We start from the raw sequence: 56,617 nt of genomic DNA, 5'->3' as shown, positions 1-56,617 counted from the left end.
TGCAACTACCTGCTCGCCGTGGACGTCGACATGAACACCGTCGACGGGTACGCGATGTCGAGCTGGGAACGCGGCTACGGCGACTTCGCGATGGTGCCGGACTTCGCCACGATGCGCCGGATGCCCTGGCAGCCCGGCTCCGCGCTGCTGTTGGCCGACCTGACCTGGCTCGACGGGTCGGGCGACGTGGTCGCCTCGCCCCGGCAGATCCTGCGTCGGCAGTTGGACCGGCTGGCCGAGCATGGGCTGAGCGCGTACGCCGGCACCGAGTTGGAGTTCGTGCTGTTCCGCGACTCGTACGAGGACGCCTGGCAGCGCGGCTACCGCGACCTCACCCCGGCCAACCAGTACAACGTCGACTACTCGTTGCTCGGGACCGCCCGGGTGGAGCCGCTGCTGCGCCGGATCCGCACCGAGATGGCCGGCGCGGGCCTCACCCCGGAGAGCGCCAAGGGCGAGTGCAACCTCGGGCAACACGAGATCGCCTTCCGGTACGACGAGGCGGTGGCCTGCGCGGATCATCACGTCATCTACAAGAACGGCGCCAAGGAGATCGCCGCCCAGGAGGGGATGGCGATCACGTTCATGGCCAAGCCGAACGAGCGTGAGGGCAACTCCTGCCACATCCACTTCTCGCTGCGCGACTCCTCCGGTTCGTCGGCGATGCTCGGCGACGGGCCGGCGCACCTGTCGCAGACCGGGCAGCGGGTGCTCGCCGGGCTGCTGGCCACCATGCGGGAGTTCAGCCTGCTCTTCGCCCCGAACATCAACTCCTACAAGCGCTACCAGCCGGGATCGTTCGCCCCGACGGCGCTGCGCTGGGGCGTCGACAACCGCACCTGCGCGCTGCGGGTGGTCGGGCACGGGCAGGGCATGCGGGTGGAGAACCGGGTGCCCGGCGCAGACGTCAACCCGTACCTGGCGATCGCCGGGCTGGTCGCCGGTGCGCTGCACGGCATCGACGGTGAGTTGGAGTTGGGTGAGGAGTGCACCGGCAACGCGTACGACGACCCGGAGGCCGAGCGTGTTCCCGGCACCCTGCGCGACGCCCTGGCCCTCTGGGAGGAGTCCACGGTGGCCCGGGACGCGTTCGGCCCCGAGGTGGTGGCCCACTACGCCAACCAGGCAAGGGTGGAGCTGGCCGCCTTCGACGCCGCAGTAACGGACTGGGAGCTAACCCGTGGCTTCGAACGTCTCTAAGACCCCTGTCGGCGTCGATCATGGAGTTGTGGTGGGCGGTATGAGGTGGATCGTGGCTTTCGTGGGGCACCACAACTCCATGATCGACGAGGCGGGGGCGGGGTGGGGCTGGTGACGCTCGTGGTTGACCCCTCTAGCGGGGTGGGGTTTCGGGAGGTTTCTGGGGCCTCCCTGGACGAGGTTGACGCGGCCATCGAACGGGCGGCTCGGGCATTCGAGCGGTGGCGTCGGGTGGGGGCGGGGGATCGGGGGCGGTTGTTGCGGCGGTTCGCTTCCGTCGTCGACGCGCATCTGGACGAGTTGGCCACGCTGGAGGTGCGCAACTCCGGGCACACCATCGGCAACGCCCGGTGGGAGGCCGGAAACGTCCGCGACGTCCTGGACTACTACGCCGGCGCCCCCGAGCGGCTGACCGGGCGGCAGATCCCGGTGCCCGGCGGGTTGGACGTCACCTTCCACGAGCCGCTCGGCGTGGTCGGCGTGATCGTGCCCTGGAATTTCCCGATGCCGATCGCCGCCTGGGGGTTCGTCCCCGCGCTCGCCGCTGGCAACACCGTGGTGCTCAAACCCGCAGAGTTGACCCCGCTCACCGCGCTGCGCCTCGCTGAGCTGGCCCGCGAGGCGGGCCTGCCCGACGACGTCTTCACCGTGATCCCGGGTGCGGGCGACGTGGTGGGGGAGCGGTTCGTCAGCCACCCGGCGGTCCGCAAGATCTGCTTCACCGGCTCCACCGAGGTCGGCACCCGGATCATGGCCGGCTGCGCCGCCCAGGTGAAGCGGCTCACCCTGGAGCTGGGCGGCAAGAGCGCGAACATCGTGTTCGCCGACGCCGACCTGGAGCGCGCCGCCGCGACCGCGCCGGGCGCTGTCTTCGACAACGCCGGCCAGGACTGCTGCGCACGGTCGCGGATCCTCGTCCAGCGTCCGGTGTACGACCGGTTCCTGGAACTGCTCGAACCGGCGGTACGCGCGGTACGGGTCGAGGACCCGTCCCGAGACACCGCCGAGATGGGTCCGCTGATCTCCGCATCCCAACGGGACCGGGTCGCCGGCTACGTCACCGGGGCCAAGGTCGCCTTCACCGGCTCCTGCCCCGACGGCCCCGGGTTCTGGCACGCGCCCACCGTGCTGCTGGCCGACTCGCCAGCCGACCGGCACTGGCGAGAGGAGATCTTCGGCCCGGTCGTCTCGGTGCTTCCGTTCGACGACGAGGCGGACGCGGTCCGGCTCGCCAACGACACCGAGTACGGCCTCTCCGGCTCGATCTGGACCCGGGACGTGGGTCGTGCCCTCCGTCTGGTCCGCGCTGTCGACTCGGGCAACCTCAGCGTCAACTCGCACTCCTCGGTGCGCTACTGGACCCCGTTCGGCGGGATGAAGCGCTCCGGGCTCGGCCGTGAGCTGGGCCCGGACGCGCTGCACTCCTTCACCGACGTCAAGAACGTGTTCATCTCGACAGAGGAGTGACGCCAGTGCAGGGTCGGTTGCAGGACCGGGTGGCCGTGGTCACCGGAGCGGGCAGCGGTATCGGGTTGGCCACGGTACGGCGCTTCGCCGCCGAGGGGGCCCGGGTGGTCTGCGTGGACATCGACGCGGCGGCTGGCACGAAGGCCGCCGAGGAGTGCGGTGGCGAGTTCGTGGCCACCGACGTGGCCGACGAGTCGGCGGTGCGGGACCTGTTCGACGGGGTGGCCGACCGGCACGGCCGGGTGGACATCGCGTTCAACAACGCCGGCATCTCACCACCCGACGACGACTCGATCCTGGACACCGGGCTGGACGCGTGGGAGCGGGTGTTGCGGGTCAACACCACGAGCGTCTACCTGTGCTGCAAGTACGCCATTCCGCACATGCGCCGGCAGGGCAAGGGCTCGATCATCAACACCGCGTCGTTCGTGGCGCTGATGGGTGCGGCGACGTCGCAGATCGCGTACACCGCGAGCAAGGGCGGGGTGCTCGCGATGACCCGGGAGTTGGGCGTGCAGTTCGCCCGCGAGGGCATCCGGGTCAACGCGTTGTGCCCCGGCCCGGTGGCCACCCCGTTGCTGCTGGAGCTGTTCGCCGCCGACCCGGAGCGGGCCGCCCGTCGGCTGGTGCACGTGCCGATGGGCCGCTTCGGGCAACCGGAGGAGATCGCCGCCGCCGTTGCGTTCCTGGCCAGCGATGACGCCTCGTTCATGACCGCCGCGCAGTTCGTGGTCGACGGCGGCATCACGGGCGCCTACGTCACTCCCCTATGAGGAGGCCGCTGATCGGGGTCAGCGCGTACGTCGAGCCGGCCGCCTGGGCCGCCTGGCGGGGTGTGCGGGCAGTGCTGGTGCCGGAGGCGTACACGAGGGCGGTGACCGCCGCGGGTGGCCGGGCGGTGGTCCTGCCACCGGACGACGTGGACGCCGACGTGGTGGCCGTCCTCGACGGGCTGCTGTTGGCCGGTGGCGCGGACGTCGGCCCAGGGCGGTACGGCCAGCCGCCCGACCCGCGTACCGAGGATCGGCCGGATCGGGACGCTGGCGAGCTGACCCTGTTGACGGCGGCGCTCGCCGCCGCGCTGCCGGTGCTCGGTGTCTGCCGGGGGATGCAGCTGCTCGCCGTGGCGTACGGCGGCACCCTGCACCAGCACCTGCCCGACGTGGTGGGACACGAGGCGCACCGCCCGGCGCCCGGCGTCTACGGGGCCCACCCGGTGCGGTTCGCGCCGGGCAGTCTGGCCGCGTCGGTCTTGGCGGGGGTCGACCAGGTCAACTCTTACCACCACCAGGCGATCGCCGATCCGGGCCGGCTCACCGTGACCGGTTGGGCGGGGGACGGCGTGGTCGAGGCGGTGGAAGACCCGGCCCTGCCGTTCGTGCTCGGGGTGCAGTGGCATCCGGAGAACGAGCCGGACCCGCGCCCGATCACCGCGTTGGTCGAGGCGGCCGGTCGACGCCCGCCGGTCGTCGCGACCGCGGCGCGGCACCAACCGGTGTGACGTACGTCGCCCCCGCCCGTCGGCGCGGCCGGTGGGAGGATCGGCGCATGGGCAAGGTATATCCGGAGATCGATGGTCGACTGCGTGACTTCATCGTCGCCCAGCCGCTCTTCTTCGTGGCGACCGCGCCGTCCGGCGTCGAGGGTCACGTCAACGTGTCGCCGAAGGGCATGCGGGGCACGTTCGTGATCCTCGGCCCGCACCGGGTGGCCTACCTCGACTATCACGGCAGTGGGGCGGAGACCATCGCCCACCTGCGGGACAACGGCCGGATCACGCTGATGTTCTGTGCCTTCGACGGGCCGCCGAAGATCGTCCGGCTGCACGGGCGGGGCACCAGCGTGGCGGTGACCGAGGATGCCTTCGCCGATCGGCTCGCCGAGTTTCCCGCACCACCGGACGTGCACGCCGTCCGCGCGGTGATCACGGTCGAGGTGGAGCGGGTCAGCGACTCCTGCGGTTACGCGGTGCCACTCATGGACTTCCGCGCCGAACGCGACCTGTTACTCACCTCACACTCCCGCCGCAGCGCCGACGACCTGGTGGAATACCGGGCCACGAAGAACGCGGCGAGCATCGATGGGCTGCCGGTCTTCTGACTCGTCGGGGCGCTCCGGCCGACGCTGTCGTACGCCGTCGCCCACCTGCACTGTCCGATGCGCGACGGCGCAGACGTACATAACCAGCGTCCACGCGCCGTGATGCGTTACGTTGCTGGTCCCCTGGGGTACAAGTCGGAGCACGGCGGGGGAGATCAACGGTCGCGGGGTACGGCCGGAGCGGAGGCTGCATGAGCTCGGCCCAGGGGGGCGCGGACATCGGGCATCCTGCCGTGTCCGGTCGCGGGACGCCCCCGATGCTGGCAGCCGCGTTCGCGGCCGGCGGTGAGATGGGCGAGCGGCTGGCCCGCTTCGACTGGTCCTCCGGCCCACTGGGCGAGCCGGAGCAGTGGCCCTCGGCGCTCTGCAACGCGGTCGGCATGATGCTCGCCTCCAGCGCGCCGATCGTCATGTTCTACGGCGACGAGCAGTTCGCCTTCTACAACGACGCCTACCGGCCGACCATCGGCAGCAAGCACCCGGACGTGCTCGGCCAACCGGCCCGCGCGCACTGGGCGGAGACCTGGTCGGTGCTCGGCCCGCTGCTCGACGGCGTCCGGCGCACCGGCCGCTCCTACCGTGGCGAGGACCACCCCTTCCTGCTGGACCGGCACGGCTTCGTCGAGCAGACCTACTTCAACGTCTCGTACGACCCGATCCGGGGCGAGGACGGCTCGGTCAGTGGCGTCTACTGCATCGTCAACGAGACCACCGGTCGGGTGCTCGGTGAGCGCCGGCTGCGGGCGCTTGCCGAGCTGGGTGCCGAGCTGAACGACATCGGCAGCGCCGACGAGCTGGGCCGGACCGCCGCCGAGGTGCTCGGCCGGCACCGGGCGGACGTGCCGTTCGCCCTGATCTACCTGGCCGACGAGAGCGGCCAACTCACTTTGGTCGGGTCCACCGGCACCACCGGGCCCGTCGCCGGCGTCACGTTGCAGTTGCTGGCCCGGGTGACCGTCGACGGCACGCCGGCCACGGTCGAGGTGGCCAATCTGCTCGACCCGCCGACGCCGGCCGACGCCGCCGACCAGGCCCTCGTGCTGCCGCTCACGGCGACCAATCAGACGGTCGGCGCGCTGGTCGTCGGCGTGGCCCGCCAACTGCCGCTCGGCGACGACTACCGCAACTTCCTCGACCTGGTCGCCGCCCAGATCTCCCGGGCGGTCGCCACGCAGCGGGCGTACGAGCAGGAACGGGCCCGCGCTGTCGAGTTGGCCGCGCTGGACCGGGCGAAGACCAATTTCTTCGCCAACGTCAGCCACGAGTTCCGCACCCCGCTGACCCTGGTGCTCGGCCCGCTGGAGGACATGCTGGCCGACCCGGAGCTGCCCGCCGCCGAGACCGACCGGCTGACCATGATGCACCGCAACGCGCTGCGGCTGCTCAAGCTGGTCAACACCGTGCTGGACTTCTCCCGGCTGGAGTCCGGTCGGCTCGACGCTCGCTTCCAGCCCACCGACCTCGCCGGCTACACGGCCCGACTAGCCAGCACCTTCCGCTCGGCCACCGACCGGGCCGGGTTGCGCTTGGTGGTGGACTGCCCACCGCTGCCCGCGCCGGTCCTCGTCGACCGGGACATGTGGGAGAAGATCGTCCTCAACCTGGTGTCGAACGCGGTCAAGTTCACCTTCGACGGCGAGATCCGGGTGCGGGTCCGGGCCGTGGACGGCGCGGCCCGGTTGGAGGTCACGGACACCGGCATCGGCATCGTGCCGGACGAGCTGCCGCACGTCTTCGAACGGTTCCACCGGGTGACCGGGGTGCGTGCCCGCACCCACGAGGGCACCGGGATCGGCCTGGCGCTGGTCCGGGAGCTGGTCGAGATGCACGGCGGCGAGGTCGGGCTGACCAGCCAGGTCGACGAGGGCAGCACCTTCACGGTGACCGTTCCGTTCGGGTCGGCACACCTGCCCGCGGACCGGGTGGCGGCGTTCGGGCCGTTGCCCGCCGGCGAGCCCGAGCAGGCCCGGCTCTACGTGGCGGAGACCGCGCTGTGGACCGGTGTCGCGCCGGCGTCGGCGTTCGACAGTCGACCGACGGAAGGGAACCCGGCCGGTCGGATCCTGGTCGTCGACGACAACGTGGACCTGCGTGAGCACGTCACCCGGCTGCTCGCCCCCACCTGGGAGGTGGTCACCGCCGGCGATGGGCTGGCTGCCCTGCCGCTGGCCCGCGAGGGCGGCTTCGACCTGGTGCTCGCCGACGTGATGATGCCCCGACTGGACGGGTTCGGGCTGGTGAGCGCATTGCGCGCGGACCCGCGTACCCGGCATGTGCCGATCGTGTTGCTCTCCGCCCGGGCCGGCTCGGCGGAGGCCGTCGCCGGTCTCTCCGTCGGTGCCGACGACTACCTCACGAAGCCGTTCACCGGCCAGGAGTTGATCGCCCGGGTTCGGGCCAACGTCGAGCTGGGCCAGCTCCGGGGGCAGATCATCCGCCGGCTCCGGGCGCTGGCCGACGCGGCGGTGGCCGTGAACACCGCCCGGTCCACCGGCGACGTGCTCCAGGTCGCCGCCCAGCACGCGCTCAGCCTCGCCGAGGCGGCCCGGGTGGTGGTCACCGCGACCGCGATCCGCTCCGAGGCGGATACCGGCGGCGCCACCGCCGCCGAGCCGTCCTTCGTGGTCGAGCTGACCGGCACCACCGGCGAGCCGCTCGGCGAGCTGCGGGTCTGGCGGCCGGCCGGCGACGACGCGCAGGCCGACGAGGCCGCGTTGACCCAACTGGCCCGGCTGGTCGGGGTACGCCTGGAGAACGCCCAGCTCTACGAAACCGAACACCGCATCGCCACCACGTTGCAGCACAGCCTGCTGCCCCGGTCGCTGCCCCAGCTGCCCGGAGCGGTGGTGGCCAGTCGATACCTGCCCGGTAGCGCGGACGTCGAGGTCGGCGGTGACTGGTACGACGCGATCGCCCTGGAGGACGGTGACCTGGTGCTGGTCATCGGCGACGTGGTCGGCAAGGGTGTCCAGGCCGCCGCGGCGATGGGGCAACTGCGCAACGCTCTGCGGGCCTACCTGCTGGAGGGGTACGACCCGGGCGAGTCACTGACCCGGCTCAACCGGTTGGTCGGCTTCACCGAGCGGCGCTCCTTCGCGACGGTGGTCTGTCTGCTGTTCAATCCGCGCACCGGCCGTCTGCGGTACGCGAGCGCCGGCCACCCGTCCCCGCTGCTGATCACCGGAGTCGAGGTGGCGTTCCTGCACGACCGGGCACTCGGCCCACCGGTCGGCGCCATCCCGGATGCGACGTACGAGGCGATCGAGGGTGAGTTGGCCCCCGGGGGTCGACTGCTGCTCTACACCGATGGGCTGATCGAGGACCGTCAGCTTGGCATCGATGCCGCGCTGGCCCAGCTGCGCGCCGACGCGGCGGCCCCCAGCGAGCACGTGGCCGACCTGATCGACGCGGTGGTCGAGCGGGTCGGCGGTCGGCCGCGCCGCGACGACGTGGCGGTCCTCGCCCTGGAGGCGGTGGAGCTGAACCGTTTCACGCTACGGCTACCGGCGGACCCGACCCGGCTCAGCGTGCTGCGTAAGCGCTTGGAGGACTTCCTGGTCGCGCACGAGGTCGGCGAGACGGACGTCTTCGACCTGACCGTCGCGATCTCCGAGGCCGCCGCGAACGCCATCGAGCATCCGGTGAACCCCGCCGAGGCCGTGATCAGCGTGGAGGTGACCATCGACGACCGGACGGTGACGGCCACGGTGCGCGACAGCGGGCAGTGGCGTGAGTCGACCGGCTCCGGATTCCGGGGCCGGGGCCTGGCCCTGATCAAGGCGCTGGGCGAGCTGTCGGTTCGGCGTACCGATGAGGGCACCGAGGTGACGCTGCGCCGGCAGCTACAGGGCTGACCGTGCGCCCGGCGGCCTCAGGCTGGGTCGAGCCAGCTCTGCTCGCCGAGGCCGGAGATCTCCAGCACACGGCGGACCTGCCGGGACGGACGAACGGTGAGGGTGCCCGGAAACTGCTGGGCAAGCCGGACCAGGGCGTGGATGGCGGCCGAGTCGAAGAAGGTGACCGCGCTCAGGTCGAGGGTGATCTGCCCGGCGGGCTCGCGTAGCGCCGTCTGGAGCATGGTGTCCGCGGTCGCCATGTCGACCTCACCGGCCACCACCACGTGGAGGTGGTCACCGTTGATCTCCGCGCTGGCGGAGAAGACGGGCGGTGCTCCCCCTTGATCCACGCAGACACCATGGCACAGCCGCCCTGGCAGGGCAACAACCTCCTCCGGGCGGCCGTGGCGCGGGTCACCAGCGGCCCCGGCGATAGGCTTGTGGCATGACCGTCCGCCCGCCGCTGACACCAGGCACGCTCTCCCCGATGCGACCGGTGCCATCCCAGATCGCCCGCCCGGAGTACGTCGGCAAGACGCGCCCAACGGAGTGGCGCGGCTCGCACGTGCAGACGCCGGAGACCATCGAGAAGATGCGGATCGCCAGCCGGCTCGCCGCCCAGGCGACCCAGTTGGCCGGCGAGCACTGCAAGCCCGGCGTGACCACCGACGAGATCGACAAGGTGGTGCACGAGTTCCTCTGCGACCACGGCGCGTACCCGTCGACGTTGGGCTACAAGGGCTACCCGAAGTCCTGCTGCACCAGCCTCAACGAGGTCATCTGCCACGGCATCCCGGATTCCACGGTCCTGACCGACGGCGACATCATCAACGTCGACGTCACCGCGTACATCGGTGGGGTGCACGGTGACACCGATGCCACCTTCTGCGTCGGCGAGGTCAGCGAAGAGGCCCGGCTGCTTGTCGAGCGGACCCACGAGGCGATGATGCGCGGCATCCGCGCGGTCAAACCGGGCCGCCAGATCAACGTGGTGGGCCGGGTCATCGAGTCGTACGCCAAGCGGTTCGGCTACGGCGTGGTCCGCGACTTCACCGGCCACGGCATCGGCGAGTCCTTCCACAGCGGCCTCTACGTGCCGCACTACGACAGCCCGCGCCCCACGGACATCATGGAGCCGGGAATGACGTTCACCATCGAGCCGATGATCACGCTCGGCACCTACCAGTACGACATGTGGGACGACGGGTGGACCGTGGTCACCAAAGACCGGAAGTGGACGGCGCAGTTCGAGCACACCATCGTGGTGACCGACGACGGCCACGAGATCCTGACCCTTCCGTGAGCGCGAGGAACGCAGCGAAGCGGAGTCCCGCAGTCGCGAACGAAGGACAGACGCCGTGAGCGCGAGGAACGCAGCGAAGCGGAGTCCCGCAGTCGCGAACGAAGGGCAGGCGCCGTGACCGACACCCCAGCGGCACTGCGTGAGGCGCACCACGCGGACGTCTCCGGTGGCTGGCTGCGCCCCGCCGTCTTCGGCGCGATGGACGGCCTGGTCACCAACATCGCCCTGATCGCCGGTGTCGGCGGCGGCGGGGTGTCGCCCCGCAGCATCGTGCTCACCGGCACCGCCGGCCTCGTGGCCGGCGCGATCTCGATGGGGCTCGGCGAGTACACGAGCGTGCGCTCCGCCAACGAGCAGGTCGCCGCCGAGGTGGCCAAGGAGCGCCGGGAGCTGGAACGGCACCCCGAGGCGGAGGCCCGCGAGCTGGCCGACGCGTGGGTGGCCCGGGGCCTGCCCCGGGATCTCGCCACCCAGGTCGCCGAGGCGGTGCGGCGCGACCCGGAGGAGGCGCTGCGGGTGCACGTCCGCGAGGAGCTGGGCGTCGACCCCGACGACCAGCCCAGCCCGTGGGCCGCCGCGATCTCGTCGTTCCTGTTCTTCTCGATCGGCGCGTTGGTCCCGCTGCTGCCCTACCTGCTCGGTGCCACCGACCTGTGGCTGGCGCTCGCCGTCGGTGGGCTCGGGCTGTTCGCCGCCGGCGCCGTGGTGGCCCGCTTCACCCAGCGGCCCTGGTGGACCAGCGGTCTGCGTCAGCTGCTGCTGGGTGCCGCTGCGGCCGGCGCCACCTACCTGATCGGCTCGCTGATCGGCGTACCGGGCGGGCTGTGACGCGCCTTCAGGCGGTGAGCAGCTCGTCGACCGTGCCGTCGACCGCACGACCACGGGCGGCCAGCTCCTCGGCCTGCCGGGCCAGCACCACACCCACCTCGGTCATGTCCGCGCCGGCCAACCCGGTGCGGCGCACCGCGTCGCCCGGGTCGCGGAAGTAGGTGCGGCTCAGCAGACCCGTCACCGTGGCCGCCGCCAGCCGGGCCTCACCGAGCATCAGCAGCGCCTGATCGGTTTCGTACCACTCGGCGAGCCGGGCGGCCCGGGAGTGCGCCGCGCTGCCCCGGTACCAGGCCTGCCGGGCCGCAGTGCTGAACTCCGCCGGCCGAGCCCGAGCCAGCCGGCCGAGATGCTCGTCGCGCAGCGTCCGTAACCAGCCCGTCGGATCGTGCAACGGCTGCGTGGTGACGTACCGATCGGCGGTCAGCGGCCAGAGCGGGGAGAGCACCCGAGCCTGGGCCAGGTAGTCGTCGGCGGCGGCCACGGTCAGATCGACGAGCACCCCGTCGACCCGTCGGGTCGCGGGCGGCGGGCCGGACCCGGGCCGGTAGGTGACCACAAGCATCCCCGCCTCGTGGTCCCCACCACCGTCGTCGTCACCGTGCGCCAAGGGGCCGTGCACCGCGACCGCGAGCACATCGGCCGGGAACCGCCGCCGGACCGCCTCGGCGACCCGCTCCGCGACCGTCCACCGTCGATCGTCGAGGCCCCGGTCGACACCGGCCTTTTCGCTCACGGGGTCACCTTCTGTTCGCGACTGCGGGGCTCGCAACCCCGGCTCACTCCTCGCGCTCACGGGGTCACCTTCTGTTCGCGACTGCGGAGCGTCAGCCTAGCCAGCCGGTGGCGGGCCGGCGGGTGCGCCGCGCCCGGTCGGCGCCAGCCGGAAGATGTGGATCTCCCGGCCGCCGGCCCGCTGCACGTACGTGCGGTACGCGGGCCACTCGGTGACCAGCAGCTGCCACAACCGGTCCCGTTCGGCGCCGGACGCCAGCTCGGCCCGCACCGCGATCCGCCGGCCCTTCACGTCCACCTCGGCGGCGGGATCGGTGAGAAGGTTCATCGCCCAACCCGGGTGGTGGGTCTGCCCCCAGTTCGAGCCGATCACCACGTACGCGTCGCCGTCGGGCACGTAGACCAGCGGATTGCTGCGGGGCTTGCCGGAGCGGCGGCCGGTCGTGGTGATCACCAGGGACGGGATCAGGCCGAGCGCGACCACCCGACCCCGGGTGAGGCGACCGACCACCCGATCGGCGGGGACCAACAGGCGTGCGGTCGCGCCGAACCAGCGATGATGGCCGAGCCGACGGGTGAGAGTTCCCAGCACTGACACGCCGATCAGTCTGCCGGCTGCCGGGCCCCGGCGGCACCCCTGCGCGGTCCCCTTTCGATCGCCCGGGGCGATCAGTCAGTCCAGCCGCCGTTCGATCGGCAGCCGGGCGCGGGTGAACAGGCCCGCCCCGAGCATCGCCACCACCGGCACCAGCACCAGGACCCCGAGCGCGGGCCACGGCACCAGGAACGGGTACGCGTCGGGTACCGGCCAGTCGTCGGCGTACTGCCGGTTCACCGAGACCAGCACGATCGCGGCGGTGCCGAGCCCGGCCACGATGCCGAGCACCGAACCGAGACCGGCGATGACCCCGGCCTGGCAGATCGCCAGCAGCCGGCGTACCGCGGGTGCCGCGCCGACCGCCGCGAGGGTGGTCAGCTCGGCACGCCCCTCGGCAGCGGCGAGCGCGGTGGCGATCGAGGCCGCCCCCACCGTGATCAGCCCGGCCGCCGCCGCGAGCAGCAGCAGCAGCGGTGAGACGTCGCGATGGGCGGCGCCAAACTCCACGCTCAGCGAGAGCGTGCCGTAGGGCCGCAGGGCAGCGGAGAACCGCGCCTGTTGCTCCTCGTCCGGCGGTGTCGTGGTGCCGATCACCCAGCCAGCAGGCGACCAGTTCAGGCCGAGTTGTCGGGCCGCGCCGGTGGAGAGCAGCAGACGGGACGCCCCGGTCGACCGGGGCAGCGCGTACCCCGGAAGGTCGCGGGCGGTGGTCGGCAGTTCCGTTCTGGCGTCCATCTTCCTGACGCGTACGGTCACCAGGCCGTCGTGCAGGTAGCGCGGGTCGGTCACCACCACGCCACCGGCGCGCAGCACCGCCGTGGCGGCGGTGGTCGTCGCCGGGTCCGCGCCGGTGAGCAGGGGGAGTGCGGTCCCGTCGTCCACCCCGGGCTCCACGTAGCCGCCCATGTAGTCCGCAGCGCGGAGTTGGCACCGCGGGTCGGCGCGGGCCTGCTGGCGCTGCGCCAAGGGGAGTTGGTCGCCGGGCTGCCAGGGGCAGGCCCGTGCCAGCGGGAGCACTGGCGCGATGTCGCAGTAGCCGGCGGCCGCCGTCGGGCAGCTCGGCGTCAGCACCGGGGCGACCGCGCTGGCGCCGAGCTGATTCCTGGCCGCGTCGGTGACCTGGGCCAGCGTGGGCCAGCCGGCCGACTCGATCGGGTTGACCATCACGTGGCCGGTCGGCAGCGCCGGTCGGTAGGCGCGCGCGTCACGAGCGCCGTCGCTGGCCAGGTATCCGCCGAGCGCCACGCTGCTGGCGACGGCGGCCATCACGGCGCAGATGGCCGGTGCCGCGGCGGCCCGGTTGCGGCTGGCATCGCGCAGCGCGATCCGTGGTGCCAGCGGCAACACCCGGCCGAGGCGGGCGAGCGCACCGAGCAGCGTGGGCGTGCAGCAGACCAGGCCCAACTCGCCGAGGATCAGCCCGGTGAGGATCACCGCCGGGGAGGTCTGGGTGGCTCCGAACGCCGCCAGCCCCGCCCCGCCGACCACAAGCGTCAGCCCGAGGGCCAACCATCGGCCGCGGGACCTCGTCGGGGTACGTCGACCGGCGAGCCCGGCGCTGACGTCCTGCCGGGCCGCGGTCCAGGCCGGCGCCAGCGCGGCGAGCACCCCGGCCAGCACCGCGACGCCGCCGAGCAGCACCAGCGCGGTCGGCCAGCAGCGATAGCCGCCGAAGCGGGCGCTGAAGACGTACTGCTCCATCAGCGGGCGACCGGCGAACGCCGCGCTGACGCCGACCAGCAGGCCGGCGGTGGCCCCCAGCACACCCAGCACCACACCGTCGGCCAGTACGACCCGGCGAAGCTGCGCGGCGTCGCCGCCCGCCACCGCGACCAGCGCCAGATCCCGTCGGCGGCGGCGAACGCCGACGGCGAAGGCCGGCCCGACCAGCAGGACGACCTCCAGCAGCCCGAGCCCGGCGATCAGGACGCCGGTGCCCAGGTCGTTGGCGCTGCTGCCCATGACCGACCCGAGCCACGTCCGGTCCGCTCCGGACGCCGAGCCGATCGGGTGTCGCGCGGTGACCACCACCCCGCGGTCGTTGAGCCGGGACACCAGCGCGGCGTCGACGGTGCCCGGCACGTCCGCCAGCCAGACGCCGTCCGGCTCCGGGCCGGTCGATGGCACGGCCCCCGGGTGCAGCGCCACGACCGGCCCGAGATCATCGGGAAACTCGACCACCCCCACCACGGTGTACGCCCTGCTCCCGTCGGCGGCGGCCACGGCGTGGCCGAGGCGCAGGTCCAGGCGACGCAGCGCCGCCGGACTGACCGCGACCTCGCCGGGCTGCTGCGGCGCCCGCCCGGCCCGGAACCGCACCAGCCCGCGCGCCAACGGGTCGTTGAGGTCCAGCACCCGCCCGTTCACGACCTCGTCGCGGTGCGGGCCGCGCAGTGTGAGGGGGACGCGCGGGCGCACCTCGGTGACCCGACTGCCGGGCCCGAGCAGTGCGGTCACCTGAGCCGCGGTGACCTTCGCAGGGGGCTCACCGTCATGGGTGTACCAGCCCTCACCCCACTCGTCCTGTCCCACCGGGGCGTCGGCGATCCACTGCAACTGCGCGTCGGCCACGCCGAGCCGGCGGTCGACACGTTCCTGCGGCGTCAGCTCGGCCATGTCGTAGCTCACCGCCAGGAAGGCCAGCACCGCCACCGGCATGGCGATCATCGCGAGCACCAGGACAGTCCGTCGCCGGGACCGCCGTGACTCCCGCCGGGCGATGCGCAGTGCCGCCCGCCAGGAGCCGGTCAGCTCGGCGAACCTCCGCCGGCCGACCGGCGCGCTCGGCTGCGCCGGGGCGAGTTCGACCCGACCGGGGGCCCGGATCGGACGGCGGACGGTCACCGGTCGCTGCCGGACAGCAACTGCTCGGCGCTGCCCAGCGGTGCCGTGGTGTCGACCAGGACCCCATCGCGGAGGAAGACCACCCGGTCGGCCCAGCCGGCGTGCCGTGCCTCATGTGTGACCAGCACCCCGGCGGCACCCGCGTCGATCCGGCGGCGCAGCAGGTGCAGCACCGCCTCACCGGTCTGGGAGTCCAGTGCCCCGGTGGGCTCGTCGGCGAGTACCAGCCGGCGCTCGCCGACCAGCGCGCGGGCGATGGCCACCCGCTGCTGCTGCCCGCCGGAGAGCTGGTCCGGAAAGCGGTCACCCAGCGCGGGTAGGCCCACCTCGGTGAGCGCGGCCATGGCCAGCGCGCGGGCCTGCCGGCCGCTGGTCCCGTCCAGCTCCAACGGGAGCGCCACGTTCTCCAGCGCGCTCAGACTGCCCAGCAGGTTGAGCTGCTGAAAGATGTAGCCGATCCGGCGGCGGCGCAGCTGGGCCAACCCGCGACGGTCCAACGCCCCCAGCGGTTGTCCCTCGACCCGGACCTCCCCGCCGGACGGGCGGTCCAGCCCACCGGCGAGGGCCAGCAAGGTCGACTTGCCGGAGCCGGACGGCCCCATCACGGCGACCAACTCGCCGGGTCGGACGACCAGGCTGACGCCGCGCAGCGCGTGCACCGCCGCCGGCCCGGCGCCGTGGGTACGGTGGACGGCGCGTAGCTCCAGCACCGCGTCGTCCGCCCCGCTCACCGTCGCGCCTCCTCGCCGGCCCATCGAGCCGCGTCCCGCGCGTCGGCGTCACCAGCTCGGGGAGCGGGAGGAGGCGCCGGGCCGCTGGGCTGATGTCGCACCAGACTCGTCTCGCAGTGGTCCAGCCAGCGCACCTCCGCCTCGGCCTGGAACACCATCGAGTCCAGCACGAGCCGCCAGGGTAGGTCCTCCGGCCGCTCGCTGCCGTACTTCAACCGGGTCAGCTCCTGCAGGGCCCGCATCGTCGCGCTGCGCTGTGCCTGCACCACCGCGCGAACGTCGACTCCGGGGGTGGTCAACGCCAGCGCCAGCTTGATCGCCAGCTCGTCGCGGGGGCGGTCGGTACGGCTGATCGGGGTGGCGAACCACAGCGCCAGGTCCGCCCGCCCGGCGTCGGTGATCTCGTACGGGCGCTGCCCGGCCTCGCTCTCCGGCAGCGGGCGTACCAGACCGTCGCGTTCCAGCCGGGACAGGGTGGTGTAGACCTGCCCGATGTTCAGCGGCCACGTCGAGCCGGTCGACTCCTCGAACGCGGCGCGCAGCTGGTAGCCGTACATCTGACCGCGTTCGAGCAGGGCGAGCAACCCGTGACGGATGGACATGGCAACGGAGTATGCATACCTGGTATGCGTACCGCAACCGGAGCGGACCGGTTCAGGTCGGTCGACCGGGAAACGGGACAGTCAGCGGGGTCACCCCGGCGGTCTTGCGCCACCGGGTGGCCCGCACGGCGTACTCGACCAGGGCGGCCAGCGCCTGGTCCCGCTCGCTGCCGGTGGTGGACGCCAGCGCCGCCCGCCAGTGCGCCGCCGTGCGCTCCTCCACCTCGGCGGCGAGCCGCAGAGCGCTGGCCCGGTCGGTGACCGGGTACGGCAGCGCGTACCCGGCGCGGTCCGGCGGCACGACCCCGCCGGCCGTGGTGAGCTGCACCACCAACGCGTCGCGTCGGCGTCGATGCGCGGCTTCCGCCTGGTGTGCCGCGTCCCGCGCCGCTCCAGTGAGCCGGACACCGATGCGTCCGTAGGCGTAGATGGCCGCGTACTCGGCGGACAGGACGGAGGTGAGCGCCTCCCCGGCGGACGGTTGCCTCACTTCAGTGCCTCCTGGTGGGTGGCCCGGGCGGCGACGATCGACCCGAGCAGTGCCGCTCGTTCCGCGGGCGCCGCGGCGCAGGCGGCGGTGGCGGACTGCTGGGCGGTCTTCTCCAGTGCCCGCAGGGCGGCGAGCGCGCCGGCCGGATTGGCCGCCGGTGCTGTGGTCGGGGCAGCGGGGGCCGTCGACGGCAGGGCGACGCCGAGCACCCGGGCCAGCTCGCGGGCGTGCGCGGTGTGCGCCTCGGCGATCGGGTTGAGTCGGGCGGCCAGCTCGGGATGCGCGGTCGCGCTCGACTGGTAGGCGGCGGCCAGCGTGAGTGACTCGTCCACCATCGGCCGCAACGGGTCGGGCGGCGGCGGTGGTTGATCGTCGCGGTCGAAAAGATCACAGCCGGTTAGCGGTGTCACGGCGCCGCCGAGCACCAACAGCGCCCCGGCGCGCAGGAGTTTTCGCCGGGAATGCCCGGATGCCTGGTCGCGCTGCGTCGTTTTGCCCATCCCCACCGGGCAAGTCAACACCATCCGCGTCGGTCCGGGGGGCACCGGCGTCGGTGCGCCGCCCGGTCCGCCGCCGGGCAGGCGCGTTACGCTCTGCGCAACCACCGGCGTGTCTACTCCGGTGGCGTGCCGGCATGGGCGGGACGACCGGCGCCGTCGACCAGGGAGAGGGTGCGGAGATGACGCAGCGTGGCCGTGCCACCAAGCCAACGGGTCGACCCCGCGATAGCGCGGGTCCCCGGGGCGGTGACCTCGCCGCGCGGCGTACCCGACTGCGGGCCGTGATCGAGCCGGTGGTCAACGACGCCGGCTACGACCTGGAGGACCTGTCGGTCTCCCGGGCCGGGCGCCGACACGTGGTGCGAGTGATGGTGGACACCGACGGCGGGATCGACCTGGACGCCGTCGCGGACGTCTCCCGCGCGGTCTCGGCCGCGCTGGACGCCGCAGAGGAGACCGGTGGCGACATCGTCGCCGGCGAGTACCAGCTGGAGGTCAGCTCTCCCGGCGTCGACCGGCCCCTCACCCTGCCCCGCCACTGGCGGCGCAACGTGGGACGACTGGTCAAGGTCACCGCCCGCGGCGCGACCGCGCCGGGCGAGCAGCCCGCCGGCGACCGTCAGCTGACCGGCCGGGTGGTCGCGGCCGACGACGAGGGCGTGCACCTGGAGACCGACGACGGCCGTACCGCCTGGGCGTACGCCCAACTGGGCCCCGGCCGCGTGCAGGTCGAGTTCACCCGGCTCGCCGAGCTTGGTGAGCCGGACGAAGAATTCGACGACGCGGACGATTCCGACGAGCTCGACGATGCAGACGACATCGACGACGAAGATGATGTGGAGGACGAGGAGAGGTGAACATCGACCTCGCGGCGCTGCGCGCACTCGAGCGCGAGCGGGAGATCCCGTTCGACACGATTCTCGCGGCGATCGAGACCGCGTTGCTGACCGCCTACCGGCACACCGACGGGGCCGAACCGCACGCCCGGGTGGAGATCGACCGTAGGTCGGGCGCTGCCCTGGTGTACGCGCAGGAGATGGATTCCGACGGCAGCCTGGTGCGGGAGTGGGACGACACCCCGCACGACTTCGGCCGGATCGCCGCCATGACCGCCAAGCAGGTGATCCTCCAGCGACTGCGGGAGGCCACCGACGAGGTGCACTTCGGTGAGTACGTGGGCCGCGAGGGTGACCTCGTCACCGGCGTGGTGCAGGCGCACGAGACGCGTACCGAGAAGGGCATCGTCAGCGTCGACCTGGGCAAGCTGGAGGGCGTGCTGCCGCAGTCCGAGCAGGTGCCCGGCGAGCGGTACGCGCACGGCGAGCGGGTCCGCTGCGTCGTGGTGCACGTGGCCAAGGGCATGCGCGGGCCGCAGATCACCCTGTCCCGGTCGCACCCGGCGCTGGTCAAGAAGCTCTTCGCGCTGGAGGTGCCGGAGATCGCCGACGGCACCGTGGAGATCGGCGCGATCGCCCGTGAAGCAGGTCATCGCACGAAGATCGCCGTCCGCTCCACCACCCCAGGGGTCAACCCCAAGGGCGCCTGCATCGGCCCGATGGGCCAGCGGGTGCGGGCCGTGATGAGTGAGCTGCACGGTGAGAAGATCGACATCATCGACTGGTCGGACGACCCGGCCACCTTCGTCGGCAACGCGTTGTCGCCGGCCAAGGCGCTGCGGGTCGAGGTGGTCGACCTGGCGAATCGGGCCGCACGGGTGACCGTTCCCGATTTCCAGCTCTCGCTCGCCATCGGCCGGGAGGGGCAGAATGCCCGACTCGCGGCCCGATTGACCGGTTGGCGGATCGACATTCGGTCCGATGCGGAGCAGGCCGCCCCGGCCGCGCGTGGAGTAACTGATCACGTGCGGGAGCCGGGCAGCGCGATCTCGGGTAGCTAGGGGTAGACTTCCTCCAGTGGTACGACGCGCGCATCCGGAGCGCACCTGTGTGGGTTGCCGGAAACGTGCGCCGGCCAGCGAATTGCTGCGGATCGTCGCGGTCAGGGACGAGGCTGGTCACAGCCTCCGGCCTGATCCGCTCCGCAGGCTGCCGGGTCGGGGAGCGAACATGCACCCGGATCCGGCCTGCTTCGCGCTGGCGGTGCGGCGCCGCGCCTTCGGGCGTGCGCTGCGAATCACCGAGGTCCTTGACCACGGTGCGCTGGCCGAGCACGTCGATGCGCCAACCACTACGTCCGGTCATCCCGACCGGGCGAGGGTCGCTAGCAGGGTAGGACGACCGACATGAGCACACGATGAAGTCCCTGAAATGACCAGGCTTCAAGTGCACGAGTGAGGTCGCTGCGGGTGCTGCCCGCACGACCTCGGAGTGAGGAGTGCAGTGGCAGGCAAGGCCCGCGTACACGAGCTTGCAAAAGAGCTCGGGGTCGAGAGTAAGACCGTTCTCGCCAAGCTGAAGGAAATGGGCGAGTTCGTGAAGTCCGCGTCCAGCACCGTCGAGGCGCCCGTCGCCCGGCGGCTGCGTAACGCATTCGTCGCGTCCGCCGGTGCTCCGGCTCCGGCCGCGGCTCCGTCGGCGCCCGCGTCGACGCCGGCTTCAAACCCGACCCCGACGACGACCCCGACCCCGGGCGCTCCCCGGGTCTCGGCCAAGCCGATGCCGCCTCGGCGGCCGGCCGCGCCGGCACCCGGTCCGAAGCCCAAGGGTCCGGTTCCCGGTGCGCCGCAGTCGGCGGCCCCGGTCGCCAAGCCGGCGAGTGCCCACGACATCGAGGTGGCGGCCGCGGAGGCGCGTGCCGCCGCGCTGAAGGCTGAGCAGGAGGCCGCGGTCAAGGCCGCGCAGGCCGCCCGCCAGCAGCAGCGGGACAACCCCGTTCGCCGGGAGCCTCCGGCCGACGGCGGTAACCGTCCCGGCCCTCGGCCCGGTCCTGCGGCGATGCCGCCCCGTCCCGGTTCGCCGGCAGCTCGTCCGAGCACGCCGGCTCCTGGTCCGGGTGCCCGGCCCGGCGGTCGTCCGCCGGCGCGTGGTGCCGGTAACAACCCGTTCGGCATCCAGGGTGGCCAGCAGCAGCGGCCCCCGGCCGCCGGTGCAGGTGGCCCTCGGCCCAACACCCCGGCGGGCATGCCGCCGCGGCCGAGCCCGAACTCCATGCCGCCGCGGCCCAGCCCGGCGTCCATGCCGAGCCAGCGTCCGGCTGCCGGTCGCCCCGGTCCCGGTGGCGCTGGTCGTCCCGGTGGCGGCGCAGGCCGTCCCGGCGGCGGTGGCGGTGGCGGCTTCCGTGGCGGTCCCGGCGGTGGCGCCGGTGGCGGCGGCGGTTACCGCGGCGGCCCTGGTGGCGGCGCGGGTGCCGGCGGTGGCGGTGGCTACCGTGGCGGTCCCGGTGGCGGTGGCGGTGCTCCCGGTGGCGGTTTCCGTCCGGGTGCTCCGGCCGGCGGCGGCGGTCGTCCGGGTGCCGGCGGTCGTGGCCGTGGCGGCGGCGCCGCGGGTGCCTTCGGGCGTCCGGGTGGTCGGCCGACGCGCGGTCGCAAGTCCAAGAAGCAGCGCAGACAGGAGTTCGACAACCTGTCGGCTCCGACCATGAGCTCGGGTGCTCCCCGGGGCCAGGGTCAGGTCGTCCGGCTCTCCCGTGGCGCCTCGCTGTCGGACTTCGCCGACAAGATCAACGCCAACCCGGGTTCGCTGGTCCAGGAGATGTTCAACCTGGGCGAGATGGTCACCGCGACCCAGTCCTGCTCTGACGACACCCTGCAGCTGCTGGGTGAGCACCTGGGCTTCGATATCCAGATCGTCAGCCCGGAGGACGAGGACCGCGAGCTGCTCGCGCAGTTCAACATCGACCTCGACGCGGAGGTGGCCGAGGAGCGTCTGGTCAGCCGTGCGCCGGTGGTGACCGTCATGGGTCACGTCGACCACGGTAAGACCAAGCTGCTCGACGCGATCCGTAAGGCGAACGTCGTGGCCGGTGAGGCGGGTGGCATCACCCAGCACATCGGTGCGTACCAGGTGCACGTTCCGCACGATGGTGTGGACCGCGCGGTGACCTTCATCGACACCCCCGGTCACGAGGCGTTCACCGCCATGCGTGCCCGTGGCGCCCAGGTGACGGACATCGTGATCCTGGTGGTCGCGGCCGACGACGGCGTGATGCCGCAGACCATCGAGGCGTTGAACCACGCCAAGGCGGCCGACGTGCCGATCGTGGTCGCGGTCAACAAGGTCGACAAGCCGGATGCCAACCCGGACAAGGTCCGCCAGCAGCTGACCGAGTACGGCCTGGTCGCCGAGGAGTACGGCGGCGAGACCATGTTCGTCAACGTGGCAGCCAAGCCCGGCATCGGCATCGAGGAACTGCTCGAGGCCGTCCTGCTGACCGCCGACGCGTCGCTGGAGCTGACCGCTCCGATCGACGGGCCGGCGCAGGGTGTGGCCATCGAGGCGCACCTGGACAAGGGCCGCGGTGCGGTGGCGACGGTGCTGGTGCAGAAGGGCACCCTGCGGGCGGGCGACTCGATCGTCGCCGGTGGGGCGCACGGCCGGGTCCGGGCCATGCTCGACGAGAACGGCAACCAGCTCTCCGAGGCTGGGCCGGCACGTCCGGTCATGGTGCTGGGTCTGACCGCGCCGCCCGGTGCGGGTGACACGTTCCTCGCCGCGGCGGACGACCGCACGGTGCGGCAGATCGCCGAGCAGCGGCAGGCGCGGCGGCGGGCGGCGGCATTCGCCAACTCCCGTGGTCGGGCCACCCTTGAGACGCTCATGGAGCAGCTCAAGGAGGGCGAGAAGACCTCGCTCAACCTCATCCTCAAGGGCGATGTCTCCGGTTCGGTGGAGGCCCTGGAGGACGCGCTGTTCAACCTCGACATCCCCGAGGAGGTCCAGCTCAAGGTCCTCGACCGGGGCGTCGGCGCGATCACCGAGAGCAACGTCATGCTCGCGAGCGCCTCGTCCGAGCCGGTCACGATCATCGGCTTCAACGTGCGGGCCTCGAACAAGGTCCGTGAGATGGCCGACCGCGAGGGCGTGGAGATCCGGTACTACACCGTCATCTACCAGGCCATCGAGGAGATCGAGGCAGCGCTCAAGGGCCTGCTCAAGCCGGAGTACGAGGAGGCCGAGCTGGGCACCGCGGAGATCCGCGATGTCTTCCGCTCGTCCAAGATCGGCAACATCTCCGGTTGCATCGTCCGGTCGGGCATCCTCCGACGCAACGCGAAGGCTCGACTGCTTCGGGACGGGACGGTCGTGGCGGACAACCTCACGATCACCTCGCTCAAGCGGTTCAAGGACGACGCCACCGAGGTCCGCGAGGGCTTCGAGTGTGGTCTGACCCTGGGTGGTTACAACAACGTCCAGGTCGGCGACGTCATCGAGACCTTCGAGATGCGGGAGAAGGTTCGCGCCTGATCCGGCAGTGACACGCTGATCAAGGGGTTTACGCCGACTGGCGTAAACCCCTTGATCATGCGGGGCGGGTTGGCGGTATCGTCCGGGGCGATGTTCACCGGAACCGCGGTCTTCGACCTGCTGCTGCCGGGCGACTCCAGGTCGCTCAAAGCCAAGAGATCATATGTACGGCCGATCGTGGCGGCCCTGCGCCGCTTCGAGGTATCGGCCGCCGAGGTGGGTGCGCTCGACCTGCATGGTCGAGCGCAGCTCGCGGTGGCCGTGGTGGCCGCCGAGACGGCGCACGTCCGCGAGGTGCTCGACTCCTGTGAGCGCCTGGTGGCCGGTCGCCCCGAGGTCGAGTTGCTGTCGGTGCGACGCCGGCTCTACGGCGTGGACGACGACTGACCATGGTGTCGGTTGTGCCGGGCGACCGGTGCGGCCGCGAAGGTAATGTTCGAGATGTTGGCCGGTCGGCCGGCGGCCTGGAGGCCGCCGGGTCGACCGGGAGCAGGACGCCGTGGAGGTGGCGAGATGTCTGATCCGGCCAAGGTACGCCGGCACGCGGAACGGGTGCGTGAGCTGGTCGCGTCGGTGGTGCGGAGCCAGATCAAGGACCCGCGGCTCGGGATGATCACCATCACCGATGCCCGGATTACCGCTGACCTGCGCGAAGCGACGGTCTTCTACACGGTGCTCGGTGACGCGGTGGCCCAGGCGGACACCGCTGCGGCGCTGGAGAGCGCCAAGGGGCTGCTGCGCAGCACGGTCGGCAAGGCGCTCGGGCTGCGCCACTCGCCGACCCTCACGTTCGTCCTCGACGACGTGCAGGACCAGGTCAAGCACATCGACGACCTGCTCGCCGCCGCCCGTAACGCCGACGCCGAGGTGCAGCGGCTCGCCGCCCAGGCGAAGTACGCGGGCGAAGCCCAGCCGTACCGGGTGGACGACGAGACGGATGAGGCGGACGAGGCGGACGAGGCCTCCGACGTCAAGGAGACCCCGCGGGGTGGGGAAACGCGGTGACCAGCACCGCCAGCGCCCCGCCCGCCGGGGCAGCCCGTCTCGGCCCCACCGAGGCGGCCTGGGCCGCAGCCGAGGCGTTGGTGCGGGCTGTCCCGCCGACCGGCCGGGTGCTGCTGATCTGCCACATCAACCCGGACGGCGACGCGCTGGGCAGCATGCTCGGCTTCGGTCTGGGCCTGCGGCAGTTCGGCGTACGCGACGTGCAGGCGACCTTTCCCGGGCCGCCGGAGGTGCCGGAGCCGTTGCGTGGGCTGCCCGGGCTTGAGCTGTTGGTCCCGGCGGACGCCGCGGACCCGGCACCGGACCTGGTGATCTGCTTCGACGCGGCGAGCGAGTCGCGCCTCGGCGAGCTGGCCGGGCGGTTGGCGTCGGCGGGTGCGGCGCTGGTGCTCGACCATCACGCCTCCAACCCCGGTTTCGGCACGGTCAACCTGGTCGACCCGGGTGCCGCGGCCACGTCGGTCGTGGCCGAAGAGTTGTTGGCCCGGCTCGGGGTCGTGGTGGATCCGGCGATCGCCGAGTGTCTCTACACGGCCCTGACCACGGACACCGGCTCGTTCCGGTTCGAGGCGACCACCCCTGCGGTGCATCAGCTGGCCGCCCGGTTGCTGGCGACCGGCATCTCGCCCGGTGACATCTCCCGGCGGGTCTTCGACACCCGGCCCTTCGGCGCGGTCCGCCTCTTCGGTGAGGTGCTCGGCCGGGCCCGGTTGGAGCCGGCCGCCGCCGGGGGGCGAGGGCTGGTCTGGACCTTCGCCACGCTGGACGACCTGGCCCGGCACGATCAGCGGCCGTACGTGTTGGAGGCCCTTATCGACTCGGTGCGCTGCACCGCTGAGGCGGATGTGAGCTGCGTGCTGAAGCAGACCAAGCCCGCCGAGTGGGCGGTGTCGATGCGCAGCAAGGGTGCGGTGGACGTGAGTCGGGTCGCGGTCGCGCTGGGCGGTGGTGGGCACACGTTCGCGGCCGGGTTCACCGGTCGGGGCACCGTCGAGCAGGTGGTCGAGTCGATCTGCGGTCAGCTGGACGCCGCGCTGATCGACTGACGCTGTTCTTCGTCCGTCATCGATCGCTCGGTCCGGAAGATCAGGGTCAGCTCCGGGGAGTGTTGGTCTTCCCGCGCTCAGTGATACCGGGAAGAATCACGGGATGGAGCAGCCGCACGACCTCACCGTGGAGGCCCCCCGCGCCTGGGACCGGCCCGCCGTCTCCGTTCCCGTCCTCGTCTGCCTGTCGCTCGTCGGTGGCCGTTTCGCGTCCTTCTCCACCGAGGCGAATCTGTTCACCCTCGGCACGGGTGGGGTGCTGATCTGGCTCGGTCTGAGCAACCGGGTGCCCCGCCGACCCGCGCCGCGCCGTCTGGGTGCGGGAGCGGCCTGGTGGGCGGTGCCGGTGGTGGTCTTCGGGGTCTTCGAGGGGGCGACCTTCGTGCTGGCTGCCGGCGATGACTTTCCCACCTTCTCCCGGCTGGCCGACCCTCTCCTGGAGGATCACCTGACCCGGTCGGCGGTCTGGTTTGCCTGGTTGGCCGCCTTCTGGGGGCTGGTGCGGCGATGATGCGAGCGCTCGCGATCGGCGGGTTCCTCACCGCGCTGGTCCTCTTCGCGGTGGTCGAGTGGATGGCCCGGCGGGAGGGTTCCCGGATTCCCACCCTGGGCGAGGTCTGCGCCTATGTGATGCGCTACGAGGTCGGCTCGGTGCCGGTGGGCCGGATCGGTCTGTTCGGGTTCTGGTGGTGGCTGGGCTGGCACTTCCTGGCCCGCTGAGCCGGGTTGCCGGCTTTCCAGATGTTGGGAAGCGTGAGCAGTATGTGGACCTGAACGATAACTTGGGAGAGGGCCGGCGCCGTCTGGCGGTGCAGGTCATGGGCGGTGGTGCCACACCCCGTGCCGCCTCCCTCCAGGGTCGGACCGACCCGGGCTCACGCTGCCCAGTCGGCTGCTCCGGTAACCCCGGACTGCCGTGGGGCGCTCAGCACGACCGCCCGTGAGGGTCGCCGCGTGTCGGCGGCTCGCGCCCTGGAAGAGGAGCGCCACCATGCCGAACAAGCCCAAGCCCGAGACCACCACCGACGACGCCCGCGAGCAGGCCCGCCGCGCGCTGCAGACGTCGATGGACACCCGTCAGTGACTCATCTCGACCGGTGGTGACGCCGCCGACGCGCTGCGCCGATGGCGTCACCGTCCGGCCGCCAGTGGGAGTTGTTCAGGACAGGAACTTGTCCAGGGCCGCCTCGATGGTGCCGGAGTCCGGTGCCGCGTACGCCCGCATGGTGCTCTTGTCGTACGAGATGAAACTCGGGCACCTGTTCGTCGGGGCGGTCACGGTGCCGCCGTCGCCGATCTTCTCGGCCGTCTTGGCCGCGTAGAAGGTCAGGGTGTAGCGCGACGAGACGTAGTCGACGGTGACCTGCTTCTCCGCCTTGTCCTTGTACTGACACTTCTTCGGGGCGCCCTGGCTGCCCTCGTCGAACTTCAGGCAGCCGACCACCGACACCTTCTGGTAGTCCTCGCCCTTGGCGTAGTAGGGCTTGTCCGAGGGGACGTACTTCGACGACCAGGACGTCGGCCGGTCGGGGTTGTTCGAGAACGTGTACGCCTTGGCGCCGGCCGGGCTGCTGTAGGGCGCCGCGTTCAGGATCGGGCTGCCCTCGCAGACGTTCGACAGGTCGCTGGAGTAGCGGGCGGTCATCGAGTTGTTGTTGTTCGGTGGATCGGCCTGCCCGGGGGTGGGGACGGTCCCCGTGCCCGGCGTGCTGCCGCTGCCGGTGCCGGTGCCCAGCGTGGGGGTGGAGGACGTGCCCCGTGCGGGCTCGTCGTCATCGTAGGCGAGCAGGATGCCGATTCCGGCCCCGCAGATGGCGAGGATGACGACCGCCGCGCCGGCGACCAGTCCGATGATCAGGCCCTTGTTCGACTTGTTCGGCGCCGGCGGCATCGGTGTGCCGTAGTGCGGCGGGGGTGGTGGCTGTCCGTACGGCGGGTAGCCGCCCTGCTGCGGTGGGGCCGGCGGGCCGCTCCAGGGGGTGAGGTTGGGGTCGGGCTGCTGTGCTCCGTGCGGAGGGTAGCTGTCGCTCACTGTAATAAGGCCTATCGCTGTCGTGGTGCCTCCCGCGTGGGAGCCTCGGACAGGGTAGTGAGCGCCGCAAACCGGGATGCCGGCGACATCGAGCGCAGCAGGGCCTTGATGTCGCGTTCGACGCCCGTCGGGTCGGTCGAGAGGTGGGCTCGTAAGTTATCAGCGGCCTTGTGCTCCTTACTGTGCTCGTGCCAGGATCGGCGGCGATGAGCCACACCGCCACCCCCAACCGAGCCACCTCGCCGCGCCGGATCGCAGCGCTCGCCCTCCCTGCCCTCGTGGTGCTCGCCGCCGAACCGCTCTACGTGCTTGTCGACACGGCGGTGGTCGGTCACCTCGGCCGGGTGCCGCTCGCCGCGCTCGCCGTCGGCGGCACGGTCATGACGCTCACCGCCTGGATCGGCACCGTGGTCGCCTACGGCACCACCGGGCGCGCGGCCCGCCGCTTCGGCGCGGGTGACCGGGCAGCCGCAGTGGCCGAAGGTGTCCAGTCATCCTGGCTGGCGTTCGGTGTCGGTCTGCTGATCGCGATCGGCATGCAGTTCGGCGCAGGCGCGCTCGCGCGTACCCTCGCGGGTGGTGGTGGCGAGGTGGCCGACGCCGCCGCCCAGTGGCTGCGGATCGCGGCCCTCGGTGCTCCCGGCCTGCTGCTCGCCGCCGCCGGCAACGGCTGGCTGCGCGGTGTGCAGGACACTCGCCGCCCGTTGCTCTTCGTGCTCGGCCCCAACCTGCTCTCCGCGCTGCTCTGCCCGCTGCTGGTCTACCCCGGTGGGCTGGGCCTGGTCGGCTCGGCGGTGGCGAACGTCGTCGCGCAGACGCTCTGCGGGGTGCTCTTCGCCGCCGCCCTGGTCGGTGAGCGGGTGTCGCTGCGGCCCCAGCCCCGCGTGATCCGCCAGCAACTGGTGCTCAGCCGGGACCTGCTGATCCGTGGGCTGGCGTTCCAGGCCAGCTTCCTGTCCGCGACCGCCGTCGCCGCCCGCTTCGGCGCCGCCGCCGTCGGCGCCCACCAGATCGCCCTGCAACTCTGGTTCTTCACCGCGCTGGTGCTCGACGCCCTCGCCATCGCCGCGCAGTCCCTGGTCGGTGCCGCGCTCGGCGCGGGCGACGACGCGGGTGCGCGGGCGCTCGCCCGCCGGGTCGGCCTGCTCGGCGGCGTGTGCGGCGTGGGCTTCGCGCTGCTCATCGCCGCCGGCGCCGGCGTCGTGCCGTCGTGGTTCAGCTCAGATCAGGGGGTACGCGAGCAGGCCATGGTGGCCTGGCCGTGGTTCGTCGTCATGCTGCCGCTGGCCGGGGTGGTGTTCGCCCTCGACGGCGTGCTGATCGGCGCGGGGGACGTGCGTTACCTGCGCAACCTCACCATCGTGGCGGCGCTCGGCGGCTTCCTGCCGGCCATCTGGCTGGCGTACGCGCTCGATCTCGGGCTGGGCGGCATCTGGGCCGGGCTCACCCTCTTCGTGGTGATCCGGCTGGTCGCCCTGCTGCTGCGACTGCGCGACGGCAGGTGGGCGGTGACCGGCGCGGTCCGCTGACCGGGTCGCCGGCCCGGCCGGTCAGCAGCGCGTGGTGGTCGGCGCGGGAGCGTCAAGGTCGAAGATCGTGCCCGGGTCGCCGGCGGGTATCTGATCCCGGTGCACGCCGGCCACCCAGAACTGCTCCTGCACCCAGCCCGCACGGAGTTGGGCGCAGTCCGCGTTCCAGGTCACGGCCTCCGCCGAGGTGATCCAGAGACCTCGGGCGGAGACCGGCACGTCGTCCGGGTGCGGCACCTGCCACACCACCCGGTCGCGCAGCGCCACCACACTGGCGCCGGCGGGCGCCCGCAGGTCCACGTCGAACGGGTACGCCCAGACGAACTCCGTGGAGACCTCCAGCAGCCGGATCCCGTTCTCCTCGGTGGCCCGGTAACTGACCCGTCCGTCGGCGCGGACACCAGGCTCCCACTCCGACGGCGACGCCATCCGGGTCGCGTACCGCAGGAAGCTGCCGTTGGTGAAGTCTTCCCGGCTCCGTTCGCGGGCGTCCGGGGCGAGCAGCGCGAGGAACGGCTCCGGATCCCCGGAGAACATCGAGATGTCGACCCGACTCTCGAGCAGTGCCTTACGCACCGACTCCAGCGCGTTGCGCACCTGGGCCGCGGTGAACGGCCCGGTGCCCTTGGCCGCCGGCATCCGCACGGCCTCCTCGGCTGGCGCGAAGGAGGCCGCCGGCGACTCGGCGAACAGATCCCGTGGCTCGCCGACCCTGCTGAGCGGTGGGGTCGGGCTCGGCGTCGGGCTCGCCGAGGCGGACGCCCGGACACCGTCGGCGACCTGACTTACCAACACCGCGCCGCCGCCGACCATCAGCAGCGCCAGCACCAGGCCGAGGCCGATCAGCAGGGCACCGTTGTGCCGGGCCGAGAAGAAGCGGACGCGGTCCCATCCGGTGGGCTGGTGCTCGGTCTGCGATGACCGCAGCCACTCCGGTAGCTGCACCGGGTTGACCTCGGCTACCGCAGCCGCTGGCGGTGGCGGTGCGACCGGGTCCGTCGGTGTGGGCTCGCTCGGCGGCGTGTTCGCCACGGTTCCTCCGTCAGTATTCGCCGCTGGTGGCCAGCGCGAGCAGATAGTAGGCGCCGGTCACCAACACGGTGCCGAGCAGCGCGGCCACGACGAACGACAGAACGGCGACGATGTTCGGATGCGACTCGCTCCATCGGCGCCGGCCGCGCCACTGCCACACCGCCCGGCGGGCCGCCCGTAGCGGCGGCCAACCCTCGATCAGGTCGTCGACGTAGCGAGCCGGGCTCCGCCGCTTCGGCGTCGGATCCCGCATCCACTGCGGCAGGTCGACCCGAGCGCGGTGCTCGTGGCCCGGAGGTCGATCGGAGGTCATCGGCGGTCCTGATCTCGGGGCGCAGTCAGCGGGCGGATGATCTTCGCATCCGTCAAGGTCGGCTTGCTGCCCCGCCGGACAAACCGTCGGATGGACGCCGCATCCCGACCAACCGGCTCAGGCCAGCTGGGCGGAGGCTCGGGTCACGCCGGGCCTGCCCAGGCAGCGGGAGGTGCGGGCCATCTGGCAGGCTTGGTCGACGTGAGCACCGATGGTCTGATCGTGGTCGACAAGCCCGGCGGCATGACGTCGCACGACGTGGTGGCGCGGATCCGCCGACTGGCGAAGACCCGACGGGTCGGGCACGGCGGCACCCTCGACCCGATGGCCACCGGCGTGCTGGTGATCGGCGTCGGCCGGGCCACCCGGCTGCTGACCTACGTGATCGGCGCGGGCAAGAGCTACGCCGGCACCATCCGGCTCGGTCAGGCCACCGTCACCGACGACGCCGAGGGCGACGTGATCGCCACCACGCCGGCCGGCCAGGTCACCGACGACGCGATCTGCTCGGCGCTGGCCGGGCTGAGCGGTGAGGTCGACCAGGTGCCCAGCGCGGTCAGCGCCATCAAGATCGACGGGCAGCGGGCGTACAAGCGGGTCCGCGACGGGGAGAGCGTCGAGCTGCCGGCGCGGCGGGTCACCATCTCCCGGTTGGAGGTGCTGGCGATCCGCCGCACCGAGCCGGACGTGGTGGACGTGGACGTGGACGTGACCTGCTCCTCCGGCACGTACATCCGGGCCATCGCCCGGGACGCGGGCCTGGCGCTCGGCGTCGGCGGGCACCTGACGGCGTTGCGGCGTACCGCGGTGGGTGGCTTCACCCTCGCCGAGGCGGCGACCCTCGACGAGTTGGAGCAGCGCGCTCCGGACGTGGTGAACCTGCCACTGGACGCGGCCGCCGACCGGTTCTTCGCGCGCCGGGAGGCCACGCCCGACGAGGCCCGGGTGCTCGCCCACGGCGGCCCACTGGACCCGGCCGGCCTCACCGGGCCGTACGCCGTCTTCGGGCCGGCCGGTGGCCTGATCGCTATCGTCAGCGAGCGGGACGGGCGGGCCCGGGCCGAGATCGTGCTCGCCCCGGCCTGACGGCGGGACGCAGGTCCGCCGGCCCGCAGCCGGCGGTGTCGACCCCGCCGGCCGGCGGGACAGCAGGGAGGAACGGCATGCAGCGGTGGCGGGGCTACGACGCGGCGCCCGGCGGGTGGGGGCGCTCGGTGGTCACCATCGGCGTCTTCGACGGCGTGCACAAGGGGCACCAGGCGACCATCGGGCACGCCGTGGCCCGGGCCCGGGAGCTGGGCGTGCAGTCGGTCGTGGTCACCTTCGACCCGCATCCGGCCGAGGTGGTCCGTCCCGGCTCGCACCCGGCGGTGCTCACCGAGCCGGCCCGCAAGGCCGAGTTGATCGAGGCGCTCGGCGTGGACGTGCTCTGCGTGGTGCCCTTCACCCCGGAGTTCTCCCGGGTGCCGCCGGAGCAGTTCGTGCACGACGTCCTGGTCGAGCACCTGCACGCCGCGTTGGTCGTGGTCGGCGGCAACTTCCGCTTCGGGCACCGGGCGGCCGGCGACGTGGCGCTGCTGGAGCGGCTGGGCCAGACCTTCGGCTTCGGCGTGGAGGGTGCCCCGCTGGTCGCCGAGGCCGGCACCGTCTTCTCCTCCACCTACATCCGCTCCTGCGTCGACGCGGGTGACGTGAGCGCGGCCGCCGCCGCGCTGGGCCGCCCACACCGCCTCGAGGGCGTCGTGGTCCGCGGCGACCAGCGCGGCCGGGAGCTGGGCTTCCCGACCGCCAACCTGCTCTGCCACCGGTACGCGGCGGTGCCCGCCGACGGGGTGTACGCGGCCCGGTTGATCCGCCGTGGGCAGCGTGAGCCGCTGCTGGCGGCCGTGTCCGTGGGCACCAACCCGACCTTCTCCGGCCGAGAACGGCGGGTGGAGGCGTACGCGCTGGACTTCTCCGGTGACCTGTACGGCGAGCGACTGGCCCTGGACTTCGTGGCGCACCTGCGTGGTCAGATCCGGTACGACTCGATCGAGCCTCTGATCGCCCAGATGAACCAGGACGTCGAGCGCACCCGGCGCGCTCTGGCCTGATCATCGCGGAGGTGACGGGGCGCCACCGAGGCCCTTCGGCGGGTGTTACCAGCGAGTGCTGGTAGTCTTGCCGGGACGTCGGGTGACCGGCGTGGGGCCTCGCGTGCCTGCTCGACGCCGCGGGTGCGAGGTAACCAGTCCGTTCCCGGTCCACCGGGACGACGGACACCCATTTGATCAACCCATCGAAACAGGGAGAACATGGCGCTCGATCAAGAAGCCAAGGCCAGCATCCGCGCGGAGTACGCGACCGCCGAGGGCGACACCGGTTCGCCGGAGGTCCAGGTCGCGGTCCTCACCAAGCGGATTGCCGAGCTGACCGAGCACCTGAAGGTGCACAAGCACGACCACCACAGCCGCCGTGGGCTGCTGCTGCTGGTCGGCCGGCGCCGTCGGTTGCTCAACTACGTCCAGAAGAAGGACATTGCCCGCTACCGGTCGCTCATCGAGCGGCTCGGTCTGCGCCGGTGACGTGACGGGGGAGTGGCCGAGGAGGCTGCTCCCCCGTACCGCGTCCCACCTGAAGAAACACGGGCCGCGCGACCACCCGAGAGGGAGCCGGTCAGCGTACCGGTCTCCGGTAGTGGCCCCCGGGAACCCCGGCATCATGCCGGCCACCCGGGCGCTTCGATCGAAGACCGGCCGGCTGAGCAGCTCCCCGATGTCGTGGGCCCACGACGCGAAGGAGCACGACAGCACATGACCGAGACCAAACTCGGCACCGAATCCCGCACCGCCGTGATCGACAACGGGTCCTTCGGCACCCGCGAGATCACCTTCTCCACCGGCCGGCTGGCTCGCCAGGCCGCCGGTTCCGTCATCGCCCAGCTGGGCGAGACGGTCGTTCTCTCCGCCACGACCGCCGGTAAGCACCCGAAGGAGCAGTTCGACTTCTTCCCGCTGACCGTCGACGTCGAGGAGCGGATGTACGCCGCGGGCCGCATCCCCGGCTCGTTCTTCCGCCGTGAGGGTCGGCCCAGCGAGGACGCGATCCTCACCTGCCGGCTGATCGACCGGCCGCTGCGCCCGTCCTTCGTCAAGGGCCTGCGCAACGAGGTCCAGGTCGTCGAGACCATCCTCGCGCTCGACCCGCAGCACCCGTACGACGTCGTGGCGATCAACGCCGCCTCGATGTCGACCAAGCTCTCCGGCCTGCCGTTCTCCGGCCCGATCGGTGCGACTCGCGTCGCCCACATCGACGGCCAGTGGGTCGCCTTCCCGACCCTGGAGGAGCTGGCTCGCGCCACCTTCGACATGGTCGTGGCCGGCCGTACGCTCGAAGACGGCGACGTCGCGATCATGATGGTCGAGGCCGAGGCCACGCCGAACGCCGTCGCCCTGATCTCGGCCGGCGCCACCGCCCCGACCGAGGAGATCGTCGCCAGCGGCCTGGAGGCCGCCAAGCCGGCGATCCGTGAGCTGTGCCGCGCGCAGAGCGAGCTGGCCGAGGTCGCCGCCAAGCCGGTCACCGAGTTCCCGGTCTTCCTGGACTACCAGGACGACGTCTACGAGGCCGTCGCCGAGCTGGCCCGCGCCGACGTGGCCGAGGCGATCACCATCGCCGGCAAGGCCGACCGCGAGGAGGCCCTGGACCGGGTCAAGGCTCGGGTCGCCGAGGAGCTGGGCGCTCGGTTCGAGGGTCGGGAGAAGGAGCTCAGCGCTGCCTTCCGGTCGCTGACCAAGTCCGAGGTGCGCAACCGCGTGCTGCGCGAGCAGGTCCGCATGGACGGGCGTGGCCCGCGCGACATCCGGTCGCTGACCGCCGAGGTCGGCGTGCTGCCCCGGGTGCACGGTTCGGCGCTGTTCGAGCGGGGCGAGACCCAGATCCTGGGCGTCACCACGCTGAACATGCTCCGCATGGAGCAGATGGTGGACACGCTGTCCCCCGAGAACCGCAAGCGCTACATGCACAACTACAACTTCCCGCCGTACTCGACCGGTGAGACCGGCCGGGTCGGCTCGCCGAAGCGGCGCGAGATCGGCCACGGCGCTCTCGCCGAGCGCGCGCTGATCCCGGTGCTGCCGTCGCGCGAGGAGTTCCCGTACGCCATCCGGCAGGTGTCCGAGGCGCTCGGCTCCAACGGCTCCACCTCGATGGGTTCGGTCTGCGCGTCGACGCTGGGTCTGCTCTCCGCGGGTGTCCCGCTGAAGGCGCCGGTCGCCGGCATCGCGATGGGGCTCATCTCCGACGAGGTGGACGGCAAGACCCAGTACGTGACGCTTACCGACATCCTCGGTGCCGAGGACGCGTTCGGTGACATGGACTTCAAGGTCGCCGGCACCCCGGAGTTCGTCACCGCGCTCCAGCTCGACACCAAGCTCAACGGCATCCCGTCGGACGTGCTGGCCGCCGCGCTGCAGCAGGCGAACGAGGCCCGGCAGATCATCCTCGGGGTCATGAAGGCCGCGATCGAGGCTCCGGCCGAGATGTCGGACTACGCGCCGCGAGTCACCACCGTCAAGATCCCGGTGGACAAGATCGGCATGGTGATCGGCCCGAAGGGGCAGACCATCAACGCGATCCAGGACGAGACCGGCGCCGAGATCTCCATCGAGGACGACGGCACGATCTACGTCGGCGCCACCAACGGCCCGTCGGCCCAGGCGGCCGTCGACCGGATCAACGGGATCGCCAACCCGACGCTGCCGAAGCAGGGCGAGCGGTTCCTCGGCACGGTGGTCAAGACCGCCGCGTTCGGCGCGTTCGTCTCGCTCCTGCCGGGCCGTGACGGCCTGCTGCACATCTCCAAGGTGGGCGACGGCAAGCGGGTCGAGCGTGTTGAGGACTTCCTCAACGTCGGTGACCGGGTCGAGGTCGAGATCGCGGACATCGACGCCCGCGGCAAGATCTACCTCGACAAGGTCCGCCCGGAGGGCACCGAGGCTCCGGCCGCCGGTGAGGCCGCCGCTGGCGACCGGCCGGCTGGTCGGGACCGTGGCGACCGGGCTCCGCGTGACCGCGGCGACCGTGAGCGCGGCGGCGACCGTGGCGGGCGTGGCCCGGAGCGCGGCGGCGAGGGCGGCAACGGCGGCGGCGGCGAGGGTGGTGAGGGCGGCGAGCGTCCGCGCCGCCGGACCCGGCACAGCTGATCGTCGTACATCGCATCACCCACCCCTCGTCGAACCGGGAGCAAGACGTGAGTCGGGCCATCAGCGCGCCGTTTCCACCGGATCGACGGGGGGTGGCCCCGTCTCGGGACACCGGGGCGGGCCGCTCCGGCGGCACCGCCCGGGCGGTGACCCGGACCCTCAGCGACGACCCGCTGGGCGGCACGGTACGACGTACCGTGCTGCCCAGCGGCCTGCGCGTCCTCACCGAGGCGATTCCGGCCATGCGCAGCGTCTCGTTCGGCATCTGGGTGGCGGTCGGCTCGCGCGACGAGACCGGCCCGCAGGCCGGTGCCGCGCACTTCCTTGAGCACCTGCTCTTCAAGGGCACCCACAAGCGCACCGCACTGGAGATCTCCTCGCAGATCGAAGCGGTGGGTGGTGAGACCAACGCGTTCACCACGAAGGAATACACCTGCTACTACGCCCGCGTGCTGGACGAGGACCTGCCGCTGGCGATCGACGTGATGTGCGACCTGGTCGCCGACTCGCTGATCGAGCCGTCCGACGTCGAGACCGAGCGTGGCGTGATCCTGGAAGAGATCGCCATGCACGACGACGAGCCGGGTGACGAGGTGCACGACCTCTTCGTCCAGGCCGTCTACGGCAACCACCCGCTGGGCCGGCTGATCTCCGGCACCGCGGAGACCGTCACCCCGATGACCCGGCGGCAGATCCAGAGCTTCTACCGGGGTCGCTACACCGCGCCGCAGATCGTCATCGCCGCCGCCGGCAACCTCGACCACGCCACGGTGGTCAAGCTGGTCCGCCAGGCCGTGCGCGGCACCCCGCTGGACAGCGACCCGGCCAGCCCGGCGCCGCACCGCGCGGCGACCCCGGCGGTACGCACCAAGCCGGCGACCACCCTGGTGGAGCCGAAGGAGACCGAGCAGGCGCACGTCATCCTCGGCTGCCCCGGCATCGACCGGCTCGACGAGCGGCGCTTCGCCCTCGGGGTGCTCAACAACGTGCTCGGCGGTGGCATGTCCAGCCGCCTGTTCCAGGAGATCCGCGAGCAGCGCGGCCTCGCGTACTCGGTCTACTCCTACGCCAGCCAGTACGCCGACAGCGGCCTGTTCGCCGTCTACGCCGGCTGCGCCCCAGGCAAGGTCGACGAGGTGCTGGCCCTGACCCGTGCCGAGCTGGCCCGGGTGGCCGCCGACGGGTTGACCGAGGCCGAGGTGGCCCGGGGCAAGGGGATGAGCAAGGGCTCGTTCGTGCTCGGCCTGGAGGACACCGGTTCCCGGATGAGCCGGCTGGCCAAGGGTGAGCTGCTCTACGGCGACCTGATGCCGGTCGACGAGCTGCTCCGCCGTGTCGACGAGGTCACCGTCGAGGACGTGAACGTCCTCGCCGCCGAGCTGCTCAGCCGGCCGATGTCGTTGGCCGTGGTGGGCCCGTTCGGCGCTGGCGACTTCACGGTCTGAGGGCTGGCGCTGCCGGTCCCGCCGCAGCGGCGCGTCCCGATTGGGATAGGTTGTGCCCCGTGACTGACGAGCAGGAGAAGACCCCGGCCCAGCCGCTGCGGGTCGGCGTGTTTGGCGCGCGCGGCCGGATGGGCATCGAGGTCTGCAAGGCGGTCGACGCCGCGGACGACCTCACCCTGGCGGCCTCGATCGACCAGGGCGACAACCGCTCCGCCGTCTCCACCGCCGAGGTGGTCGTCGACTTCACCACGCCGGACGTCGTCATGGACAACCTCCAGTGGTGCATCGCGCAGGGCATCAGCGCGGTGGTCGGCACGACCGGCTTCACCGAGCAGCGGCTGGAGCAGGTGCGTGGCTGGCTGGCCGACAAGCCCGAGGTGGGCGTGGTCATCGCCCCGAACTTCGGCATCGGCGCGGTGCTGATGATGCAGTTCGCCGCGCGCGCCGCCCGACACTTCGAGTCCGTCGAGATCATCGAGCAGCACCACCCGCGCAAGTTGGACGCCCCGAGCGGCACCGCCACCCACACCGCCCGGTTGATCGCCCAGGCCCGCGCCGAGGCCGGCCTCGGCCCGGTGCCGGACGCCACCAAGGACGAGGTGCCGGGTGCGCGCGGCGCCGACATCGACGGGGTACGCGTGCACGCGGTGCGCGCCACCGGCCTGGTCGCCCACCAGGAGGTGCTGTTCGGCGGCATCGGCGAGACGCTGACCATCCGGCACGACTCGTACGACCGGGTGTCGTTCATGCCGGGCGTGCTGCTGGCCGTCCGCGCGGTGCGCAACCGCCCCGGCCTCACCATCGGCCTGGACGCCCTGCTCGACTGACCGACGCGGGTCTCTGCGGGGCGAAACCTGGTCGCGGCGCGGGCCCGGCCGCCCCTAGGCTGCTCCGATGATCGATGCGGGGCACCTGGACCGGGCCGGGCGGCGAGTGACGCTGCGGCCGGTCGACGACGACAACTGGCGGGCGGTGGCCGATGTGGCCCCGCGCGATGATCAGCGCCGGTTCGTGGCCGCGCTGGGCGCGCGTTACCTGCTGCTCAGCATGCGCTCCGAGGTGTGGAACTCGCTCGCCGTGTACGCCGACGAGAGCGTCGTCGGCCACGTCATGTGGGGCGTGGACGACGACGGCTCGCACTGGATCGGCGGGATGCTCATCGACGCCGCCGAGCAGGCCCAGGGCGTCGGCCGAGCCACCGTGCGAACCCTGGCCCCCTGGCTGGCCGCCCGCCCGGGGAACCCCCCGGTCCGCCTCTCGTACCACCCGGACAACACCGCGGCAGCGGCCCTCTACGAGTCCCTGGGCTTCCGCCCCACCGGAGCGGTCGACGACGACGAGCTGATCGCCGAACAATCCCCCTGAGCCCCGCGATCTTGCACTCTCTGTCGCGGCATAAGGGGCATCCACTACTATTCCGACCACCGAAACTGCAAGATCGCCGGGCTGGGCTGGGCTGGGCCGGGCCCGGCGTGGGTCAGTCTTCGGTGGGGACCTTCTCCGTTGGTACGCCTACGTGTAGGCGCACCTGGGGGACCAGCATGTCGTCTACGTCTAGCGCGCGGGCCGCGCCGTCGGGCTCCCAGCCGGTGCTGGTGAGGAACTTGCGGGTCGCCTCGTCACCGTCGAACGCCCAGGCCACGGCCCGACTCATCCCGTCGGAGCGCCACAGGTCGACGGTGGCGGCGAGCAGTCGACTGCCGTGCCCCCGCCGACCCCAGCGCGGCTCGATCAGCAGGTCGGTCACCGCCGCCACGTCCGGGCCGAGCGCGTCGGCCGGCTCGCCCGGAGCGAGGGCCTCGCCGTCGGCCGGGCCGGAGGCGGCGAACCCCACCAGATACGATTGCTCGGCCTGTTCGACGGCGACCAGCACCCGGTGCGCGCCGGAGGGCGGCTCCAGCACCGCGGCGCTCCACCGCCGGGCGAGGAACGCCTCGTCCAGGTTGTCGAGCACATGCCGAGGCAGGATCCGGCGGTACGCGACCCGCCAGGTCGCGAGTTGGATGCGTGCGATCTCGCCGGCGTCCTCGGGACGCGCCGGGCGGACGTACCCGAGTGCCATGGGACGGAAGCCTACGCAGGGCGAGGGAGACGACGGTGGCGCAGGGTGCCAACAGGACGACCGCGCAGGTCGTCGGGGTGGTCGTGCTCGCCGCGGCGGTCACCGCGTTCCTCGCCGTCGCGGCCGTCCGGCACGGGTTCTTCGATCTGAAGGTCTACTACGGCGCGTTGACGTGGTGGGTGCACGACGGCGGGGAGATCTACGACTATCTCAAGCCGGGCACCCAGTACGGCTTCACCTATCCGCCGTTCGCCGCGCTGGTCATGCTGCCGATGGCGTACCTGCCGTGGTCGGCCGCGATCGTGGTGAGCGTGCTCGCCAGCGTGGCCACCACCGCGGTGCTGATCTGGTGGCTGGTCGACCCGATCGCCCGCCGCGCCGGTTGGACCCGGTGGTTCGCGCTCGCGGTGGCGCTCTGCCTGGCCGCCGCGTTCGAGCCGATGCGGGAGACGGTCAACTTCGGCCAGGTCAACACGCTGCTGCTGTTCCTGGTGGCGGTGGATCTGCTGCGGCTGTTGCCGGCCGGCAACCGGTGGGCCGGGGTGGGCATCGGCCTCGCCACGGCGATCAAACTGACCCCGGGCGTCTTCATCGTCTACCTGCTGGTGACCGGGCGTTGGCGGGCGGCACTCACCGCGAGCGGCACGGCCGCCGGGGTGTCGCTGTTGGCCGGCGCGCTCTTCCCGGACGCGTCCCGGGAGTTCTGGACCGAGGCGCTGTGGAACACCGGGCGGGTGGGCGAGCTGGCGTTCGTCTCCAACCAGTCGCTGCGCGGGGTGGTCGCCCGGCTCGACCCGGAGCACCCGAGCACCCTGCTGTGGCTGCTGCTGGTGCTCGGCACCGTGGCGCTCTGGGCCTGGCGGTCCCGGGCCGCCGTCGCGGTCGGCGACGAGGCGACCGGCCTGGCGCTGACCGGCGCGGTGATGTGCCTGGTCAGCCCAGTTACCTGGGTGCACCACCTGGTCTGGTTGCTGCCCGCGTTGATCCTGCTGGTCGACAACGCGATGGCCGCGCCGGCGGGCCGCCGTCGGCGGGTCCTGCTGGTCGCCGCGACCATCGGGTACGCGCTGCTGATCAGCCGGACCGTCTGGTTCTGGGAGAAGGACTTCACCGGGGTCGACGGCTTCCTGGGCAGCAACGCGTACGTGTGGATCAGTCTGGCGCTGCTGGCCTTCCTGCCGATCCGCCGGTGGTCGACCCCGGACGGTTCAGTCGTCGAGGCGTCCGGCGTACCGCAGCTCGACCAGCCCGACCGGGGGGCTCCCGCCGGCCAGCGGCACCTGGTAGGTCGACTGCTCACCGTCCGGTGACAGCCCGGCCCGTTCGTAGAACCGGCGGGCCCGTGGGTTGTCCGCCAGCACCCACAACCGGTAGTCGGTCCAGCCCCGCTCGGTGAGCCCGGCACGGGCGGCGTCGAGCAGCGCGGCGGCGGTCCCATCACCCCAGCGGGCCGGCTCCACGTAGAGCGCCAACACCTCGCCGAGGGTCGGGTCCAGGTCGTCGCGGTCCTGGTTGCGGCGGTACGGCCCGAAGGTGGTGAAGCCGACGACCAGCCCGTCCACCTCGCCGAGCAGGGTGGTGAACGGGTGCTCCGGATCGGCGGTGCCGACGTCGCGACGGCGCTGTGCCCAGGCCACCACGTTGAGCCGTCCGAGCACCTCGTCCGGCATGACGCCGGCATAGCCCGCCTGCCAGCCGTGTACGTGCACCCGGGCGACCGCCTCAGCGTCGTCCGGCTCCTCCCGACGGATGGTCAGCATTGCACCGTTCTATGCCCCGTTGGTCGTCACGTCCAGCTTCCCGCACCGGCGTCGTACCGATGAATTAAGGTCGCCGACGATGACCGCACCGGAATCACTCTCGCTCGCGCAGGCTCGCCGGGTGGCGCTCGCCGCTCAGGGCTTCGCCGACCCCGCGCCGACCGGCGTGCCCACCCGCCGGCACCTGCGTCGGGTGCTGGGCCGGGTCGGGCTGATCCAGATGGACTCGGTAAACGTGCTGCAACGCGCGCACTACCTGCCGCTCTACAGTCGGCTCGGCCCCTACCCGACGACCCTGCTCGACCAGGCCGCCTACCGGCGTCCGCGGGAGCTGTTCGAATACTGGGGCCACGAGGCGTCGCTGGTCCCGGTCGAGCTGCACCCGGTGCTGCGCTGGCGGATGGCCCGCGCGCACAGCGAATCCTGGGGCGGCATGCGGCGGATCGCCCAGGAGCAGCCGGAGTTGGTCGCCTGGGTCCGCGACGAGGTGGCCGCCCGAGGGCCGCTGACCGCTGCCGAGATCGAGCACGACGCGCCACGGGAGACCGGCAACTGGGGGTGGAACTGGTCGGCGGTCAAGCGGGCGTTGGAGTTCCTGTTCTGGGCCGGGGAGGTGACCGCTGCGGAGCGCAGCACCTCCTTCGCCCGCCGCTACGACCTGCCCGAGCGGGTGCTGCCCCCGGCGGTGCTGGCCACGCCCACCCCGACCGACGCCGAGGCGTACCGCACGCTTGTGGCCCTCGCCGCGCGGTCGCTCGGGGTGGCCGCCGAGCCGGAGCTGCGCGACTACTTCCGGTTGCCGTTGGCCGGCGCTCGGCAGGCCGTCGCGGAGCTGGCCGAGGCCGGTGAGCTGGTGCCGGTCACCGTGGCGGGCTGGCGTCAGCCGGCCTGGCTGCACGCGTCCGCCCGGCTGCCGCGCTGGGTGCGGGGCAACACACTGGTCAGCCCGTTCGATCCGCTGATCTGGGAACGGGCCCGCACCGAGCGGCTGTTCGACTTCAGCTACCGGATCGAGATCTACGTCCCGGCGCCACAGCGCGTCTACGGCTACTACGTGTTGCCGTTTCTGCAGGGCGATCGGTTCACCGCCCGGGTCGACCTGAAGGCCGACCGCAAGGCCGGGGTGCTGCTGGTCCCGGCCGCCTGGCTCGAACCCGGCGCCGACCCGGGGGAGACCGCTGTGGCGCTCGCCGCCGAGCTGTACCGACTCGCCGGCTGGCTCGGCCTGGACGTGGTGGCACCGCCCGCAGCCGGCGACCTGGCCGGTCCGCTCACCGCCGCGTTGGCGGGCGTCTCCGGTGTACCGTGAGCGCGTGACGAGCGCTCCCGGACCGGTCGACCAGCCGCAGCCCGCCTCCGGCGTGGTCCACACTGTGCCGGCCGACGGTACTGCCGGCGGCTACGGCCCTGGCGGCTCGGCTCTCGGTGGCTACGGCCCCGGCGGGGCGGGCCCGGAGGGCTGGCCGACGACCCCGCCGGGTGGCTACGCGGCACCTGAGCCGGACCGGCTCACCCGGTTCGTGCTGCGACTCTACGACCGTTCACCGCGCTGGGCGGTGCCGCTGGCAGCGGTCGGCTGCGTCGCCATCGGCATGAGCTACGCGCTGCTCAGCAACCCGACCCACGCCGACCCGGACGCGTCGCCCACCTGCTTGCTCAAGTTGACCACCGGGCTGGACTGCCCAGGCTGTGGCGGCACCCGCGCACTCTGGTACGTGCTGCACGCCGACCTGCCGGCCGCTGCCCGGCACCACTTCCTCTTCGTCTTCGCGCTGCCGTTCCTCGCGTACCTCTTCGTGGCCTGGGCGGGCAACCAGGCGTTCGGTTGGCGACTGCCCGAGCTGCGGATCAGCTCTAAGGTCATCGGCGGTTTCCTGGGCGTGTGGCTGGCCTTCTCGGTGCTGCGCAACCTGCCCTGGGCGCCGTTCACCTCGCTCTACGTCTGACCCGCCGCTGCACCTCGCCCCAAGATCGTGCTCGATCCTGGAGGTAGTGGTGTTGGCACGCGACGGATGCCACTACATCCATGATGTTGCGCGATCTTGCGGGTGGAAGCGAGTGATCGACATTGCACGAGGCGCGCCTGAGTTGGGCCGGAAGGCGGTGCGCCACTACAGTCCCAGGAATGCCGGACATGGTGCAGCCCCAGGTCAAGTTGATCGCGTGGACCCAATTCGCGGCCCCGGACGACGTGCCGTGGTCGACCGACGCGGAGGGTGGCCAGGCGCTCGCCGAGTTCGCCGGCCGGGCCTGCTACCAGTCGTGGAAGAAGCCGAACCCGGCGACCGCCACCAACGCCGGCTACCTGGCACACATCCTCGAAGTGGGCCACCTGAGCGTGCTGGAGCACGGGTCGGTCACCTTCTACTTCACCGGGGTGTCCCGCTCCTTCACCCACGAGCTGATCCGGCACCGGCACTTCTCGTACTCCCAGCTGTCCCAGCGCTACGTCCCGGAGCGGGACGCGGCCATGGTCGAGCCGGCGGTCATCGCCGACGACCCGGAGCTGCACAAGAAGTTCGTGGAGGCCGCCGAGGCGAGCGTTCGGGCGTACACCGAATTGCTGGAGGGCCTCGAGCAGCGCTTCTCCGACGAGCCGAACCCGACGCTGCGCCGCAAGCAGGCCCGGCAGGCGGCCCGGGCGGTGCTGCCCAACGCCACCGAGACCCGGATCGTGGTCACCGGCAACTACCGCGCCTGGCGGCACTTCATCGCGATGCGGGCCACCGAGCACGCCGATGTGGAGATCCGTGAGCTGGCCGTGGAGTGCCTGCGCCAGCTTCAGAGTGTCGCCCCGAACGTGTTCGCCGACTTCGTGATCTCCACGCTGCCGGACGGCACCGAAGTGGCGGCCAGCCCGCACGAGGCGTCCTGAGCCCTTCCCCGGCGGGCCCCGGCTGGTCGTCCGCTAGGTTGGAGGGTATGACGCACGACCACCCCGACGCCGCGGCCCGACCGGCGTCCCGCCCCTTCGGCCGGCTGCTCACCGCCATGGTGAGCCCGTTCACCCCCGACGGTGCCCTCGATCTCGACGGTGCCGCCCGGCTGGCGAGCTACCTGGTCGACGAGCAGGGCAACGACGCGCTGGTGGTCAACGGCACCACCGGCGAGTCGCCGACCACCACCGAGGCGGAGAAGGAACACCTGATCCGGGCCGTGGTGGAGGCCGTCGGTGACCGCGCCAAGGTGATCGCGGGCGTCGGCACCAACGACACCCGGCACACCATCGAGCTGGCCGCCGCCGCCGAGAAGGCCGGTGCGCACGGCCTGCTGGTGGTCACCCCGTACTACAACAAGCCGCCGCAGAGCGGGTTGCTGCGACACTTCACCGCGGTGGCCGACGCCACCGGCCTGCCGGTGATGCTGTACGACATCCCGCACCGCTCGGGCGTGCCGATCGACACCGAGACGCTGGTCCGGCTCGCCGAACACGGCCGGATCGTCGCGGTCAAGGACGCCAAGGGCGACCTGACCGCAGCCAGCTGGGTCACCAGCCGCACCGCCCTCGCCTTCTACAGCGGCGAGGACGCTCTCACCCTGCCGGCGCTGGCCGTCGGCTGTGTGGGCCTGGTCGGCACCTCGACGCACTTCACCGGGGCGCTGACCGCACAGATGATCGAGGCGTACGACGCGGGGGACATGCCGACCGCGCTGGCCCTGCACCGGCGACTGCTGCCGCTGTTCACCGGCATCTTCCGTACCCAGGGCACCATCCTGGTGAAGGCGGGCCTGGCGTCGCTGGGCCTGCCGGCCGGCCCGGTGCGACCCCCGCTCGTGGACGCCACCGACGACGAGATCGCCCAGCTGCGCGCGGACTTCGCGGCAGCGGGCCTGGAGCTGCCCGAATGATCGAACGACACGATGGGCGCCGAGTGACGGCGTCGCAGAATGAGGTGGACGCGTGACCGAGGCGCACATCGAGGCGGAACTACCCCCGCCGCTGCCGGAAGGTGGCCTGCGGATCATCCCGCTGGGCGGGCTCGGCGCCATCGGTCGGAACATGACCGTCTTCGAGTACGACGGCAAGTTGCTGATCGTCGACTGCGGGGTCCTGTTCCCCGACGTCGAGCAGCCAGGTGTGGATCTGATCCTGCCCGACTTCGGTCCGATCCTGGACCGGCTGGCCGACGTGCAGGCGATCGTGCTGACGCACGGTCACGAGGACCACATCGGCGCGGTGCCCTACCTGCTCGCCCACAAGCCCGACATCCCGCTGGTCGGCTCACAGTTCACCCTCGCCCTGGTCGAGGCGAAGCTGGCCGAGCGGCGGATCCAGCCGTACACGCTTACCGTGCGGGAGGGCGGCCGCGAGCGGCTCGGCCCGTTCGAGTGTGAGTTCTTCGCGGTCAACCACTCGATCCCGGACGCCCTCGCGGTGGCCATCCGGACCCCCGCCGGCCTGGTGCTGCACACCGGCGACTTCAAGATGGACCAGCTTCCGCTGGACGGCCGGATCACCGACCTGGCCGGCTTCGCCCGGCTCGGCGCCGAAGGCGTCGACCTGCTGCTGTCCGACTCCACCAACGCGGAGATCCCCGGCTTCGTCACCCCGGAGCGGGAGATCGGGCCGGTGCTCGACTCGATCTTCGCGAAGGCCAAGGGTCGGATCATCGTCGCCTCGTTCGCCTCGCACGTGCACCGTGTGCAGCAGGTCTTCGACTCCGCCGCCGAGCACGGCCGCAAGGTCGCGCTGATCGGCCGGTCGATGGTCCGCAACATGGGCATCGCCCGGGACCTCGGCCTGCTCAACATCCCGGCCGGCCTGGTCATCAGCATCGACGAGGCGACCACGCTGCCGCCGGATGAGATCGTGCTGATGTCCACCGGTTCCCAGGGTGAGCCGATGAGCGCGCTGGGCCGGATGGCCAGCGGCGACCACCGGCACATCACCATCGCTCCCGGTGACACCGTCGTGCTGGCCTCGTCGCTGGTGCCGGGCAACGAGACCTCGGTCTACCGGGTGATCAACCGGCTCGCTCGGGCCGGCGCGGTGGTCGTGCACAAGGACGTGGCCAAGGTGCACGTCTCCGGGCACGCCCCCGCCGGGGAGCTGCTCTACCTGCTCAACGTGGTCCGGCCCAGCAACCTGATGCCGGTGCACGGCGAGTGGCGTCACCTTCGTGCCCACGCCCGACTCGGCATCGAGTCCGGGGTCGCCGCCGACCGGGTGGTGATCTGCGAGGACGGCGACGTCGTCGACCTGGTCGAGGGCCGCGCCAGCGTGGTGGGGCACGTGAAGAGCCGGTACGTCTACGTGGACGGCCTCGCCGTCGGTGACGTCAGCGAGTCGCTGCTCACCGAACGACGGATCCTCGGTGACGGGGGCTTCATCGCCACCACCGTCGTGGTCGACTCGGTCACCGGCAAGGTGGTCGCCGGTCCGACGCTCTCCGCGAAGGGCTTCTCCGAGGACCCGGAGGCGTTCAATCCGGTGGTCCCGCTGGTCACCGAGGCGCTCAACCGGGCCGCGGCGGACGGCATCACCGACCCGCACCAGCTTCAGCAGATCGTCCGGCGGACCGTGGGGCGGTGGGTCAACGACAAGTACCGTCGTCGGCCGATGATCGTGCCCACCGTCGTCGAGGTCTGACACGCGTGACCGGGCCGGTCGCCGACATCCCCCGTGGATGTCGGTGGCCGGCCCGGCTCGTTCAGGAGGTGTTCCGGCTCAGCCCCGCAACAGTCGCCGCCGCAGCACCAGCAGCCCGACCCCGAGGGCCAGCAGGGCTGCTCCGATGAGGCCAAGCGTGCTGCCGGAGACGCCGGTGCGGGGCAGTTGCGCCGCGTCCGGGGTGGACGTGGTCGCGGTGGCGGTCGGGGTCGGCGTGGCGGTCGGACCGGCCGATGGTGGCGGGGTGGCGTCGCCGGCACCCGATCCGCCCGCGCCGCTCAGGCGCAGCGTCAGCGCGGTGTCCTTGTTGGTGTAGCGGTTGGCGGGGGCGAGCGACAGCTTCACGGTCTTCGTGCCCCCGGTGACCGTCAGCCGTACGTCGAAGCTGTCAGTGGCGCCGTCGGCGAGCCCGCTCGGCCGCAGGATCTCGCAGCCCACGCCGACCATCCGGCCGGTGTCCGAGCACGCCGGCGCGGCAACCCGCACCCCGGTCGGGGTGGTGATGACGATCGCGTAGCCGCCGATGTCGAAGGTGCCGGTGTTGGTGACCCGCACCCGCACCGTCGTCGTCGCGTTGACGACCGGGCCAGCGGTGGCCCGCAACCGCAGGGAGGTGCGGTCCGGCCAGTTGATCCGGAAGTCGGAGAACTCATCGGTGACCCCGGCGGCGTCCCGGCCGGCGACGGAACCCCACGCCTGCACCCCGAAGACCGGCTCTGCAGCCGTCGAGGCCACCACCAGCCGGTACACCCGCTCACCCCCGGCCGGCAGTTCCGCACCGCCGCAGACCCAGGTACGCGGCGTGCCCTGGACGGTCCGGCAGTCCCCCAAGGTCAGGTCGGCGTTGCGCGGTAGGCGCAGCACGAAGAAGCCCTTCGCGGCCGTGCTGCCCGGGTTCTTGACGGTGACCTCCAGCGGGCCGGACGGCGACCAGGGGTCCTTGCCGAGGAAGACGATGTCGCCCCGAGCGGTGATCGTGGGGGCGGCTTTCGGGCTGGGCGAGGCGGCCGGCGCGGCGACGGCCGGCCCGGCGAGGGTGGGCGCGAGAAGCAGGGCGGCGGCGAGGAGGCCGGAGGCGAACAGGCGGTTCATGGTGACTCCCGGGGTGCGCGGTCGGTGATGGCCGTAGCACATCGACCCGGCGCCTCCGGTTGCGTGCTGTCGGATGTCGCACAGTCGTGCCCCGGAGCGCAACCATCCGCCCTGTCCGCGACTCAGGGGAGCGCTGCGACCGCCTCGGCGTAGGCGACGCCGGTGGCGATGGCGGCGTCCATCAGGACCCGCAGCTGTGCCGGGGCGACCCCGTGCGTCAGGTCCGTGGCCACGTCGCCGGCCAGCACCAACTCGTCGCCGAGGTCGTGCGCGTACGCCTTGGGCAGCAGCCGGTCGTGGTTCCACGCGTTGCAGAAGGCGTACGCCTCGGCGCGGCGGAACGCCGGCAGCCGGCGGTCGGCCATGGCACGGGCGTGCAGCACCTCACCGCGTTCACCGGCCCGCCGGAACTGGATCACCGCACCTTCCCAGTGCCCGACCACCGTCTCGCCCTCGTCCATCAGGTACGGGTCGCCGCGCCCGTCCAGTACCGCGGTGATCATGCCGAGGGACAACGCGGACAACTCCCGCTCACCCAACCCGGGCTCGTCGTCGAACCGCTCGGCGTCGGGCTCGTCGAGCCCGTCCGGGTCATCGTCGGTGGGCAGCGAAACCGGTGCCGCGAGCGGGCGCTCGGCCAGCCAGGCGGCGATCCGTCCGGAGTGGTGGCCGGTGCCGTTGCGCGCGTCGAAGCTGCCGGCCAGGTCGCTGGCGACCCCGAGCAGCAGCGCCCCGAGGGCGGCGACGTCCGGCTCGCTGGCCGTCCGCTCGCCGTACGCCGGGCGGGGCATCGTCCGCCCGCCGAGCCCGGCCTCGACGGCCAGCCCGCAGACCAGCGCCCCGGCGGCGGCGAACTCCATGGCGGCGAGGTCGTCGGTCGGCCGGTCCAACCGGGGCAGTTGCTCGGCCAGGATGGTCAGCCCGCGTTCCAGGTGCCCGCCCAACGCGCAGAACCGCAGGTGCGCGGCGAGGTGCGGGAACGCCGCGCGCTCGCCCCGGTGCCGGCGGTACGCCCGCACGTGTGCCGCCGCCGCCCGTTGCGGCTCGCCGGTGCGCAGTGCGGGCAGCAGACCGGCGACCAGGTCCCGTTCGGGCTGGTCGGTGCAGGCCTGTGGGTCGTCGTCGGATCCGGCGAGCTCGGTGAGTGCGGCGGTCCACTCGCCCCAGCCGGTGAGTAGCTCGGCGCGTCGGGCCGAGGCGCAGCCCGGGCAGCCGCCGGCCGGGCCGGGCCGCTTTCCGGACCATCGCTCGTACCAGTGTCGGGCGGTGGGCTCGTCGCCCAGGTGATCGGCGATCCGGCAGTGTAGCTCCGCGACGGTCGGGGTGTCCGGGCCATCCGTGCCGACCCGGTGGGCCAGGTCGTGCAGCAGCGACCGGGTCTGGTCCAGCCCGACCCGGGGGGTGCCGAGCAGCGCCTCCACCGCGTACCGCTGGTAGCGCAGCAGCAGCCCGGCCTCCGTGTTGGTGAGTAGGTCGGGCCGGTGGTCGGCGGCGGCCCGGCAGCGTCGGACCGGCTCGACCAGACGCCACCGCTCCCCGTGCAGCAGGTACGCCTCGATCAGCGCGAACCGCGCGTCCACCCCGGACCGGACGTCGCCGGCCGCGTCGGCACGCTCGGCGAGCCGTTCCAGGGCCACCTGCCGGGCCGGGCCGTCGGGGAGGTCCCGAGCGTCGGCGAGCGCGGCCTCCAGCGCCGCTACGCGACCCGGCGTCGGGCGGTCACCAGAGCCGGCGGGTGGCGTGCCGGTACGGCTGCCGGTGAACTCGTCCCGGCCGGTCACGACGGCACCGCGCCGGGCAGCCGACGGACCGCCACGGCCAGGTGGCAGCCGGTGGAGATGCCGCAGTCGAGCAGTTGGTCGAGCTGGTGTGGGGTCACGCCGCGTTCCAGGTCGGTGATCACCTCTCCGTACACCCGGGCCCGACCGTCGTCGTCGACGTGCACGAACGCCTTGGGCCAGAGCCGGTCATGGTTCCAGGAGTTGCAGAACGCGTAGAGGTCGGGCACCCGTTCGATGCCGAAGGTCGGATCGACCATGGTGCGGATCTGGAGCAGCTCTCCGTCCCCGCCGACGCGGAGGAACCAGATCATGTTGTCGTCGAAGTGGCCCATCAGCTCGCCGTCGGGGGTCAGGCCGACGGACCGGCCGCGGGCAGCGAGCACCGCGGCGACCAGTTCGCCGGTCAGCGGACGCAGTGCGCCGGGGTGCCCGGCCAGCGGGTCGTCCGGATCGCCCTCGACTTCCGGCGACGCCATGGGGCATCCCTTCTGAGGCGGATATCACGACCGGCGGTGGGGTTCGTGTTACGACGCGCGGACACGACCCGGAAAAGCGGGGATCTACCCGGCCCCACCGTTACCGTGACTCTATGGCGGGCCGTACCTCTCAGGCGAGCCGGCGACGCGGCGCGTCGCCGCGCGGTGGCACTAACAGTCGTGCCCGTCAACCGGCGAAGAAGACCCGGGCACCGGTCCGACGTCGCACCACACCGCCCCGGCCCGGCCCGGCCGTCTACGTGGGCCGCGCGGTCGGTGCACTGTGGATGGGGCTGGCACACGGCATGGGCTGGGCGGTGCGCGCCGCCGGCCGCCAGGCCGCGTCGGCCCGTGACCTCGACCCGGAGCACCGTCGCGATGGTGCCGGACTGCTGTTGTTCGGGCTGTCCCTGCTCACCGCCGTGGCGCTCTGGTTCTCCGGAGCGGGCCCGGTCGGTGCGCGACTGGCCGACTCGATCCGGCTCTTCCTGGGCGCGATCTCGGTGGTCGTGCCGGTGCTGCTGTCGATCGGGGCGTGGCGGCTGATGCGTCAGCCGGCGGACCCGGAACACCGGGGCCGCGGGTTGATCGGCTGGGGCTCACTGCTCGTGTCGACCGCCGCGCTGCTCCAGATCGGCCAGGATCCGGCGGACACGCTGGAGCGTGACTTCGCGGGCGGCCTGGTCGGCGCGGGCGTCGGCGGGCTGCTGGAGCGGGCGGTGACGGCCTGGGTGGCGGTGCCGCTGCTGATCCTGCTGCTGCTCTTCGGTCTGCTCGTGGTGACCGCGACACCGATCAACAAGATCCCCGAGCGGCTCGGGCTGCTCGCCGGCGGGCTGGTCGCCGCACCGGAGGCCGACGAGGAGGCCGACGAGCCGGCCGCCAAGCCGGCGCGCAAGCGACCGGCGAAGCGGATGCCCGCACCACTGGACCCGGACGACTTCGAGGACCTGGACGGCGCGGACCTCCAGGAGACCATGGTGCTGCCGCGCAAGTCTCCGCGAGTGCCGGCGAGCCGCAAGCCGGCGGTCGAGCCGCCGGAGCACTCGCCCGCCCCGACCCGGGCCGAGCAGCTCGCGTTGACCGGGCTGGCCGGGGACTACACCCTGCCGCCGGCCAACATGCTCAGCGCCGGTGCCGCTGCGAAGACCCGCAGCAAGGCCAACGACGAGGTGATCGCCGCGCTGACCGGCGTGTTCGACCAGTTCGATGTGGACGCCGCGGTCACCGGCTTCACCCGTGGCCCGACTGTCACCCGTTACGAGGTGGAGCTGGGGCACGGCGTCAAGGTCGAGCGGATCACCCAACTGTCCCGCAACATCGCGTACGCGGTGAAGTCGCCGGACGTGCGCATCCTCAGCCCGATCCCGGGCAAGAGCGCCGTCGGCGTGGAGATCCCGAACACCGACCCGGAGAACGTCGCCCTCGGTGACGTGTTGCGCTCACGAGCGGCGACAAGCGATCACCACCCGATGGTGGTGGCGCTCGGCAAGGACATCGAGGGCGGCTACGTGGTGGCCAACCTCGCGAAGATGCCTCACATTCTCATTGCCGGCGCTACTGGAGCCGGCAAGAGCTCGTGCCTGAACACTCTTCTTGTCTCGATCCTCACCCGGGCCACCCCGGACGAGGTGCGGCTGCTGCTGATCGACCCGAAGCGGGTCGAGATGACCGGCTACGAGGGCATCCCACACCTGGTCACCCCGATCGTGACAAACGCCAAGAAGGCGGCCGACTCGCTGGACTGGGTGGTCCGCGAGATGGACATGCGCTACGACGACCTCGCCGCCAACGGGGTGCGGCACATCGACGACTTCAACCGCAAGGTTCGCAACGGCGAGATCAAGGCCCCACCGGGCAGCGAACGTGAGATGCGTCCGTACCCGTACCTGTTGGTGATCGTGGACGAGCTGGCCGACCTGATGATGGTCGCGCCGCGCGACGTGGAGGACTCGGTCGTCCGGATCACCCAGCTGGCCCGGGCGGCGGGCATCCACCTGGTGCTGGCCACCCAGCGCCCCTCGGTCGACGTGGTGACCGGTCTGATCAAGGCCAACGTGCCGTCCCGGCTGGCGTTCGCCACCTCCTCCCTCGCGGACTCCCGGGTCATCCTCGACCAGCCAGGCGCGGAGAAGCTGCTCGGCCGGGGCGACGGGCTCTTCCTGCCAATGGGCGCCTCCAAGCCGGTGCGCATCCAGGGCGCCTGGGTCACCGAGCGCGAGATCGCCGACGTGGTGAAGTTCTGCAAGGACCAGCGCGAGCCGGAGTTCCGCAAGGACGTGCTGGCCCCGGCGCAGGAGAACAAGAAGAAGATCGACGAGGACATCGGCGACGACCTGGATCTGTTGGTGCAGGCGGTGGAGCTGGTGGTCACCTCGCAGTTCGGCTCGACCTCGATGCTCCAACGCAAGCTACGGGTCGGTTTCGCGAAGGCGGGCCGTCTGATGGACCTGATGGAGACCCGGGGCGTGGTCGGGCCGTCCGAGGGGTCGAAGGCACGCGATGTGCTGGTCAAGCCGGACGAGCTGGACGAGGTCCTGACCGGCCTCCGCGGCGACGTGGACTGACCGACAGCCTGGCCGACAGTTGACCCTGGACGCACGACGGGCCCGCCGGTAGCCGGCGGGCCCGTGCCGTGGGGGAGCGGTCAGTTGTTGATCAACGCGGCGAAGACCACCAGGCCGAGGATCGCGGCGACCACACTCGCCGCCGCGGCGTACCAGCCCAGGGGCTTGTCACCGAGCACCGCGCCGACGACGCCCGCGATGACGCCGAGCACGCCGAAGATGATCGGGTTGAGCAGCAGGGCGAGGACCGCGAAGACGAAGCCCACGATGGTGAGGATGCGGGCGGCGTTGCTGCGGGGACGGGCGGTGCTCGGCATGTCGGCCATGTCTTCCTCCGGGTGAGAGCCTGTCGTGACGGATCGATCACTACCCACTGTGGGCGCTGCTCACGCATGCCGACGGGGCACTCAGTGGAAGATCTTCAAACCGATCACGCCCGCGACCACCAGCAGGAGGCAGAGGATTCGGGGCAGGCTCGCCGACTCCCCGAGCACCAGCATCCCGACCAGCGCGGTGCCGACCGCGCCGATGCCCACCCAGACCGCGTAGCCGGTGCCGACGGGGATGTCCCGGAGCGCGTACGACAGCCCGGCCATGCTCAGGACCACTGTCACCACGAACACCACGGACGGGATCAGTCGGCTGAAACCGGCGCTGCGGTCCAGGGCGATCGCCCAGGCCGTCTCCAGCAGTCCTGAGATCACCAATACGAGCCAGGCCATCGTTCACCTCACGGAAAGCGCCCGGGGCTGCCGCGCCGGGACGAGTCGAGTTTGCACGTCACGCGGGGCGTCTTGGCCTGACCGGGTACGCCCACCACTCGTCCGGAGCGGCCACGAGCATCCGGGGCCACCGATGCCGACGCTAGCACCGGCTCGGGCGGCCTGGCGGTGACCACCGCCACGGTCGGTTGACCTCCACCTGACTTCAACTTGCAGTATCGCCACCATGACCATGCTCTACGCCGACCCCGAGGTTGCCGCCGCGCTGGACGCCGCCACCACGGTCGACGCCATGCGCGCCGCCCTTCTGGCCGCGTACGAGGGACGCCTCATCGCGCCGCCCCGGGCCGCCGCACCACTGAGCGGCGGGCGGATGGTGCTCACCGCCGGGCACCTGGTCGGCGAGTGGTACGGCTTCCGCTCGTACGACACCTTTGGTCACCCGCAGAGCGAGCAGTTGGTGGTGCTGCACGACGCCGGCACCGGGGCGATCCGGGCGGTCGCGGTCGGCGAGGAGTTGGGCTCCCGTCGTACCGGAGGGTTGGGCGGTCTCGCGGTCGACGCGCTGGCCCGTCCTGACGCCGCCACCCTCGGGGTGATCGGCTCCGGCAGGCAGGCGTGGACCCAGGTCTGGGCCGCCGCCGCGGTCCGTCCGTTGCGCGAGGTGGTGGTGCACAGCCGCTCGGCCGTGCGCCGGGACGCCTTCGCCGCTCGGGTCCGCAGCGAACTGGGCGTGCCAGCCCGCGCGGTCGCCGACGCGGGCTCGGCCGTCGCCGGGCGGGACGTGGTGGTGCTCGCCACCACCAGCCCGACCCCGGTCCTGCGCGCCGCCGACCTCAGCCCCGGCACACACGTCAACGCGGTCGGCTTCAAGCAGCGCGACCGCAGCGAGTTCGGCACAGACCTGCTGGACGTAGCCGGGGTGCTGGTCACCGATTCACCGGCCCAGGCGGCGGACTACCAGCCGCCGATGCTCGCGGCCACAACCCCGTACGCCGGGCGGTTGCGCGACCTGGGTGGCATCCTGGCCGGCGCGGTCCCCGGCCGGACCACCGTGGACCAGATCTCCGTCTTCTGCTCCACCGGCCTGGCCGGCACCGAGGTCTTCCTGCTCGACGCGCTGACCCGGGTGGGCGCCGCGTCGCGCTAGGCCGGGACGCCGTCGCGGACGGACTGGCCGAACAGTGGAGCGCCACCTGTGCGACCGGGCGGCCGTGGCGGCACCGCTAATCGATCATGCTGTGGGGGACCGCCGCGACGGGCCGGCGGAGCGACCCGAACATGAGGCGCCATGACCCTCGCCGCAGTGAACCTTTCCGACCCGGTCATCGAGATCGGCCTGCCGGCGGCGAGCCTGGCCGGCTGGGCGGTGATCTACGGGACCACCCTGCTGGCCTGCCGACCCGCCGTGGTGGCCCCGGGCCCCGCCGTCGGGGATCTCCCCGGTCAGGAGCCCCCAGCGGTGGTGAACCTGCTGACCAACCGGTGGCGGCAGACGGTCGACGCCGCCCAGTCCACCCTGCTCGACCTCGCCGCGCGCCGGTATCTGGAGCTGCGCCAGACCGGCCCGGATCCCCAAAACACCACGGCGCACCTCACCGGCCGCGCGCCCGACGACCTCAATGGGTACGAGCGCCAGGTCTACGACCGGGTGGCCGAGCGCGCGGTCGACGGTGTCGTCCCGCTGGCCGCGCTGAGCTTCTCCGACGCCGCTCGATTCACCGCCTGGTCCACCCGGCTGCGCCGAGCGGTGGTGGCCGACGCCCAACGGCTCGGGTTGTCCCGCCGCCGGGTCTCCCGCCCGCTAGTCGGCCTGCTCAGCCTGCTCGGCGCGGTCGCCGGCGGCGGGGTGGCGGCCGGATCCTGGCACTACGTGACCCGCTCTGGCGGGGACCGGTACGGCGCGGTCGCCGCCTTCTTCATCACCGCCATGGTGCTCATCGGCATCGCCCGCCGGGATCTGGGCGAGCGGGACACCCCCGCCGGGCGCGCCGCCGCCGCCCGCTGGCTGGGGCTGCGCGCCTGGCTCGCCGGGCACCAGGCCATCGGCGACCTGCCGCCCGCCGCCGTCCCGGCCGGAGACCGCCGCCTGGCGTACGGCAGTGCGCTCGGCCTCACTTCCTCTCTGACCACCTTCGGCGTGGCCGACCGCGAGCGGCTCTGGTCGTCGTACGGAGGTAGGTGGCGGCAGGTCAGCGTCAGCTACCCGGGCGGGCTCACCCGGTACCGGACACCGCTCGACCGGGCCGCCCCGGCCACGGTCACCGGGGAGGTGCTCTGGCACGAGGTCTGGACACGGCAGCCCTCGGACGACGGGCCGGGTAGACCGATCAACCACTACCTCGTCATCGACGACGGCCACGCCGACCAACTGCGCGCCTGGATCCTCCCGAACAAGATCGCGGACGAATGCCGGCTCGGTGACGTGGTGACCGCGCACGTCCGACCGTGGACCCGTCGGGTGCTCGGGGTGACCGTCCAGCGGGCCGCGCCGTCGCCCGCCGACGGGGGTGCCGCTGCCCAGGGTCGGTGACGAGGCGTACACCGGGCCGTGTGGCGAGCCCGCGTGCGTGGGCTTCCCCGGTCGGCCCGGTACCCTCGGATGGTGTCTGCCACCTCTCCTTCTCCCGCTGACCACGCCGAGGGCCGTCGCGTCGCCCTGCTGACCCTGGGTTGTGCCCGCAACGAGGTCGACTCGGAGGAGCTGGCCGCCCGCCTGCACGCCGAGGGCTGGCAGGTGACCACCGACGGCGAGGGCGCCGACGTGGTGGTCGTCAACACCTGCGGTTTCGTGGAGAAGGCCAAGCAGGACTCGATCCAGACCCTGCTCGCCGCCGCCGGCACCGGCGCCAAGGTGGTCGCCGCTGGCTGCATGGCCGAGCGGTACGGTCGGGAGTTGGCCGACAGCCTGCCCGAGGCGCAGGCGGTGCTGAGCTTCGACGACTACCCCGACATCGCCGCCCGGTTGAACGCCGTCGTCGCCGGCGAGCAGATCACCGCGCACACCCCCCGCGACCGGCGTGAGCTGCTGCCGCTGACCCCGGTGCAGCGCCGCGACAGCAAGGTGTCGCTGCCCGGCCACGGCACCGTGACCCGCACCATCGTCGACACCGACGAGCACACCCCAGCGCACCTGCGTCAGGTGCTGCGCCGACGGCTGGACACCGGCCCGGTGGCCTCGCTGAAGCTGGCCAGCGGCTGCGACCGCCGCTGCGCGTTCTGTGCCATCCCCGCCTTCCGGGGGGCGTTCGTCTCGCGTACGCCGGACGAGCTGCTCGCCGAGGCGGAGTGGCTGGCCAAGTCCGGCGTACGGGAGCTGGTGCTGGTCAGCGAGAACTCCACCTCGTACGGCAAGGACCTGGGTGACCCGCGCGCCCTGGAGAAGCTGCTGCCGCAGCTCGCCGCGGTGACCGGCATCGTCCGGGTGCGGGCCAGCTACCTTCAGCCGGCCGAGACCCGGCCCGGGCTGGTCGAGGCGATCGCCACGACCCCGGGCGTGGCCCCGTACTTCGACCTGTCGTTCCAGCACTCCAGCGAGCCGGTGCTGCGCCGGATGCGGCGTTTCGGCTCCACCGACCGATTCCTGGAGCTGCTGGCGAGTGCCCGTGCGCTGGCCCCGGACGCGGGCGCCCGGAGCAACTTCATCGTCGGTTTCCCCGGCGAGACCCGTGCCGACGTCGACGAGCTGGTCCGGTTCCTGACCGAGGCCCGGCTCGACGCGATCGGCATGTTCGACTACAGCGACGAGGACGGCACCGAGGCCGCCGGCCTGCCCAGCAAGGTCTCCGCGGCGACGATCAAGCGACGCTACGACCGGCTCAGCGCCCTCGCCGACGAGCTCTGCTCGCAGCGGGCCGAGGACCGCCTCGGCTCGACCGTCGAGGTGCTTGTCGACTCGGTCTCCGACGGCGTGGTGGAGGGCCGGGCGGCGCACCAGGCGCCGGAGGTGGACGGTTCCACCACCCTGGTCGCACCAGCCGACGGTGGGGTCGACCTGGCCGCGCTGCGCCCGGGTGACCTGGTACGCGCGACGGTGACCGGCACCGAAGGGGTGGACCTGCTCGCGGTGCCGGATGAGATGATCTCGGCGGCGCCCGGCGCGGCACGGTGACGGCGGGCCCGAGCGGAGCGGGGGAGCCAGGTGGTGCGGTGCCGGGAACGCCAGGGCGGCCCGAGCGGAGTGCGGCGGTGACCGGGGCGACGGAGTCGACGCCGCCCCGCGTGGTGGCCGTGGTGCCCGTGGTGCCGGTCGTGAACGCGGCCAACGCGCTGACCGCCCTGCGGCTGGTGCTGGTGCCGGTCTTCGCCGCCTCGGTGATCGCGTCCGGGATGACCCACTCCGGTTGGCGGATGGCCGCCTGCCT

Annotated in this window: 54 protein-coding genes and 1 riboswitch (2 of these 55 cut by a window edge); of the genes, 36 read left to right on the top strand and 18 right to left on the bottom strand. The window is 72.2% G+C overall.

What is annotated here, in order from left to right; genetic code table 11:
• From IF46_RS0117885 to IF46_RS0117855, 6 genes are all read left to right on the top strand, one after another.
• Positions 1-1,200, top strand: the 3' portion of a protein-coding gene (locus IF46_RS0117885; protein ID WP_030489500.1) for a glutamine synthetase family protein. 165 nt of this gene lie to the left of the window's left edge; only the last 1,200 of its 1,365 coding nucleotides appear in the window; its start codon lies off the left edge, out of view; the stop codon is at positions 1,198-1,200.
• 111 nt (positions 1,201-1,311) lie between these two features.
• Entirely contained in the window at positions 1,312-2,667 is a 1,356-nt protein-coding gene (locus IF46_RS0117875; RefSeq protein ID WP_030489499.1) for an aldehyde dehydrogenase family protein, read from the top strand.
• A gap of 5 nt (positions 2,668-2,672) precedes the next feature.
• Positions 2,673-3,440 carry a 3-oxoacyl-ACP reductase gene (locus IF46_RS0117870; RefSeq protein ID WP_030489498.1) on the top strand — a complete coding sequence of 256 codons (768 nt, stop codon included), beginning with the start codon at positions 2,673-2,675 and terminating at the stop codon, positions 3,438-3,440.
• Complete coding sequence (locus tag IF46_RS0117865) at positions 3,437-4,168, top strand: gamma-glutamyl-gamma-aminobutyrate hydrolase family protein (protein WP_030489497.1); 732 nt, start codon at positions 3,437-3,439, stop codon at positions 4,166-4,168. Before IF46_RS0117870 ends, IF46_RS0117865 begins: the two co-directional genes overlap by 4 nt.
• A 47-nt stretch (positions 4,169-4,215) precedes the next feature.
• The gene (locus tag IF46_RS0117860) at positions 4,216-4,767 is read left to right on the top strand and encodes a pyridoxamine 5'-phosphate oxidase family protein (protein WP_030489496.1); all 552 of its coding nucleotides are present in this window, start codon (positions 4,216-4,218) and stop codon (positions 4,765-4,767) included.
• A gap of 191 nt (positions 4,768-4,958) precedes the next feature.
• Entirely contained in the window at positions 4,959-8,621 is a 3,663-nt protein-coding gene (locus tag IF46_RS0117855) for a SpoIIE family protein phosphatase (RefSeq protein ID WP_030489495.1), read from the top strand.
• Between the two features lie 17 nt (positions 8,622-8,638).
• Here the strand turns inward: IF46_RS0117855 and IF46_RS0117850 are convergent, their stop codons facing one another.
• Positions 8,639-8,953, bottom strand: a complete 315-nt coding sequence (locus IF46_RS0117850; RefSeq protein ID WP_198041463.1) for an STAS domain-containing protein — start codon at positions 8,951-8,953, stop codon at positions 8,639-8,641.
• 95 nt (positions 8,954-9,048) lie between these two features.
• On the opposite strand from IF46_RS0117850, the gene map reads away from it, so the two are divergent.
• Complete coding sequence (gene map, locus IF46_RS0117845; RefSeq protein WP_030489493.1) at positions 9,049-9,906, top strand: type I methionyl aminopeptidase; 858 nt, start codon at positions 9,049-9,051, stop codon at positions 9,904-9,906.
• Positions 9,907-10,020: 114 nt separating this feature from the next.
• On the top strand, positions 10,021-10,734 hold the full coding sequence (locus IF46_RS0117840) for a VIT1/CCC1 transporter family protein (RefSeq protein WP_030489492.1): 714 nt from the start codon (positions 10,021-10,023) through the stop codon (positions 10,732-10,734).
• Between the two features lie 7 nt (positions 10,735-10,741).
• Here the strand turns inward: IF46_RS0117840 and IF46_RS0117835 are convergent, their stop codons facing one another.
• From IF46_RS0117835 to IF46_RS0117805, 7 genes are all read right to left on the bottom strand, one after another.
• Positions 10,742-11,470, bottom strand: a complete 729-nt coding sequence (locus tag IF46_RS0117835; RefSeq protein ID WP_030489491.1) for a hypothetical protein — start codon at positions 11,468-11,470, stop codon at positions 10,742-10,744.
• A 96-nt stretch (positions 11,471-11,566) separates the two neighbouring features.
• Entirely contained in the window at positions 11,567-12,067 is a 501-nt protein-coding gene (locus tag IF46_RS0117830) for a nitroreductase/quinone reductase family protein (protein ID WP_030489490.1), read from the bottom strand.
• 75 nt (positions 12,068-12,142) lie between these two features.
• The gene (locus IF46_RS0117825) at positions 12,143-14,911 is read right to left on the bottom strand and encodes an FtsX-like permease family protein (protein WP_030489489.1); all 2,769 of its coding nucleotides are present in this window, start codon (positions 14,909-14,911) and stop codon (positions 12,143-12,145) included.
• Positions 14,908-15,666 (bottom strand): ABC transporter ATP-binding protein, encoded by a 759-nt coding sequence (locus IF46_RS0117820; protein WP_051723985.1) that lies wholly within the window; start codon positions 15,664-15,666, stop codon positions 14,908-14,910. Before IF46_RS0117820 ends, IF46_RS0117825 begins: the two co-directional genes overlap by 4 nt.
• The gene (locus IF46_RS0117815) at positions 15,639-16,244 is read right to left on the bottom strand and encodes a PadR family transcriptional regulator (RefSeq protein WP_030489487.1); all 606 of its coding nucleotides are present in this window, start codon (positions 16,242-16,244) and stop codon (positions 15,639-15,641) included. The genes IF46_RS0117820 and IF46_RS0117815 overlap by 28 nt, the downstream gene beginning before the upstream one ends.
• A 52-nt stretch (positions 16,245-16,296) precedes the next feature.
• Positions 16,297-16,734, bottom strand: a complete 438-nt coding sequence (locus IF46_RS0117810) for a ferritin-like domain-containing protein (RefSeq protein WP_030489486.1) — start codon at positions 16,732-16,734, stop codon at positions 16,297-16,299.
• Positions 16,731-17,234: a hypothetical protein gene (locus tag IF46_RS0117805; protein WP_051723984.1), complete on the bottom strand. Its 504-nt coding sequence runs from the start codon at positions 17,232-17,234 to the stop codon at positions 16,731-16,733. The genes IF46_RS0117810 and IF46_RS0117805 overlap by 4 nt, the downstream gene beginning before the upstream one ends.
• A 179-nt stretch (positions 17,235-17,413) precedes the next feature.
• Here IF46_RS0117805 and rimP point away from each other — a divergent pair, with 179 nt between their 5' ends.
• From rimP to IF46_RS0117765, 9 genes are all read left to right on the top strand, one after another.
• On the top strand, positions 17,414-18,091 hold the full coding sequence (gene rimP / locus IF46_RS0117800; protein ID WP_030489484.1) for a ribosome maturation factor RimP: 678 nt from the start codon (positions 17,414-17,416) through the stop codon (positions 18,089-18,091).
• The gene (gene nusA, locus IF46_RS0117795) at positions 18,088-19,131 is read left to right on the top strand and encodes a transcription termination factor NusA (RefSeq protein WP_030489483.1); all 1,044 of its coding nucleotides are present in this window, start codon (positions 18,088-18,090) and stop codon (positions 19,129-19,131) included. The genes rimP and nusA overlap by 4 nt, the downstream gene beginning before the upstream one ends.
• Positions 19,132-19,147: 16 nt before the next feature.
• Positions 19,148-19,480 carry a YlxR family protein gene (locus tag IF46_RS33835; protein WP_084597946.1) on the top strand — a complete coding sequence of 111 codons (333 nt, stop codon included), beginning with the start codon at positions 19,148-19,150 and terminating at the stop codon, positions 19,478-19,480.
• A gap of 93 nt (positions 19,481-19,573) precedes the next feature.
• Positions 19,574-22,597 carry a translation initiation factor IF-2 gene (infB, locus tag IF46_RS0117790; protein WP_030489482.1) on the top strand — a complete coding sequence of 1,008 codons (3,024 nt, stop codon included), beginning with the start codon at positions 19,574-19,576 and terminating at the stop codon, positions 22,595-22,597.
• Positions 22,598-22,687: 90 nt separating this feature from the next.
• Complete coding sequence (locus IF46_RS0117785; protein ID WP_030489481.1) at positions 22,688-22,984, top strand: DUF503 domain-containing protein; 297 nt, start codon at positions 22,688-22,690, stop codon at positions 22,982-22,984.
• A gap of 126 nt (positions 22,985-23,110) precedes the next feature.
• On the top strand, positions 23,111-23,602 hold the full coding sequence (rbfA, locus tag IF46_RS0117780) for a 30S ribosome-binding factor RbfA (protein ID WP_030489480.1): 492 nt from the start codon (positions 23,111-23,113) through the stop codon (positions 23,600-23,602).
• The gene (locus IF46_RS0117775; RefSeq protein WP_030489479.1) at positions 23,599-24,648 is read left to right on the top strand and encodes a DHH family phosphoesterase; all 1,050 of its coding nucleotides are present in this window, start codon (positions 23,599-23,601) and stop codon (positions 24,646-24,648) included. Before rbfA ends, IF46_RS0117775 begins: the two co-directional genes overlap by 4 nt.
• A 103-nt stretch (positions 24,649-24,751) precedes the next feature.
• Entirely contained in the window at positions 24,752-25,159 is a 408-nt protein-coding gene (locus IF46_RS0117770; protein WP_030489478.1) for a hypothetical protein, read from the top strand.
• On the top strand, positions 25,159-25,368 hold the full coding sequence (locus IF46_RS0117765; protein WP_030489477.1) for a DUF6186 family protein: 210 nt from the start codon (positions 25,159-25,161) through the stop codon (positions 25,366-25,368). The genes IF46_RS0117770 and IF46_RS0117765 overlap by 1 nt, the downstream gene beginning before the upstream one ends.
• Before the next feature lie 439 nt (positions 25,369-25,807).
• On the opposite strand, the gene IF46_RS0117755 is transcribed toward IF46_RS0117765, so the two are convergent.
• Positions 25,808-26,680, bottom strand: coding sequence for a hypothetical protein (locus IF46_RS0117755; RefSeq protein WP_084597945.1), 873 nt, complete (start codon positions 26,678-26,680; stop codon positions 25,808-25,810).
• 206 nt (positions 26,681-26,886) lie between these two features.
• Here IF46_RS0117755 and IF46_RS0117750 point away from each other — a divergent pair, with 206 nt between their 5' ends.
• On the top strand, positions 26,887-28,209 hold the full coding sequence (locus IF46_RS0117750; protein ID WP_030489475.1) for an MATE family efflux transporter: 1,323 nt from the start codon (positions 26,887-26,889) through the stop codon (positions 28,207-28,209).
• 21 nt (positions 28,210-28,230) lie between these two features.
• Here IF46_RS0117750 and IF46_RS0117745 read toward each other — a convergent pair whose 3' ends face one another.
• Positions 28,231-29,241: a hypothetical protein gene (locus tag IF46_RS0117745; RefSeq protein WP_051723982.1), complete on the bottom strand. Its 1,011-nt coding sequence runs from the start codon at positions 29,239-29,241 to the stop codon at positions 28,231-28,233.
• Positions 29,242-29,251: 10 nt separating this feature from the next.
• Complete coding sequence (locus IF46_RS0117740) at positions 29,252-29,554, bottom strand: hypothetical protein (RefSeq protein ID WP_030489473.1); 303 nt, start codon at positions 29,552-29,554, stop codon at positions 29,252-29,254.
• Between the two features lie 201 nt (positions 29,555-29,755).
• On the opposite strand from IF46_RS0117740, the gene truB reads away from it, so the two are divergent.
• From truB to IF46_RS0117700, 7 genes are all read left to right on the top strand, one after another.
• A complete protein-coding gene (gene truB, locus IF46_RS0117735) occupies positions 29,756-30,640 on the top strand; it encodes a tRNA pseudouridine(55) synthase TruB (protein ID WP_036392407.1) in 885 nt (294 codons plus the stop codon).
• Positions 30,641-30,717: 77 nt separating this feature from the next.
• Entirely contained in the window at positions 30,718-31,647 is a 930-nt protein-coding gene (locus tag IF46_RS0117730) for a bifunctional riboflavin kinase/FAD synthetase (RefSeq protein WP_030489471.1), read from the top strand.
• A gap of 201 nt (positions 31,648-31,848) precedes the next feature.
• Positions 31,849-32,118 carry a 30S ribosomal protein S15 gene (gene rpsO, locus IF46_RS0117725; protein WP_030337594.1) on the top strand — a complete coding sequence of 90 codons (270 nt, stop codon included), beginning with the start codon at positions 31,849-31,851 and terminating at the stop codon, positions 32,116-32,118.
• Positions 32,119-32,346: 228 nt separating this feature from the next.
• Positions 32,347-34,737 carry a polyribonucleotide nucleotidyltransferase gene (locus IF46_RS0117715; RefSeq protein WP_030489470.1) on the top strand — a complete coding sequence of 797 codons (2,391 nt, stop codon included), beginning with the start codon at positions 32,347-32,349 and terminating at the stop codon, positions 34,735-34,737.
• Between the two features lie 47 nt (positions 34,738-34,784).
• Complete coding sequence (locus tag IF46_RS0117710) at positions 34,785-36,182, top strand: M16 family metallopeptidase (RefSeq protein ID WP_030489469.1); 1,398 nt, start codon at positions 34,785-34,787, stop codon at positions 36,180-36,182.
• Positions 36,183-36,241: 59 nt separating this feature from the next.
• The gene (dapB, locus tag IF46_RS0117705; RefSeq protein WP_030489468.1) at positions 36,242-37,009 is read left to right on the top strand and encodes a 4-hydroxy-tetrahydrodipicolinate reductase; all 768 of its coding nucleotides are present in this window, start codon (positions 36,242-36,244) and stop codon (positions 37,007-37,009) included.
• Between the two features lie 67 nt (positions 37,010-37,076).
• A complete protein-coding gene (locus IF46_RS0117700; protein ID WP_030489467.1) occupies positions 37,077-37,547 on the top strand; it encodes a GNAT family N-acetyltransferase in 471 nt (156 codons plus the stop codon).
• A gap of 112 nt (positions 37,548-37,659) precedes the next feature.
• Here the strand turns inward: IF46_RS0117700 and IF46_RS0117695 are convergent, their stop codons facing one another.
• Positions 37,660-38,244, bottom strand: coding sequence for a GNAT family N-acetyltransferase (locus IF46_RS0117695; RefSeq protein ID WP_030489466.1), 585 nt, complete (start codon positions 38,242-38,244; stop codon positions 37,660-37,662).
• 35 nt (positions 38,245-38,279) lie between these two features.
• On the opposite strand from IF46_RS0117695, the gene IF46_RS0117690 reads away from it, so the two are divergent.
• Entirely contained in the window at positions 38,280-39,554 is a 1,275-nt protein-coding gene (locus tag IF46_RS0117690; protein WP_030489465.1) for a glycosyltransferase 87 family protein, read from the top strand.
• Here the strand turns inward: IF46_RS0117690 and IF46_RS0117685 are convergent.
• Complete coding sequence (locus IF46_RS0117685) at positions 39,453-40,004, bottom strand: GNAT family N-acetyltransferase (protein ID WP_030489464.1); 552 nt, start codon at positions 40,002-40,004, stop codon at positions 39,453-39,455. The genes IF46_RS0117690 and IF46_RS0117685 overlap by 102 nt on opposite strands.
• A gap of 79 nt (positions 40,005-40,083) precedes the next feature.
• Between IF46_RS0117685 and IF46_RS0117680 the strand changes: the two genes are divergently transcribed.
• The 5 genes from IF46_RS0117680 (at position 40,084) to IF46_RS0117660 (ending at position 45,594) form a co-directional block, all read left to right on the top strand.
• The gene (locus IF46_RS0117680) at positions 40,084-41,313 is read left to right on the top strand and encodes a winged helix-turn-helix domain-containing protein (RefSeq protein WP_030489463.1); all 1,230 of its coding nucleotides are present in this window, start codon (positions 40,084-40,086) and stop codon (positions 41,311-41,313) included.
• A 4-nt stretch (positions 41,314-41,317) separates the two neighbouring features.
• On the top strand, positions 41,318-41,950 hold the full coding sequence (locus IF46_RS0117675) for a DUF2752 domain-containing protein (RefSeq protein ID WP_420063578.1): 633 nt from the start codon (positions 41,318-41,320) through the stop codon (positions 41,948-41,950).
• A 188-nt stretch (positions 41,951-42,138) separates the two neighbouring features.
• Complete coding sequence (gene thyX / locus IF46_RS0117670; protein WP_030489461.1) at positions 42,139-42,879, top strand: FAD-dependent thymidylate synthase; 741 nt, start codon at positions 42,139-42,141, stop codon at positions 42,877-42,879.
• A gap of 47 nt (positions 42,880-42,926) precedes the next feature.
• Positions 42,927-43,853, top strand: coding sequence for a 4-hydroxy-tetrahydrodipicolinate synthase (dapA, locus tag IF46_RS0117665; protein ID WP_030489460.1), 927 nt, complete (start codon positions 42,927-42,929; stop codon positions 43,851-43,853).
• Positions 43,854-43,905: 52 nt separating this feature from the next.
• Positions 43,906-45,594 (top strand): ribonuclease J, encoded by a 1,689-nt coding sequence (locus IF46_RS0117660; RefSeq protein ID WP_030489459.1) that lies wholly within the window; start codon positions 43,906-43,908, stop codon positions 45,592-45,594.
• A 78-nt stretch (positions 45,595-45,672) separates the two neighbouring features.
• Here the strand turns inward: IF46_RS0117660 and IF46_RS35210 are convergent, their stop codons facing one another.
• From IF46_RS35210 to IF46_RS0117645, 3 genes are all read right to left on the bottom strand, one after another.
• On the bottom strand, positions 45,673-46,707 hold the full coding sequence (locus IF46_RS35210) for an LPXTG cell wall anchor domain-containing protein (RefSeq protein ID WP_030489458.1): 1,035 nt from the start codon (positions 46,705-46,707) through the stop codon (positions 45,673-45,675).
• A 122-nt stretch (positions 46,708-46,829) separates the two neighbouring features.
• A complete protein-coding gene (locus IF46_RS0117650) occupies positions 46,830-48,488 on the bottom strand; it encodes a YbjN domain-containing protein (protein WP_084597944.1) in 1,659 nt (552 codons plus the stop codon).
• Positions 48,485-48,964 carry a YbjN domain-containing protein gene (locus tag IF46_RS0117645; RefSeq protein ID WP_030489456.1) on the bottom strand — a complete coding sequence of 160 codons (480 nt, stop codon included), beginning with the start codon at positions 48,962-48,964 and terminating at the stop codon, positions 48,485-48,487. Before IF46_RS0117645 ends, IF46_RS0117650 begins: the two co-directional genes overlap by 4 nt.
• Positions 48,965-49,077: 113 nt before the next feature.
• On the opposite strand from IF46_RS0117645, the gene IF46_RS0117640 reads away from it, so the two are divergent.
• Positions 49,078-51,531: an FtsK/SpoIIIE family DNA translocase gene (locus IF46_RS0117640; RefSeq protein ID WP_036392401.1), complete on the top strand. Its 2,454-nt coding sequence runs from the start codon at positions 49,078-49,080 to the stop codon at positions 51,529-51,531.
• Between the two features lie 80 nt (positions 51,532-51,611).
• Here the strand turns inward: IF46_RS0117640 and IF46_RS0117635 are convergent, their stop codons facing one another.
• A complete protein-coding gene (locus IF46_RS0117635; RefSeq protein WP_030489454.1) occupies positions 51,612-51,857 on the bottom strand; it encodes a hypothetical protein in 246 nt (81 codons plus the stop codon).
• Between the two features lie 81 nt (positions 51,858-51,938).
• Entirely contained in the window at positions 51,939-52,253 is a 315-nt protein-coding gene (sugE, locus tag IF46_RS0117630; protein WP_030489453.1) for a quaternary ammonium compound efflux SMR transporter SugE, read from the bottom strand.
• A gap of 61 nt (positions 52,254-52,314) precedes the next feature.
• A riboswitch (guanidine-III (ykkC-III) riboswitch) is annotated at positions 52,315-52,387 on the bottom strand.
• Positions 52,388-52,479: 92 nt separating this feature from the next.
• On the opposite strand from sugE, the gene IF46_RS0117625 reads away from it, so the two are divergent.
• From IF46_RS0117625 to pgsA, 4 genes are all read left to right on the top strand, one after another.
• Entirely contained in the window at positions 52,480-53,403 is a 924-nt protein-coding gene (locus tag IF46_RS0117625; RefSeq protein ID WP_030489452.1) for an ornithine cyclodeaminase family protein, read from the top strand.
• A gap of 141 nt (positions 53,404-53,544) precedes the next feature.
• Complete coding sequence (locus tag IF46_RS0117620; protein WP_030489451.1) at positions 53,545-54,786, top strand: DUF2207 family protein; 1,242 nt, start codon at positions 53,545-53,547, stop codon at positions 54,784-54,786.
• 69 nt (positions 54,787-54,855) lie between these two features.
• Positions 54,856-56,364, top strand: coding sequence for a 30S ribosomal protein S12 methylthiotransferase RimO (gene rimO, locus IF46_RS0117615; RefSeq protein WP_030489450.1), 1,509 nt, complete (start codon positions 54,856-54,858; stop codon positions 56,362-56,364).
• Positions 56,365-56,441: 77 nt separating this feature from the next.
• Positions 56,442-56,617: the 5' portion of a CDP-diacylglycerol--glycerol-3-phosphate 3-phosphatidyltransferase gene (pgsA, locus tag IF46_RS0117610; RefSeq protein WP_030489449.1), read on the top strand. Its footprint extends 424 nt past the window's final position; 176 of the gene's 600 nt are visible here — the first part of the coding sequence; its start codon is at positions 56,442-56,444; the stop codon falls past the right edge of the window.

This window comes from Micromonospora chokoriensis (genome assembly GCF_000718555.1).
Taxonomy (GTDB): domain Bacteria; phylum Actinomycetota; class Actinomycetes; order Mycobacteriales; family Micromonosporaceae; genus Micromonospora; species Micromonospora chokoriensis_B.
This window is presented reverse-complemented; position numbering and strand designations above follow the sequence as displayed.

What these genes read in the sequence shown, in the direction of transcription:
- IF46_RS35210 (WP_030489458.1), bottom strand. Translation starts at nt 46,707, where the DNA reads ATGAACCGCCTGTTCGCCTCCGGCCTCCTCGCCGCCGCCCTGCTTCTC.
- IF46_RS0117620 (WP_030489451.1), top strand. Translation starts at nt 53,545, where the DNA reads ATGACCCTCGCCGCAGTGAACCTTTCCGACCCGGTCATCGAGATCGGC.
- rimP (WP_030489484.1), top strand. Translation starts at nt 17,414, where the DNA reads ATGACGCAGCGTGGCCGTGCCACCAAGCCAACGGGTCGACCCCGCGAT.
- IF46_RS0117680 (WP_030489463.1), top strand. Translation starts at nt 40,084, where the DNA reads ATGACCGCACCGGAATCACTCTCGCTCGCGCAGGCTCGCCGGGTGGCG.
- IF46_RS0117715 (WP_030489470.1), top strand. Translation starts at nt 32,347, where the DNA reads ATGACCGAGACCAAACTCGGCACCGAATCCCGCACCGCCGTGATCGAC.
- IF46_RS0117785 (WP_030489481.1), top strand. Translation starts at nt 22,688, where the DNA reads ATGTTCACCGGAACCGCGGTCTTCGACCTGCTGCTGCCGGGCGACTCC.
- IF46_RS0117855 (WP_030489495.1), top strand. Translation starts at nt 4,959, where the DNA reads ATGAGCTCGGCCCAGGGGGGCGCGGACATCGGGCATCCTGCCGTGTCC.
- IF46_RS0117625 (WP_030489452.1), top strand. Translation starts at nt 52,480, where the DNA reads ATGACCATGCTCTACGCCGACCCCGAGGTTGCCGCCGCGCTGGACGCC.
- IF46_RS0117700 (WP_030489467.1), top strand. Translation starts at nt 37,077, where the DNA reads ATGATCGATGCGGGGCACCTGGACCGGGCCGGGCGGCGAGTGACGCTG.
- IF46_RS0117765 (WP_030489477.1), top strand. Translation starts at nt 25,159, where the DNA reads ATGCGAGCGCTCGCGATCGGCGGGTTCCTCACCGCGCTGGTCCTCTTC.
- IF46_RS0117820 (WP_051723985.1), bottom strand. Translation starts at nt 15,666, where the DNA reads ATGGGCCGGCGAGGAGGCGCGACGGTGAGCGGGGCGGACGACGCGGTG.
- IF46_RS0117740 (WP_030489473.1), bottom strand. Translation starts at nt 29,554, where the DNA reads ATGACCTCCGATCGACCTCCGGGCCACGAGCACCGCGCTCGGGTCGAC.
- IF46_RS0117805 (WP_051723984.1), bottom strand. Translation starts at nt 17,234, where the DNA reads ATGGGCAAAACGACGCAGCGCGACCAGGCATCCGGGCATTCCCGGCGA.
- rpsO (WP_030337594.1), top strand. Translation starts at nt 31,849, where the DNA reads ATGGCGCTCGATCAAGAAGCCAAGGCCAGCATCCGCGCGGAGTACGCG.
- map (WP_030489493.1), top strand. Translation starts at nt 9,049, where the DNA reads ATGACCGTCCGCCCGCCGCTGACACCAGGCACGCTCTCCCCGATGCGA.
- IF46_RS0117815 (WP_030489487.1), bottom strand. Translation starts at nt 16,244, where the DNA reads ATGTCCATCCGTCACGGGTTGCTCGCCCTGCTCGAACGCGGTCAGATG.
- IF46_RS0117750 (WP_030489475.1), top strand. Translation starts at nt 26,887, where the DNA reads ATGAGCCACACCGCCACCCCCAACCGAGCCACCTCGCCGCGCCGGATC.
- IF46_RS0117770 (WP_030489478.1), top strand. Translation starts at nt 24,752, where the DNA reads ATGGAGCAGCCGCACGACCTCACCGTGGAGGCCCCCCGCGCCTGGGAC.
- sugE (WP_030489453.1), bottom strand. Translation starts at nt 52,253, where the DNA reads ATGGCCTGGCTCGTATTGGTGATCTCAGGACTGCTGGAGACGGCCTGG.
- IF46_RS0117645 (WP_030489456.1), bottom strand. Translation starts at nt 48,964, where the DNA reads ATGGCGTCGCCGGAAGTCGAGGGCGATCCGGACGACCCGCTGGCCGGG.
- IF46_RS0117730 (WP_030489471.1), top strand. Translation starts at nt 30,718, where the DNA reads ATGCAGCGGTGGCGGGGCTACGACGCGGCGCCCGGCGGGTGGGGGCGC.
- IF46_RS0117685 (WP_030489464.1), bottom strand. Translation starts at nt 40,004, where the DNA reads ATGCTGACCATCCGTCGGGAGGAGCCGGACGACGCTGAGGCGGTCGCC.
- rimO (WP_030489450.1), top strand. Translation starts at nt 54,856, where the DNA reads ATGGTGTCTGCCACCTCTCCTTCTCCCGCTGACCACGCCGAGGGCCGT.
- IF46_RS0117635 (WP_030489454.1), bottom strand. Translation starts at nt 51,857, where the DNA reads ATGGCCGACATGCCGAGCACCGCCCGTCCCCGCAGCAACGCCGCCCGC.
- thyX (WP_030489461.1), top strand. Translation starts at nt 42,139, where the DNA reads ATGGTGCAGCCCCAGGTCAAGTTGATCGCGTGGACCCAATTCGCGGCC.
- dapA (WP_030489460.1), top strand. Translation starts at nt 42,927, where the DNA reads ATGACGCACGACCACCCCGACGCCGCGGCCCGACCGGCGTCCCGCCCC.
- IF46_RS0117640 (WP_036392401.1), top strand. Translation starts at nt 49,078, where the DNA reads ATGGCGGGCCGTACCTCTCAGGCGAGCCGGCGACGCGGCGCGTCGCCG.
- IF46_RS0117695 (WP_030489466.1), bottom strand. Translation starts at nt 38,244, where the DNA reads ATGGCACTCGGGTACGTCCGCCCGGCGCGTCCCGAGGACGCCGGCGAG.
- IF46_RS0117860 (WP_030489496.1), top strand. Translation starts at nt 4,216, where the DNA reads ATGGGCAAGGTATATCCGGAGATCGATGGTCGACTGCGTGACTTCATC.
- rbfA (WP_030489480.1), top strand. Translation starts at nt 23,111, where the DNA reads ATGTCTGATCCGGCCAAGGTACGCCGGCACGCGGAACGGGTGCGTGAG.
- IF46_RS0117865 (WP_030489497.1), top strand. Translation starts at nt 3,437, where the DNA reads ATGAGGAGGCCGCTGATCGGGGTCAGCGCGTACGTCGAGCCGGCCGCC.